The sequence below is a fragment of the Marinobacter sp. AC-23 genome (assembly GCF_001858325.1).
Lineage (GTDB): Bacteria > Pseudomonadota > Gammaproteobacteria > Pseudomonadales > Oleiphilaceae > Marinobacter.
In genome coordinates, this window is record NZ_MBPP01000046.1 from 1 (window position 1) to 48,313 (window position 48,313).

50 protein-coding genes and 10 pseudogenes are annotated in these 48,313 nt (G+C 53.1%); 19 read left to right on the plus strand and 41 right to left on the minus strand.

The window, feature by feature from the left end:
* Window positions 1–251 (plus strand): annotated as a pseudogene (locus tag BCA33_RS14790) (ABC transporter ATP-binding protein); the annotation flags it as partial.
* 30 nt (window positions 252–281) lie between these two features.
* On the opposite strand, the gene BCA33_RS14795 reads toward BCA33_RS14790, so the two are convergent.
* The 5 genes from BCA33_RS14795 to BCA33_RS14810 form a co-directional block, all read right to left on the minus strand.
* A complete protein-coding gene (locus BCA33_RS14795) occupies window positions 282–1,064 on the minus strand; it encodes an ABC transporter substrate-binding protein (RefSeq protein WP_071267046.1) in 783 nt (260 codons plus the stop codon).
* A 186-nt stretch (window positions 1,065–1,250) separates the two neighbouring features.
* Window positions 1,251–2,438 (minus strand): iron-containing alcohol dehydrogenase, encoded by a 1,188-nt coding sequence (locus BCA33_RS14800; RefSeq protein WP_071267048.1) that lies wholly within the window; start codon window positions 2,436–2,438, stop codon window positions 1,251–1,253.
* A complete protein-coding gene (locus BCA33_RS22035) occupies window positions 2,438–2,641 on the minus strand; it encodes a hypothetical protein (RefSeq protein ID WP_254774442.1) in 204 nt (67 codons plus the stop codon). Before BCA33_RS22035 ends, BCA33_RS14800 begins: the two co-directional genes overlap by 1 nt.
* Window positions 2,632–2,982: a hypothetical protein gene (locus BCA33_RS22040; protein WP_254774443.1), complete on the minus strand. Its 351-nt coding sequence runs from the start codon at window positions 2,980–2,982 to the stop codon at window positions 2,632–2,634. The genes BCA33_RS22035 and BCA33_RS22040 overlap by 10 nt, the downstream gene beginning before the upstream one ends.
* Before the next feature lie 170 nt (window positions 2,983–3,152).
* A complete protein-coding gene (locus tag BCA33_RS14810) occupies window positions 3,153–4,385 on the minus strand; it encodes a M48 family metalloprotease (RefSeq protein ID WP_071267119.1) in 1,233 nt (410 codons plus the stop codon).
* Window positions 4,386–4,537: 152 nt separating this feature from the next.
* On the opposite strand from BCA33_RS14810, the gene BCA33_RS14815 reads away from it, so the two are divergent.
* From BCA33_RS14815 to BCA33_RS14845, 7 genes and pseudogenes are all read left to right on the plus strand, one after another.
* Window positions 4,538–5,008 (plus strand): PaaI family thioesterase, encoded by a 471-nt coding sequence (locus BCA33_RS14815; RefSeq protein ID WP_071267050.1) that lies wholly within the window; start codon window positions 4,538–4,540, stop codon window positions 5,006–5,008.
* Window positions 5,005–5,438: pseudogene (locus tag BCA33_RS14820) on the plus strand (PaaI family thioesterase). Before BCA33_RS14815 ends, BCA33_RS14820 begins: the two are co-directional and overlap by 4 nt.
* 220 nt (window positions 5,439–5,658) lie before the next feature.
* A pseudogene (htpG, locus tag BCA33_RS14825) lies at window positions 5,659–7,550 on the plus strand (molecular chaperone HtpG).
* Window positions 7,551–7,555: 5 nt separating this feature from the next.
* Window positions 7,556–7,774: a DUF2835 domain-containing protein gene (locus BCA33_RS14830; protein ID WP_071267052.1), complete on the plus strand. Its 219-nt coding sequence runs from the start codon at window positions 7,556–7,558 to the stop codon at window positions 7,772–7,774.
* Window positions 7,775–7,921: 147 nt separating this feature from the next.
* Window positions 7,922–10,092 (plus strand): annotated as a pseudogene (katG, locus tag BCA33_RS14835) (catalase/peroxidase HPI).
* Between the two features lie 148 nt (window positions 10,093–10,240).
* On the plus strand, window positions 10,241–11,218 hold the full coding sequence (locus BCA33_RS14840; RefSeq protein WP_071267054.1) for a tRNA-dihydrouridine synthase: 978 nt from the start codon (window positions 10,241–10,243) through the stop codon (window positions 11,216–11,218).
* Window positions 11,219–11,340: 122 nt separating this feature from the next.
* The gene (locus BCA33_RS14845; protein ID WP_071267056.1) at window positions 11,341–12,333 is read left to right on the plus strand and encodes an MBL fold metallo-hydrolase; all 993 of its coding nucleotides are present in this window, start codon (window positions 11,341–11,343) and stop codon (window positions 12,331–12,333) included.
* Window positions 12,334–12,385: 52 nt separating this feature from the next.
* On the opposite strand, the gene BCA33_RS14850 is transcribed toward BCA33_RS14845, so the two are convergent.
* The gene (locus tag BCA33_RS14850; RefSeq protein ID WP_071267058.1) at window positions 12,386–12,652 is read right to left on the minus strand and encodes a DksA/TraR family C4-type zinc finger protein; all 267 of its coding nucleotides are present in this window, start codon (window positions 12,650–12,652) and stop codon (window positions 12,386–12,388) included.
* 138 nt (window positions 12,653–12,790) lie between these two features.
* Here BCA33_RS14850 and BCA33_RS14855 point away from each other — a divergent pair, with 138 nt between their 5' ends.
* Window positions 12,791–13,546 (plus strand): DUF1499 domain-containing protein, encoded by a 756-nt coding sequence (locus BCA33_RS14855; protein WP_071267060.1) that lies wholly within the window; start codon window positions 12,791–12,793, stop codon window positions 13,544–13,546.
* A gap of 103 nt (window positions 13,547–13,649) precedes the next feature.
* The gene (locus tag BCA33_RS14860; RefSeq protein WP_254774444.1) at window positions 13,650–14,333 is read left to right on the plus strand and encodes a methyltransferase; all 684 of its coding nucleotides are present in this window, start codon (window positions 13,650–13,652) and stop codon (window positions 14,331–14,333) included.
* Window positions 14,334–14,430: 97 nt separating this feature from the next.
* Here BCA33_RS14860 and BCA33_RS14865 read toward each other — a convergent pair whose 3' ends face one another.
* From BCA33_RS14865 to BCA33_RS14875, 4 genes are all read right to left on the minus strand, one after another.
* Window positions 14,431–14,862: a hypothetical protein gene (locus BCA33_RS14865; protein ID WP_071267062.1), complete on the minus strand. Its 432-nt coding sequence runs from the start codon at window positions 14,860–14,862 to the stop codon at window positions 14,431–14,433.
* Between the two features lie 109 nt (window positions 14,863–14,971).
* Window positions 14,972–15,547 carry an anti-sigma factor gene (locus BCA33_RS14870; protein ID WP_254774446.1) on the minus strand — a complete coding sequence of 192 codons (576 nt, stop codon included), beginning with the start codon at window positions 15,545–15,547 and terminating at the stop codon, window positions 14,972–14,974.
* Window positions 15,548–15,552: 5 nt separating this feature from the next.
* Window positions 15,553–15,696: a hypothetical protein gene (locus BCA33_RS22045; protein ID WP_254774448.1), complete on the minus strand. Its 144-nt coding sequence runs from the start codon at window positions 15,694–15,696 to the stop codon at window positions 15,553–15,555.
* A complete protein-coding gene (locus BCA33_RS14875; RefSeq protein WP_071267064.1) occupies window positions 15,693–16,250 on the minus strand; it encodes a sigma-70 family RNA polymerase sigma factor in 558 nt (185 codons plus the stop codon). The genes BCA33_RS22045 and BCA33_RS14875 overlap by 4 nt, the downstream gene beginning before the upstream one ends.
* Before the next feature lie 323 nt (window positions 16,251–16,573).
* Here BCA33_RS14875 and BCA33_RS14880 point away from each other — a divergent pair, with 323 nt between their 5' ends.
* Window positions 16,574–16,768 (plus strand): CsbD family protein, encoded by a 195-nt coding sequence (locus tag BCA33_RS14880; protein ID WP_071267067.1) that lies wholly within the window; start codon window positions 16,574–16,576, stop codon window positions 16,766–16,768.
* Between the two features lie 80 nt (window positions 16,769–16,848).
* On the opposite strand, the gene BCA33_RS14885 is transcribed toward BCA33_RS14880, so the two are convergent.
* Both BCA33_RS14885 and BCA33_RS14890 read right to left on the minus strand, forming a co-directional pair.
* Window positions 16,849–17,202, minus strand: coding sequence for a YkgJ family cysteine cluster protein (locus BCA33_RS14885; RefSeq protein ID WP_071267069.1), 354 nt, complete (start codon window positions 17,200–17,202; stop codon window positions 16,849–16,851).
* Window positions 17,203–17,231: 29 nt separating this feature from the next.
* On the minus strand, window positions 17,232–17,609 hold the full coding sequence (locus BCA33_RS14890; protein ID WP_071267071.1) for a nuclear transport factor 2 family protein: 378 nt from the start codon (window positions 17,607–17,609) through the stop codon (window positions 17,232–17,234).
* 237 nt (window positions 17,610–17,846) lie between these two features.
* Between BCA33_RS14890 and BCA33_RS14895 the strand changes: the two genes are divergently transcribed.
* The 3 genes and pseudogenes from BCA33_RS14895 (at window position 17,847) to BCA33_RS14905 (ending at window position 19,897) form a co-directional block, all read left to right on the plus strand.
* Window positions 17,847–18,464 carry a LemA family protein gene (locus BCA33_RS14895; protein ID WP_071267073.1) on the plus strand — a complete coding sequence of 206 codons (618 nt, stop codon included), beginning with the start codon at window positions 17,847–17,849 and terminating at the stop codon, window positions 18,462–18,464.
* A 45-nt stretch (window positions 18,465–18,509) separates the two neighbouring features.
* On the plus strand, window positions 18,510–19,226 hold the full coding sequence (locus tag BCA33_RS14900; RefSeq protein ID WP_254774457.1) for a YgcG family protein: 717 nt from the start codon (window positions 18,510–18,512) through the stop codon (window positions 19,224–19,226).
* Window positions 19,227–19,280: 54 nt separating this feature from the next.
* Window positions 19,281–19,897, plus strand: a pseudogene (locus BCA33_RS14905) (TPM domain-containing protein).
* Between the two features lie 24 nt (window positions 19,898–19,921).
* On the opposite strand, the gene BCA33_RS14910 reads toward BCA33_RS14905, so the two are convergent.
* Window positions 19,922–20,293, minus strand: a complete 372-nt coding sequence (locus BCA33_RS14910; protein WP_071267077.1) for a YajD family HNH nuclease — start codon at window positions 20,291–20,293, stop codon at window positions 19,922–19,924.
* A 109-nt stretch (window positions 20,294–20,402) separates the two neighbouring features.
* On the opposite strand from BCA33_RS14910, the pseudogene rlmF reads away from it, so the two are divergent.
* Window positions 20,403–21,376 (plus strand): annotated as a pseudogene (rlmF, locus tag BCA33_RS14915) (23S rRNA (adenine(1618)-N(6))-methyltransferase RlmF).
* Between the two features lie 22 nt (window positions 21,377–21,398).
* Here rlmF and BCA33_RS14920 read toward each other — a convergent pair.
* The 12 genes from BCA33_RS14920 to BCA33_RS14975 form a co-directional block, all read right to left on the minus strand.
* Window positions 21,399–22,592, minus strand: coding sequence for a diguanylate cyclase (locus tag BCA33_RS14920; protein ID WP_071267079.1), 1,194 nt, complete (start codon window positions 22,590–22,592; stop codon window positions 21,399–21,401).
* A 284-nt stretch (window positions 22,593–22,876) separates the two neighbouring features.
* Entirely contained in the window at window positions 22,877–23,686 is an 810-nt protein-coding gene (locus BCA33_RS14925) for a DeoR/GlpR family DNA-binding transcription regulator (RefSeq protein WP_071267081.1), read from the minus strand.
* A 52-nt stretch (window positions 23,687–23,738) separates the two neighbouring features.
* Window positions 23,739–24,569 carry an HAD-IIB family hydrolase gene (locus BCA33_RS14930; protein ID WP_254774450.1) on the minus strand — a complete coding sequence of 277 codons (831 nt, stop codon included), beginning with the start codon at window positions 24,567–24,569 and terminating at the stop codon, window positions 23,739–23,741.
* Window positions 24,570–24,571: 2 nt separating this feature from the next.
* Window positions 24,572–25,381 carry a phosphonate ABC transporter, permease protein PhnE gene (phnE, locus tag BCA33_RS14935; RefSeq protein WP_071267123.1) on the minus strand — a complete coding sequence of 270 codons (810 nt, stop codon included), beginning with the start codon at window positions 25,379–25,381 and terminating at the stop codon, window positions 24,572–24,574.
* Window positions 25,375–26,193, minus strand: coding sequence for a phosphonate ABC transporter, permease protein PhnE (gene phnE / locus BCA33_RS14940; RefSeq protein WP_071267083.1), 819 nt, complete (start codon window positions 26,191–26,193; stop codon window positions 25,375–25,377). The genes phnE (BCA33_RS14935) and phnE (BCA33_RS14940) overlap by 7 nt, the downstream gene beginning before the upstream one ends.
* Window positions 26,190–26,993 carry a phosphonate ABC transporter ATP-binding protein gene (gene phnC, locus BCA33_RS14945; protein ID WP_071267085.1) on the minus strand — a complete coding sequence of 268 codons (804 nt, stop codon included), beginning with the start codon at window positions 26,991–26,993 and terminating at the stop codon, window positions 26,190–26,192. Before phnC ends, phnE (BCA33_RS14940) begins: the two co-directional genes overlap by 4 nt.
* 53 nt (window positions 26,994–27,046) lie before the next feature.
* Complete coding sequence (gene phnD / locus BCA33_RS14950; protein ID WP_071267087.1) at window positions 27,047–28,042, minus strand: phosphate/phosphite/phosphonate ABC transporter substrate-binding protein; 996 nt, start codon at window positions 28,040–28,042, stop codon at window positions 27,047–27,049.
* Window positions 28,043–28,272: 230 nt separating this feature from the next.
* Window positions 28,273–29,112: a mechanosensitive ion channel family protein gene (locus BCA33_RS14955; protein WP_071267089.1), complete on the minus strand. Its 840-nt coding sequence runs from the start codon at window positions 29,110–29,112 to the stop codon at window positions 28,273–28,275.
* 135 nt (window positions 29,113–29,247) lie between these two features.
* Window positions 29,248–29,718 (minus strand): methylated-DNA--[protein]-cysteine S-methyltransferase, encoded by a 471-nt coding sequence (locus BCA33_RS14960; RefSeq protein WP_071267091.1) that lies wholly within the window; start codon window positions 29,716–29,718, stop codon window positions 29,248–29,250.
* Window positions 29,719–29,995: 277 nt separating this feature from the next.
* Window positions 29,996–31,099 carry a bifunctional transcriptional activator/DNA repair enzyme AdaA gene (locus BCA33_RS14965; protein WP_254774451.1) on the minus strand — a complete coding sequence of 368 codons (1,104 nt, stop codon included), beginning with the start codon at window positions 31,097–31,099 and terminating at the stop codon, window positions 29,996–29,998.
* A 152-nt stretch (window positions 31,100–31,251) separates the two neighbouring features.
* Entirely contained in the window at window positions 31,252–31,500 is a 249-nt protein-coding gene (locus BCA33_RS14970) for a DUF3297 family protein (protein WP_071267125.1), read from the minus strand.
* Between the two features lie 95 nt (window positions 31,501–31,595).
* Window positions 31,596–32,093, minus strand: coding sequence for a CAP domain-containing protein (locus tag BCA33_RS14975; RefSeq protein WP_083394777.1), 498 nt, complete (start codon window positions 32,091–32,093; stop codon window positions 31,596–31,598).
* 295 nt (window positions 32,094–32,388) lie between these two features.
* Here BCA33_RS14975 and BCA33_RS14980 point away from each other — a divergent pair, with 295 nt between their 5' ends.
* Both BCA33_RS14980 and BCA33_RS14985 read left to right on the plus strand, forming a co-directional pair.
* A complete protein-coding gene (locus BCA33_RS14980) occupies window positions 32,389–33,990 on the plus strand; it encodes a diguanylate cyclase (RefSeq protein ID WP_254774452.1) in 1,602 nt (533 codons plus the stop codon).
* A 312-nt stretch (window positions 33,991–34,302) separates the two neighbouring features.
* Window positions 34,303–35,618 (plus strand): annotated as a pseudogene (locus tag BCA33_RS14985) (NAD-dependent succinate-semialdehyde dehydrogenase).
* Between the two features lie 81 nt (window positions 35,619–35,699).
* On the opposite strand, the gene BCA33_RS14990 reads toward BCA33_RS14985, so the two are convergent.
* The 8 genes and pseudogenes from BCA33_RS14990 to BCA33_RS15015 all read right to left on the minus strand — a co-directional run bounded on the left by BCA33_RS14990 (window position 35,700) and on the right by BCA33_RS15015 (window position 40,955).
* Window positions 35,700–36,137 (minus strand): LysE family translocator, encoded by a 438-nt coding sequence (locus BCA33_RS14990; RefSeq protein ID WP_254774454.1) that lies wholly within the window; start codon window positions 36,135–36,137, stop codon window positions 35,700–35,702.
* A 204-nt stretch (window positions 36,138–36,341) separates the two neighbouring features.
* Complete coding sequence (locus BCA33_RS14995; protein ID WP_083394779.1) at window positions 36,342–37,355, minus strand: PEP-CTERM sorting domain-containing protein; 1,014 nt, start codon at window positions 37,353–37,355, stop codon at window positions 36,342–36,344.
* 363 nt (window positions 37,356–37,718) lie between these two features.
* A complete protein-coding gene (locus tag BCA33_RS22050) occupies window positions 37,719–37,832 on the minus strand; it encodes a DUF1929 domain-containing protein (protein ID WP_254774455.1) in 114 nt (37 codons plus the stop codon).
* 2 nt (window positions 37,833–37,834) lie between these two features.
* Complete coding sequence (locus tag BCA33_RS22055) at window positions 37,835–38,008, minus strand: hypothetical protein (protein ID WP_368087256.1); 174 nt, start codon at window positions 38,006–38,008, stop codon at window positions 37,835–37,837.
* A gap of 576 nt (window positions 38,009–38,584) precedes the next feature.
* Complete coding sequence (locus BCA33_RS15005; RefSeq protein WP_071267099.1) at window positions 38,585–39,298, minus strand: DUF3892 domain-containing protein; 714 nt, start codon at window positions 39,296–39,298, stop codon at window positions 38,585–38,587.
* Between the two features lie 361 nt (window positions 39,299–39,659).
* Window positions 39,660–40,076 (minus strand): hypothetical protein, encoded by a 417-nt coding sequence (locus BCA33_RS15010; RefSeq protein WP_071267101.1) that lies wholly within the window; start codon window positions 40,074–40,076, stop codon window positions 39,660–39,662.
* 5 nt (window positions 40,077–40,081) lie between these two features.
* A pseudogene (locus tag BCA33_RS19895) lies at window positions 40,082–40,312 on the minus strand (DinB family protein); the annotation flags it as partial.
* Between the two features lie 19 nt (window positions 40,313–40,331).
* Window positions 40,332–40,955, minus strand: coding sequence for an FMN-binding negative transcriptional regulator (locus BCA33_RS15015; protein ID WP_071267128.1), 624 nt, complete (start codon window positions 40,953–40,955; stop codon window positions 40,332–40,334).
* A 193-nt stretch (window positions 40,956–41,148) separates the two neighbouring features.
* Between BCA33_RS15015 and BCA33_RS15020 the strand changes: the two genes are divergently transcribed.
* Window positions 41,149–42,276, plus strand: coding sequence for a zinc-binding dehydrogenase (locus BCA33_RS15020; RefSeq protein WP_071267103.1), 1,128 nt, complete (start codon window positions 41,149–41,151; stop codon window positions 42,274–42,276).
* 68 nt (window positions 42,277–42,344) lie between these two features.
* Here the strand turns inward: BCA33_RS15020 and BCA33_RS15025 are convergent, their stop codons facing one another.
* The 8 genes and pseudogenes from BCA33_RS15025 to BCA33_RS15060 form a co-directional block, all read right to left on the minus strand.
* Complete coding sequence (locus BCA33_RS15025; protein ID WP_071267105.1) at window positions 42,345–43,097, minus strand: aspartate/glutamate racemase family protein; 753 nt, start codon at window positions 43,095–43,097, stop codon at window positions 42,345–42,347.
* A gap of 142 nt (window positions 43,098–43,239) precedes the next feature.
* Window positions 43,240–43,857, minus strand: coding sequence for a DUF2931 family protein (locus tag BCA33_RS15030; RefSeq protein ID WP_071267107.1), 618 nt, complete (start codon window positions 43,855–43,857; stop codon window positions 43,240–43,242).
* Between the two features lie 12 nt (window positions 43,858–43,869).
* Complete coding sequence (locus BCA33_RS15035; RefSeq protein WP_071267109.1) at window positions 43,870–44,250, minus strand: hypothetical protein; 381 nt, start codon at window positions 44,248–44,250, stop codon at window positions 43,870–43,872.
* Entirely contained in the window at window positions 44,216–45,328 is a 1,113-nt protein-coding gene (locus tag BCA33_RS22060) for a DUF2235 domain-containing protein (protein ID WP_071267111.1), read from the minus strand. The genes BCA33_RS15035 and BCA33_RS22060 overlap by 35 nt, the downstream gene beginning before the upstream one ends.
* A complete protein-coding gene (locus BCA33_RS22065; RefSeq protein WP_071267113.1) occupies window positions 45,268–45,750 on the minus strand; it encodes a PAAR domain-containing protein in 483 nt (160 codons plus the stop codon). Before BCA33_RS22065 ends, BCA33_RS22060 begins: the two co-directional genes overlap by 61 nt.
* Before the next feature lie 197 nt (window positions 45,751–45,947).
* A complete protein-coding gene (locus tag BCA33_RS15050; protein WP_071267115.1) occupies window positions 45,948–46,166 on the minus strand; it encodes a DUF6500 family protein in 219 nt (72 codons plus the stop codon).
* A 293-nt stretch (window positions 46,167–46,459) separates the two neighbouring features.
* Window positions 46,460–47,141, minus strand: a pseudogene (locus BCA33_RS15055) (transposase); the annotation flags it as partial.
* Between the two features lie 131 nt (window positions 47,142–47,272).
* Entirely contained in the window at window positions 47,273–47,974 is a 702-nt protein-coding gene (locus BCA33_RS15060) for a hypothetical protein (RefSeq protein ID WP_139173024.1), read from the minus strand.
* 170 nt (window positions 47,975–48,144) lie between these two features.
* Between BCA33_RS15060 and BCA33_RS22070 the strand changes: the two are divergent.
* Window positions 48,145–48,313: pseudogene (locus BCA33_RS22070) on the plus strand (IS110 family transposase); the annotation flags it as partial.

Below are 48,313 nucleotides of genomic sequence, written 5' to 3' on the forward strand. Positions count from 1 at the left end.
CTGCTTGTGCGTAGCACCATGCTGGAGTTTGCGCTGCTCGGTGGCTTTGCGGGAGTTCTTGGGTGGCTGCGGCTGAAGCGGCAGTGTGGGCTTTGCAGTTCCGAATGTTTGAGGGTGATTTCAGTTGGCACTGGCAAGTGGTGCTGCCTATACCGGTCATCAGTGCAGTGGTGTTGTCATTGTTTGGGCGCTGGCAACTCAGGCCTGTGTTGAGTGTTTCGCCCATGCTTTTACTTAGGCGACTTGAGTAAAACTGAGGTTCGGCAAGCAGAAATACTGGCTTATCGATAGTTCGCGAGGATGGCTTCCAGCTCGCCACTCTCGCGAATGCGGGCAAGCTCAATGTTGAACTTGTTCGCAAAAGGCAGGCACTCTTTGCGCAGCATCACCCGAAAGCCATAAGAGCTAATGCCTCCTGAAGAAGCCGTAAATTGGTCCTGCAAGCCTTCGTTTTTCAGTACCCATTTGCCTACAAGCAAATCGACTACCGCTGCGTCAAAACGGTCTCCGTGCAGTAAAAAGTTAAACATATCTCTCTCTTGGGAAACGTCAAAACGCTTGATGGCACCAGACTTAAAGTGCCGCTCCAGCGCTGGGTATATGTAGCCCAGGTGAGTGACAACGGTTTTGGAAACAAGATCTTCCGGGGAGTGGTACGTCTGGCTGGCGCCTTTCGGCGTAAAGAACACTTCCTGAACCTCTACCACCGGCTCGGTAAACAGGAATTTTTCTGGCTCGTGTGTCCATTCAACCGCTCGTGATGTGCCATCGATATAGCCATCCAGCAACATCTGATCCACACGTTTTCGTGGAATTTTTTCAGCGACTATTTGATAGCCCAAACGCTCGGAAATCAGCGAAACCACATCCCACATAATACCGGAGGGCGCATCCTGATCTACGATCATGTAGGGCGGATAACCGTTCGGGGAGATATTGAAACGGAACACTTTTTTGTCGTCTGCGAAGGCTGCGTTTGTGCCCAGAGCAAATGTAAGCAAAAAGGGCAGGCAAACTATGCGTTTTGCGAGAGCGATGAGCAGGTGGTATTTTTGGTGCTTCATTGACGGGAACTCTCTTCGAGCATACGGGCTGCGGGCTATGCTGCCCGCGAAAGAATGACCCGGCCATGTCCCTGCCAGAAAGAGATCAATTGTTACTTGTCTGCCCCGCTATTTCAATATTTGAGAGTAATGTAATGTTAACCAGGAGCAGCGCCCCGGTGTCGGGCCCTGCTCCTATAATGGCCGTTAGGCCCAAGCGCGCTGCAGAACGGCGCGAGCGTCCTTAAGAGTCACTTCTTTTGGGTTGAACATGATGGAGCCATCGTCCATTGCCATGTCTGCAATCTGATCCAGCTGACCTTCGGTAATTTTGCCCGTTTCTTTCAATGTGCGTGGCAATTGGCACCGCTTATAAAGCGCATCCCTTAGCTTGCGTAGGGCTGAAATGCTGGCTTCCGCGCGACGGCTGCCGGGTGTGGCTGCGTATACCTCAGGGCCTTCCAGGTACAGCAACAGTTCGCCCAATGGCTCACGAATGGTTTCAAGGTTGTACTCAAGCACATAGGGCAGGTACAGGCTCATGCACAAGCCGTGGGGCAGGTGGCAGATGGCGCCGGTGGCGTGGCCAAGGGAGTGCACCAGCCCAACCATGGAGTTGGAAAACGCAATACCCGCCATGGTGGACGCCTGCGCTAGCTCCAGCCTGCCGTCGCTGTCCTTTGGGTTGTCCATTACCTGCAGCAGCGATTGGCTTACTTTCTTGATAGCCGCCGTAGCATAGGCATCGCTCAGCGGATTCTTTGCTATACAGGTGAAAGATTCGATGGCATGGGTCATGGCATCCATGGCCGTTGCTGCCGTAATGTGGGGCGGCAGCGTTAGAGTCATACGCGGGTCGATAATCGCCGCGTTGGGCAGCAGGTACGAGGAGGTAAAGGGCAGTTTTACGCCTTTTTTCTCATCGGTGATGACCGCAATGGATGTGACTTCCGAACCGGTTCCCGCCGTGGTGGGCACCACAAAGAATGGTTTGAGTGCGCGTTTCAGCACGCCAGCGCCCGTATACTTGGCAATGTCATCCCCACCTTCGGAAACCAGAATATTCACAGCCTTGCCGGTGTCGATGGCCGAGCCGCCGCCTATGGCAATAATGGAATCGCACTTTTCCTTGCGGTAAATGGCAGCAATATCACGAACCACGGTAGTTGAAGAATCCGGCGGCACATCGTCGTAAATGCTTACGATATCCAGGCCACTCTCTTCGCACGCAGTAATTACCGGTTCCAGCAGGCCAGCGGCACGAACACCTTTATCGGTCACAATCATCGGGCGTTTGGCGGCCAAACCGTTTAATTCGTATGGGATATGTTCAAGGGCGGCTTTGCCGGCAATAACTTTTACCGGGCAGAAGAACTCGTAGTAAGTGTTGGTCATTAGGCTCTCGCTGTCTGGACAAAGTGAGTGGCAACCTTCAGGTAAATCTGTGCAGCACTGATCAGTTTTTCGGGGAGATGAAGGTTTGCGGGGTATTCTTTTACCGCACGTTTGGCAATGATCTTGGGCAGAATGAACGATTCAAGCCGATTGAGTACACGGGTCATACGAACGGCGTAGCTTACATCGCCATCTACCAGCATGCGGTCGTGGGCAAACGCGACCGAGGTTTTTCCTGGAACGACAGCACCAAAAAGGCGTGAGTAAGGTGTTTAAATTGGATGGAGACATCTACGGGACGAGGGGCCGAGTTGCCGTGGTAGTGGAACCGGCCCTCACCAATATGTTCCACAATCAGTTTTGCGCCATCGGGCATTACCATCATTTCAAACAGGAAGCCTATAGGCAGCACCTGTGCTTCTCCTTGAACCTCACTATCAACCTCACTGACCGCCTGAAGAGCACGCCCCATAACCTGGAACATAAGTTCTACATACAGGCGCTTTGCCTGGGAAGCCATAGGCTGGATACGTTTCGCTAACATGCCCGTTACCTGAATTTGGTTATTGATAACTGATTTTTAGAGTTATTGCTCTAAAAGTCAATGATCATGATGACGGCAACCCTGCGCTTTTCCGGCAAGCCCATGAACAGCAACGAAAAAGGCCGAAATCCTAAGGATTTCGGCCTTTAAAGCTATGCAGATAAGCAATGTTACTGAGTGAGAGCGGCCAGCTTTTTCCGTGCTTCCTCAGCAATGTCGCCGCTGGATTCCGCCGCTTTGCTGTAATAAGCGATGGCTTCCTTGCGATTGTTGTCCTTTACGGCAATATCGCCCAACCGCAAAAAGGCGATGGAGGTAGGTACAACCTCGTTAGCCCGGGTCAGGTTTTCTCGTGCTTTGCTCAGGTTATTAAGCTGCAATGCGGTTAGACCATTATTGAGGCGATAAACGAACATTTCGGGGTACATGGACACCGCCTTATCGAAATCAGCCTGGGCCTTGTCGTTCTTCTTTTGCTCCTGGTAAATACGGCCGCGCAAGGAGTAGAACATAGCTTCGCGGGGTAGCAGGTTGATGGCCTCGTTGATTTTATTGAGAGCCGCATTCATATCGCCGTCAGACGCCAGCTTCATGGCCTCATCGTGGGCGTCATAGGCGGGCTGAACCTTACGCAGAGTGGCTGTTTTCTTCTTGTAAACATCGGCCCCGCGATAGCCGCCGCCACCTATTTCGCTTACCAGCTTACTGTTCTCGCTAACACGTTTGGCAGAAGGCGGGTGGGTCGCAAAAAGACCGTCTACAAACCCGGCCTGCTGGCCATTGGACAGCGCAAGGAAAATTTCCTGTAGCTCTACGGCCGCTTGCGGGTCGTAGCCGGCTTCTTTCATGTAAAGCATGCCGTAGTGATCCGATTCCAATTCATCGCCCTGGCCGTATTGCGCCAGAGCCAGCTGTGCCCCCACCGCTGCGCCACCCATAAGCAGGCCTGCCCACTCATTGTCAGAAAGCGCAAAGCCCAAGCCTGCTACACCAGCGCTGATCAGCATCCCTTGCTGCATGCGCTGAACACTGTGGCGCGCTGCCGCGTGAACAATCTCGTGGCCAAGTACAGAGGCAAGTTGCGCCTCATCCTCAAGTTCCGTCAGCAACCCACGGTTAACCGCAATCTTGCCGCCGGGCAAAGCCCAAGCATTGGGCACGCTACTGTTCAGCACAACAAACTCGTAGGGCAGGTCGGGCCTGTCACTTACCCGGGCCAGCTTGTTGCCCACTTCCCGCACGTACAGGGTCAACTCAGGGTCGATATAAAACTGCCCGCCCTGAGTTTGCTGGGTGGGCGTATATTGCTCAGCACCCATAGCGAGTTCCTGGCTCTCACCAATCAGCGAAAGTTGGTTTTCGCCAGTTACCGGGTTTACAGAACACCCGGTAAGCAGCAGCATAAGTGCCAAAACCGGGGCACAGCGTTGCAAGACGGCGTTTTTCACTCTCGACTCCTGTAATTGAATATCCTGACAGATATAATTGCACGGCTACCGCCTGCTTTAAATACCGGCAGCCCAAAACCCACACACGAACCACAGGTTTGTTCTGAATGGATGACCAAATTCGAACCGACCGGGTAACCCGGTTCATCGAAACCCTCAACCAGGCCCGCGAGCTTGGCTTAACGGTTACAGAAACCACAGAGTGCAGCCTTACCCTGTGCCTGCCATACGATGACCGTATTATAGGCAACCCGGATACCGGCGTGATTCATGGTGGCGCCATCACCACGCTGATGGACACCACATCTGGCTCGCTCATGCTCTGTGCCCTGGAGGTATTCGAACTGTGCCCAACGCTGGATCTGCGGGTTGATTACATGCGCCCGGCCGAACCGCACAAGCCTGTTTATGCCCGGGCGGAAGTTTACCGAATGACCCGCAACATTATATTCACCCGCTGCGAAGCCTACCAAGAAGGCGGCGAAACCGTGGCTAACTGCGTAGGCACCTTCATGCGTATAGGCCCCGAAGCACTGCCAAAAGCCTACCGTGAAAAAATCACCGGAGGCCCGCTATGACCGATCCGGAAATCCTGCGTTACACCCGCGAAACCGGTGACTTCTCCCGCCTGATCACTAGCATTCCCTACGCCACGTTTATTGGCTTGGAGTGCGACCAGTTTGGCGATGACCTAATCTTTCGCCTGCCGGCACAAGACCAGAACCTGGGCAACCCGGTACTCCCCGCCATTCACGGCGGCGTAATCGGCGGCTTTATGGAGCTTTCCGCCGCGATCTACCTAATGCTTGCGCAAGAAACCATGCGCATGCCGCGCATCGTCAACTTTTCCCTGGATTACCTGCGCGCCGGCCTCGACCGCGAAACCTATGCAGAATGCCAGCTAACCCGGCAGGCAACCGGGTAGCAAACGTAATGATCACTGCCTGGCAGAAATCCCGCTCCAAACCGATTTCGACCGCACGAGCGCATTTCCTGCTAGAAGACTGACCGAGACTCCACTCCGGGACTTGAAAACCTCCGGAGTGCCCCCATTTTCCTGCAAGACGAACTCACAAGCTGGATAACACGGGAGCAAGGCTTTTCTCCAAAACCGTGCGGAGCCATGGATGGCGGAGCCGAGCGTACACGGATGTATTCACAGCGTGTTTTGGTGAAAAGCCTTGCTCCCGTGTTCCCCCATATGTCGATTGCAGGAGAGACGAAAAAAATGACGGTTGAAACGCAAAAAGAAACCCTAGGTTTTCAGACCGAAGTAAAACAGCTACTTCAGCTGATGATCCATTCCTTGTACTCAAATAAGGAAATCTTCCTCCGCGAACTGATTTCCAACGCCTCCGATGCCGAAGACAAGCTGCGCTTTGCCGCCCTGAAAGACAACGGCTTATACGAAGGCGAATCCGAACTGCAAATCCGCCTCGATTTCGACAAAGAAGCCAACACCATCACACTGGCCGACAACGGCATCGGCATGAGCCGTGAAGACGTTGTGCAAAACCTGGGCACCATTGCACGTTCCGGCACTGCTGAATTTCTTCAGCAACTCTCTGGCGATGAAAAGAAAGACAGCCAGCTGATCGGCCAATTTGGCGTGGGTTTCTACTCAGCCTTTATCGTTGCCGACAAAGTGGATGTATTTACCCGCCGTGCAGGCGCGCCTGTTGAAGAAGGTGTGCACTGGCAATCGGTCGGCGATGGCGAATTCACCATCGAACACGTAGCCCGTGAAAAGCGCGGCACCAAAATTGTTATCCACTTAAAAGAAGAGGCCAGCGAATTTGCCGACGGATTCCGCCTGCGCAACCTGGTTAAAAAGTATTCGGACCACATCTCCTTCCCGGTGATCATGAAATCCGAGCCCACCGAAGAAGGCGAAGAGAGCAAAGACGAAACCGTTAACGACGCGACCGCCTTGTGGACTCTGCCTCGTACCGAAATTAAAGACGAGGAATACAAAGAATTCTACAAGCACATTGCGCACGATTTTGAAGACCCGCTGATCTGGTCCCACAACAAAGTGGAAGGCAAACTGGAATACACCAGCTTGCTGTATATCCCGGCCCGCGCACCGTTTGATATGTATCAGCGCGACGCGCCCCGTGGCCTGAAGTTATACGTACAGCGCGTGTTCATCATGGACGACGCCGAACAGTTCCTGCCGCTGTACCTACGCTTTGCCAAAGGTGTGGTGGATTCCAACGATCTGTCCCTGAACGTATCCCGCGAAATCCTGCAAAACGACGCCACTGTGGATAGCATTCGTACCGCACTAACCAAGCGTGTGCTCGATATGCTGTCGAAGCTGTCCAAGAGAGAGCCAGAGGAATACCAGAAGTTCTGGGGCGAGTTTGGCACGGTTCTCAAAGAAGGCGCTGCGGAAGATTTCAGCAATCGCGAGAAAATCGGCGGCCTGCTGCGCTTTGCTTCTACGCACACAGGTGAGAGCACACAAAACGTGTCTCTGGACCAGTACATCGAGCGGATGAAAGAAGGTCAGAGCAAGATCTACTACATCACTGCTGATAACTTCATGGCAGCCAAGAGCAGTCCGCACCTTGAGGTGTTCCGCAAGAAAGGCATTGAGGTACTGATTCTCTCCGATCGTATTGACGAGTGGATGGCGGGTTACCTCACCGAGTATGACAGCAAGCAGCTTCAAGACGTTGCCCGTGGCGATCTTGATCTTGGCGAAGTGGAAACCGAGGAAGACAAGAAGCACAAGGAAGAAGCCGCAGAAGAGCACAAAGATTTGCTCGAACGAATCAAAACCACCCTCAGTGACCGGGTTCAGGAAGTGCGGGTAACCAACCGCCTTACGGATTCACCGGCGTGCTTGGTAGTGGGCGACTTTGATATGGGTGCCCAGATGAAGAAGATCATGGAAGCGGCGGGCCAGAAGGTTCCAGACAGCAAGCCGATCTTTGAAATCAACGTGGATCACCCGCTGGTTCAACGCCTGGAAAGCGAGAAGGGCGATGAGCGCTTTAACGAGCTCTCAGCGGTGCTTCTGGACCAGGCCACACTGGCAAGCGGCGAACAGCTGCAAGACCAGGTGCCTACGTAACCCGCTTGAACCGTCTGTTGCTGGAACTGGCTAACTAAGCTGTATGCATCAGATTATTGTGGACATAAGCATCAGTCCTGAAGAGTGGATAAAGCTCTATCAGGGCGTTGCCGTTGATGTTCGCACCACGGCCCGGGACGGACGCTCTGTCCGTTTCCCGGCCCGTATTCTCTCCAGGTTTTATCTCCAGAACGGTGTGCGGGGCAGCTTCCGTATTCTGTTTGATGCCTCCGGCAAGTTCTCCTCCATTGAAAGGCTTTGAGCCATCCTCGCGTTAACCCTGCTTGGCGCCGATAATCAAAAACTCTCAGATCGTTATTTTTTATTAATTGTTTTTGGTATGGATAGAGGAACTAAGCTGATTTTCTAGAGGTCAATTTTTGCAATGATGCAAAAACAGGAGAGTACAATGTCTAACAACGATACGGGCGGCAAATGCCCCGTGATGCACGGAGCTACTTCTACTGGAAATCGCAGTGTTATGAGTTGGTGGCCGGAGGGGCTGAACCTCGACATTTTGCATCAGCATGATCGCAAGACCAACCCGCTGGGTGACGACTTCAATTACCGCGAAGAGGTTAAGAACCTCGATTTTGGTGCTATCAAGAAAGATCTCCACGCCTTGATGACGGATAGCCAGGATTGGTGGCCTGCAGACTGGGGTCACTATGGCGGTTTGATGATCCGCATGGCGTGGCACTCAGCGGGCACCTACCGACTAGCCGATGGCCGTGGCGGCGGTGGCACCGGCAATCAACGGTTTGCACCGATCAGTTCCTGGCCGGATAACGTCAGCGTCGATAAAGCCCGCCGTTTGCTGTGGCCGATCAAGAAAAAGTATGGCAACAAGATCAGCTGGGCTGACCTGATTATTCTGGCGGGCACCGTCGCCTATGAATCCATGGGTTTGCCTTCTTATGGCTTCTCCTTTGGCCGGGAAGACATCTGGCACCCGGAGAAAGACATCTACTGGGGTTCAGAGAAAGAGTGGCTGGCGCCATCAGACGAGCGTTACGAAGACGTGGATAAACCTGAGACCATGGAAAACCCGCTGGCAGCCGTTCAGATGGGTTTGATCTATGTGAACCCTGAAGGCGTGAACGGTAAGCCGGACCCGCTTAAAACAGGTGAGCAGATACGAGTGACCTTTGCCCGCATGGCGATGGACGATGAAGAAACGGCAGCCCTGACGGCTGGCGGACACACCGTTGGCAAGTGTCATGGTAATGGTGATGCTGGCGCTCTGGGCGCCGTGCCTGAAGCGGCCGACGTGGAAGACCAGGGCATGGGTTGGAGCAACCCCAACTCAGATGGTAAAGCCAGCAGCGCTGTGTCTTCGGGCATTGAAGGCGCCTGGACCTCGCATCCAACCCAGTTTGACATGGGCTATTTCGACCTATTGTTTGGCTATGAGTGGGAGCTGAAGAAAAGCCCGGCCGGTGCCTGGCAATGGGAACCCATTAATATGGAGGAAGAGGTTAAGCCGGTTGATGCCAGCGATCCCTCCATTCGCCGAAACCCGATCATGACCGACGCCGATATGGCCATGAAGATGGACCGAAGTACCGGGCCATCTGTGAGAAGTTCATGGCCGATCCCGAATACTTCAGGAACGCCTTCGCTCGTGGCTGGTTCAAGTTGACCCACCGTGATCTCGGGCCGAAAGCTCGCTACATTGGTCCGGAAGTCCCGGCCGGCGATCTGATTTGGCAAGACCCGATTCCAGCTGGCAACACCGACTACTGCGAAGAAGTGGTCAAGGTAAAGATTGCTGAAAGTGGGCTGAGCGTTGGCGACATGGTGAGTACCGCCTGGGATAGCGCGCGGACCTACCGCGGCTCGGACATGCGCGGTGGTGCAAACGGTGCCCGCATTCGTCTGGCGCCGCAGAAAGACTGGGAAGGCAACGAGCCTGCGCGTCTTGCCAAGGTGCTCGGAGTGTACGAGCAAATTTCCGCTGACACAGGCGCCAGCGTGGCAGACGTTATTGTGCTGGCGGGGAGTGTCGGTATCGAGCAGGCTGCAAAAGCTGCTGGCTACAACGTGCGTGTTCCCTTCCTCAAGGGCCGTGGCGAAGCCACCGACGAGATGACCGACGCCGAATCTTTCGAGCCGCTGGAACCGTTGGCAGATGCTTTCCGCAACTGGCTGAAGCAAGACTATGCGGTCAAGCCTGAAGAACTGTTGCTCGACCGAGCCCAACTGATGGGTTTGACGGCCCCGGAAATGACCGTTCTGGTGGGTGGCATGCGTATGCTCGGCACCAATTATGGCGGCACCAAACACGGTATCTTCACTAACCGTGAAGGCCAGTTGACGAATGATTTTTTCGTGAACCTGACCGACATGAACAATACCTGGAAGCCTGCCGGCAATAATCTCTATGAGATTCGCGACCGCAAGAGCGACCAGATGAAGTGGACGGCAAGCCGTGTGGACCTGGTGTTCGGTTCGAACTCCATCCTACGCTCATACGCCGAAGTGTATGCGCAAGACGACAACCAGGAGAAGTTCGTAAAGGACTTCATTGCTGCCTGGGCCAAGGTCATGAACGCAGACCGTTTCGACATACAGAAGTAAATCGATAGCAACAGGCCAGGCGCTCTCATAGGAAATTGCACAAGAGAGCGTCCGGCTACCAACTTCCCGCCAAATTCCTTACAATCCTCCCCGCCTGATTTTTGATCAGCTGCATTCTGATTTTCTTCTTTTAGCTTCTGGAGCCTTCATGCGAATTATTCTTGCCCCGATGGAAGGGCTGGTTGACGCACCTATTCGTGAAACCCTCACGAAGGTCGGCGGTATAGACCGGTGCGTAACGGAATTTATCCGCGTGACTCATAACCTGTTGCCTCCTCGCGTTTTCTACAAGTTTGCGCCTGAACTGTATAACCAATCTCTCACGCAGGTGGGTACGCCGGTAGCGATTCAGCTTCTTGGGTCAGACCCGGAAGAAATGGGCCGCAATGGGCGCAGAGCTGTTGAGCTAGGCGCCACTCAGGTTGATATCAACTTTGGTTGCCCTGCCAAAACAGTGAACCGGCACAAAGGCGGTTGTGTGCTGATGCGTGAGCCAGAATTGATGCACAACATCACAGCGGCGGTACGCCAAGCGTTGCCGGCGCATGTTCTGGTAACGGCAAAAATGCGCTTGGGGTACGACGATCGCTCCATGGGTGTTGCCTGTGCTCAGGCGCTGGAAGCGGCCGGGGCAGAAGAAATCGTTATCCATGCGCGCAGTAAAGTGGATGGCTACAAACCGCCTGCATACTGGGAAGAAATCGCCAGGGCGCGAGAAGCGGTGAAGGCCAAAATCATTGCCAACGGTGAGATCTGGACCGTGGCCGATTATTGGCGTTGCCGTGAGGTATCTGGCTGTGACGATGTCATGATTGGCCGGGGCCTGATCGCAAGGCCCGATCTGGCTCGTAAGATCAAAGCCAGCCAGCAGGGCGTTGAGATTGACGATTTGGCTTGGCCAGAAGCTGTGGTGCTGGTGAGGGAATACGCCGAGGTACTTCAGGGTTGGTTGGAAGACCGTTATGTAACTGGTCGCATCAAGCAGTGGCTGAACTTCCTGCGACAAGGCTTTTCGGAAGCTGAGGCTATATGGCCCAAGGCTCGAAAAATCCGCGAGGTGGCACCAATGCTCGCCTGCCTTGAGCAGGATATACCCGCATCACAGATCGCTGTGCGGGCAGCCTGATCTTTCTTTTTCTTTGAGCACTTCTTCCGGTCCTTTCTGATTGCGAACTACACTGGTATACATTGGTCGTGCGTTCGTAATTAAGTGGTTAATACAATCAAAACCACAACGGAGGGGTTCTAATGTCCAAACAATCGAAACCTGGAGTTTTGAAAGGGATCGTTGGCGGGTTTTTCCTGTCTTTGGGGCTGGTATCTTTGGCAACGGCCGCAGAGGGCGACGTGAAGGTCACGCCCCTGGGTAGTCATGATGGCGAGTTCTGTGTGCTGGACCGGGCCATGGTGTTTGAGGATCCGAATGGTACCCGCATTCTTTACGATGCTGGCCGTACCGTAGCTGGCCCCCATGATCCTCGCCTTGGCAATATTGATGTCGTTCTGGTATCTCACATGCACGGTGACCATTTGGGTGATCGCCGAATCAAAGAAACGAATGCCGGTAATTGCGGTGGGCCAGAATTCCCAGTGGTCACTTTGCCGCAATCCAACTCCGTGGATATTGCGGTAAAAAAACAGGCAAAGATCGTTACTGGCAGTGAGATGCCTGCATTTTTTGCTACTAAGCTTGAAGCTGCTGGCGGTGACCCTGCTAACTCCATGCTAGTGCGCTTTGGTGGGAACCTGGAAGTCGGCGGCGTGGCCATCACTACGGTACCAGCAGCTCATAGTAATGGGGTTTCCCCCGCGTTTCTCACCGGCCCGCTGGCGGAACATTTGAAAGCGTCAGGCGTTAGCGCGAGTGTCGGTGCGCCAACTGGCTATGTGTTAACTTTTTCAAATGGCCTGGTGGTTTATCTTTCCGGGGATACTGGCATTACCGCCGAGCAGAAACTGGTGGTGAACGACCATTACCGCGCTGAACTTGTGGTCATGAATATTGGCGACACATACACGACAGGGCCAAAGGAAGCGGCTTACGTGATCAATGAGCTGATCAAACCGAAAGCCGTGATTGCCTCACATGCCAATGAGCCGGCAACATCTGGTGGAGAGCTAAGGGAGGATACTCGAACGGCCTTATTCAGGAGCCTGGTAAACGCCCCCATGCATGTTCCTTTGAGCGGGCACACCATCGCATTTAACGGCGATGGCCGCTGCACAGCTGGTTGCGACTGAAATCAGCCTCTTTCAGCGAAAGGCATCGAAAGGCAGAGGGCTCTGGCCGCGGTTATCTCAGCTGGCTATCCTTACTGCCCCGGCGATTAATGCCGCCGGATCCCACTTCCTGTTTCTCGAGTTCCGCCTGGCAGTTTACGCAAAGGCGGACACCCGGAATGGCTTTGCGCCGTGCGTCTGGAATAGGGCGGTCGCATTCTTCACAGAATTCCGCGCTTTCACCTGTGCCCAGCCTGCTACGGGCCTCGGCAACGGCGTCCTCCACACTGGCATCAATCTGATCCTGAACAGCCCCATCACGGGCCCAGCCACCTGCCATAACGTTACTCCTGTGAAACGCCCAATCTCTAGCATACCAAAGCCATAGTGATCGGGCTAAGGTTAGCTCTCGTAACTGTGTGTAGTGTAAGTTACAAACCTCCAAGCCAAATGATTACTGATTAAAAAAGGAACTAAAATGCTCTCAAAAACAAACACATCCCGTCGTGGTGGAAAGTGGCCGGTAGTGACTGCTTGGCTTGGAGTTATTTTGTTGATTGCTGCAGCGGTGTTTATGGCAATGGCTGGGCCAGCCTACAGAGCTGAGTGGATCGCCCTGGGCACGTCGTTCACGTGGCTGCGCCAAGGCGCGCAATTGGCAATGGGTGCTGCTGTGTTGGGGCTGATAACCCTGGTGCTTGGCGGCGTGCTTCGCCGGTGGCGCCCAGCACTGGTGGGGGCCTTGGTCACCCTGTTGGTGGTCGCCGTGGTCGCCATGCCCATGCAGATGAAACAGCGAGCTCAGAGCGTGCCGCCCATCCACGACATTACCACTGACACACAAAACCCTCCCGTCTTTACAGCGCTAGCCGCGGCTCGTGAGAAGGCACCAAATGAAGTGGATTACCCTGGCGCTGAAACTGCACGCCAACAGCTTGCAGCCTATCCCGCTTTGAAACCGATTACCCTGAATATGCCGCTGGCTAGCGCGATGGAGGCAGCAAAAGCAACTATTCAGGCGCGGGGCTGGCAGGTGGCTGAAACTACCAATAACACCATCGAAGCTACTGCTACAACACGCTGGTTTGGGTTCAAAGATGATGTGGTTATCCGCATGACGGAGACAGGCAACGGAGTGAAGGTTGATATGCGTTCTGCTTCAAGAGTAGGGAAGAGCGACGTAGGCACCAATGCCGAGCGTATTCAAAAGTTTCTTGAAGACCTGGCGCGCTGATAAAATCGTTGTTGGTGCGCAACATGGGTATACTCGGAAACCATAGGATTTTGCCGCTTCTTTTAATAGGTCGGCGGGCCTAGCTCCTTCAGTGTGACCCACAATGAAAGAACCACTGCGCCTTAGATATCAAACCATTGAATTCGGAAACGTGGATATTCACGTTTGCACCCTGCGTGATAACCAGCAATTCGACGACCCCAACGACGTTGCCCTCAAGTTGGGCATTTCGTCTGCCACCTGGCCACTGTTTGGCATAATCTGGCCATCCAGCATGGTGCTCGCTCACTACATGGCGGTGCACCACACGGCGGGTAAGAGAATTCTGGAAATTGGCTGCGGAATGGCGCTCTCCAGCCTGCTACTGAACCAGCGTAAGGACGACATCACGGCGACGGATTATCACCCGGAAGTTGGTTTCTTTTTGGAGCGCAATACACAGCTTAACCAAGGAAAAGCCATCGGTTATCAACGGCTGGACTGGGCAGATAAAACCAGTGACCTAGGTCTGTTTGATATGATTATTGGCAGCGATCTGCTGTACGAAGACGAGCACATAAACCTGCTGGCCGACTTTGTTCACAAGCATGCCAATGCAACCTGTGAAGTTATTGTGATTGACCCAGGGCGCGGCCGAAAGAGTAAATTTAGCCGGCAGATGGAGCGTACGGGTTTAGCTATTCGCACACAAAGCCAGAACATACTGACTACCTTGAACGGCCATTTAAAGGGCATATACTCAGGTTTTGGCGGGGGGATGTGGAGAGTTGGCCTGACCAGCCAGTAAGCATCGAACCTTAAGTTCTTTTAGCTCTTGCAGTCTATAGCGCAGCACGAAAAACCCGCCACAGCCCTTTGGGCCAGGCGGTTTTTTTTCGGCAGAATTACTTCGCTGTGATTGTAGACATCACCAGCTTGCCGTCTTTCTTGATGGGGCCGTCTTCTTTGGCGCCCAAGGTGTATTCAAAGCCGCCCGTTTTCATGCCGCCGTCTTCTGCGTGCACCATTAGCATCAGCATGTCACCGGATTTAACGTCTTCAGTCAGAATAGCGGATACGTCCATGTTCTCGCCCTTTTTCAGGGGCGCGTAACCAACTACCGGGCCAGGCTTCATGGTTTCACCTGTGCGGTGCACAACCAGCCAGCCGTTTGCTTCAGCGGTGACTTTCTTCGCGGTAACAGTACCTTCTGAAACAGCCTGATCGTCTGCCCAAACCTTGGCTTCGTGATTCATGCCTGCCTGAACGATGCCGGCGGTCAGTGCGCCGGATATCAGGGCTGCCATCAGTGCGGTAGTTTGTAGATGCTTTTTCATTGCGTACTCCTTGCTGTTGGTTGTGCCCATCCTGTTGGATATGTTTTTGGATGTGCTACAGACAGCTACGGGGTCGCAATGAATAAGTTTCAGAAAAGCCTGATTATTTTCAGATCCGCCGGCTCAAGTCATCTCCGGCTGGGTACAAGTAGCCGTGAATAGCCGGGCCAGTGGGCTGCCCCGTGGGTGACCCACCGGGAGGCTCCAGGCTAATACCGAAGGTGGCTTCCCGTAGCAGGGCCGGATCGTATTGTTTCAGTGCTCCCTGGTCTAACTGCATCTGGTCTCCCAGTACACCCACAGACCGTGGGTTGGGGCCCAGCTCATCAGATTTAATCCACAACTGATAAGACTTGCCCGGCTGCGCTTCTGCAGTTACCGGGCGAATGTTCAGCTGACGGTTTTGTAAGTCGACAGTCAGCAAGAAAGCCGGCTGTTGGTCATCGTGCTGGAACACAGCCACAAAGGAGTCTGGGTTGTTTGCAGGCTGGAAGGTTAACACTGCCACTAATACTAACGCCGCCGCAGACGCCGCAGCAGTACTCCAGCGCCATTGATTCACCCGGCGGCGAAGCATGACAACAGACGCGGTATTGTTCAGCTGGGTTGCCCGCTGATCCAAAACGCGTTCAATCTGTGCAAACAGCTCCGGGCTGGGCTGCACCGGCGCAACGTCGTCCGTCATCCCGATCAGCTGCTCTTCCCATTGCAAAATTCGCGCATCCAGAGCGGGGTCCAGCTCGCGCCGGGCCTGGAGGCTTTTCGTTCGCCTGCCGGCAATGTGCCCAGCACAAATTCGGCAATCTGCATGTCTAGGTCGTCGTGTTCGGTCATGATTCCAGACACCCTTTAATATCCTGCAGTGCGCGGCGAAGCCATGTTTTTACGGTGTTCACTGGCTGCTCGTACTGGCTTGCCAGCTCATCCCGGGACCAGCCGCTTAGGTAGGCCAGTCGCACCATGTCCTGCCGTTCCTTTTCCAGCTCACCAATACAATGGTTAAGCTTGTTTACTACCTGTTGGTCTTCCATCTGATCCTGCACTGTGGCTTGCCGGGCGACCCTCTCATCCATCGCGTCGTCGGTAGTGGTTCGGCCCGCAGGGTGCTTACGCAGCTCATCAATGGCCTTGTTCCGGGCAATGGAAACCAGCCAGGTAATTGGCGAGGCTTTACCCTTATCAAACAGGCCGGCACGCTGCCATACTTTAAGATAAGCCTCCTGAATAACATCATCTGCCCAGGATCGCTCTTTTAAAATACGCAGTACCACGCCCAAAAGTTTCGGTGCCGTTGCTTCATATAGTTTAGCGAAGGCAGCACGATCCTGTTTTGCAACGCGACTGAGGAGGGCGCTGATATCAGATGGAGTTAAAGAATCTGGAAGCATGTTTGAACAGACCGTCACAGGTTGAGAGGGTTAGTGTAGTTGGAATTTGTTCCGGTTAACCGGGTGTTTTTCAGAATCTGTCAATTTTTTTCGCAAACGCGTTCTTGGGGCAGATGCAAAGGGTTGCGTGTCGCGCTGCAGATCCCGGCGTAACGCCCAGTATGAATTAATCGCAACGCGAGAATCGTTGCTAAATAAAAGGCCATGTGACAGATTAAATACCGATGCAGCGGGTTGCTGCAGGAACGGCAATCCGGATATTCCTTTCATTTCGGCGGTGTTCTGTTTTTATACACCGCTCTTTATAAAGCGAGGAACTTACTATGAATAACGACATCATTGAAGGTAACTGGAAACAACTTAAAGGTAAGGTACGCGAGAATTGGGGCAAGTTAACAGACGACGATGTAGATGAAATCGCCGGCCGTCGCGACCACTTTATCGGTAAAGTTCAAGAGAAGTACGGCATGAAAAAAGACGAAGCCGAGAAAGAATGGGAAAAGCTTTCTAACTTCTAACTTCTAAGTATTTATAGCTGTTATTTTATTGTTAATAAAAACCGGTGCCTGCTTTCATGCAGGCACCGGTTTTTTAATGCCTACACCAACACTTGTCGTGTATTAGCGATGTAGTGATGAACCTGGCGCTCAATGTCTGGAGCAACCATGCGCTCCGGGCCGCGATCGTTCGGGCAGGGCATGGTTTTTGTGGTGCCAAACAACCGGCATATTAACGGACGCTCCCCGTATACAGTGCAGCCATTAGGGCCAAGGTGTACGCAGCTTAAATCATTTAACGCTGCTTCATGTTCGGCATCTGTTTTAACCGGCAGCCGCGACATTTCTTCCGGGGAGGTGGTTACCGGGCCGCAGCAGTCGTGACAACCTGGCACACATTCGAACGACGGAATGTTCTCGCGCAGTCGCGCAATAATATCTCTGTTTTTATACATTTTTGCTCATCAACGTTGCAGGCATTATGTTAGCGCGCTGAAGGGAGGTTGCCGCCCAGCATGTTTTCAACCACTGCCGCGTTATAGAAAGCTTCAACAGTCTGGATTTTGTCGTCCCTAACACGAAACCACACCGCAAGCCGCACATCCCCGATTGGCTCAAAGTTCGTTCGATAATCCAGCACCGCGAACACGTGCTCCCCATCGGCACTTAGTTGGCGGAGAATCAGGTCTTTCTGGATGGCAGCCATACCGAACTGGTAAGACATCATGTCATCTGGGCTAAGGAAGCGCATATTTGGCCCAATATATTCAAACCCCTCTGCAACCAACAAGGTCTTAGCCTCATCAAAACGCTGAGCATGGATTTCAGCGATGAACTGCGCCACGATGTCTTTTGGCTGCATGAATAAACTCCAATTCCTATACGGGGGTGAGTTGTTTGAATGTCTGGATTCGTGCATATGCCATGAACGGCAGCGTATCCACCCCACCTATATACCAAAAAAAAAGGCTACGGCATATGAACCTGCAATAACTGCATAGCCTGGCTGGCTGTTTTGAAGCCCTTGAATGTGAGACCCTCTCACACATTCGCGGCCCCAAGCCACGTGCCTCGTTCACCTTCAGAGAACCCCAACACCATGCAAACACTGCCAAACCACACACCTATGCGCTCTTTGCGGCAGCTCACCGCGCTACTCATGCTGGCGTTTCTGCTGACCGGCTGTGGCATTAACAATATTCCTACCTACGACGAAAAGGTTAAATCGGCCTGGTCGCAAGTTGAAAATCAGTATCAGCGCCGGGCAGATCTGGTACCCAACCTTGTGGAAACCGTAAAAGGCTTTGCTTCCCAAGAAAAGGAGACCCTGACGGCGGTTATCGAGGCGCGCTCCAAAGCTACCTCCATTCAGGTTGATGAGAGCATTCTTAACAACCCGCAGAAGCTTCAGCAATTCCAGCAAGCCCAGGGCGAACTGAGCAGCGCGCTAAGCCGGCTGATGGCTGTTTCTGAGCGTTACCCGGATTTGAAGTCGAACCAGAACTTTCTCGCGCTGCAATCGCAGCTCGAAGGCACAGAAAACCGCATAGCCGTGGCACGGCGCGATTTTATTCAGGCGGTAGAACGCTACAACACCGAAATCCGCACCTTCCCAGGCAAAATCTGGCACAGCATTCTCTACAGCGATATGGAGCGGCGTGAAAACTTCAAAGCCACTGCAGAAGACGCAGATGAAGCACCCAAGGTGGAGTTTTAAATGCCATTTTTTTCGCGCTACGGTGTTGCGGCGCTCTTTGCCCTGATGGTGTTACCGGTATCTGGGACTTTGGCCCAGTCTACCCCGGAATTCCCGGAGCTCAGCGGTCGCGTGGTGGACAAAGCTGATTTGCTGAGCCCAACGACTGAAACCCAGATTACCCAGATGCTCCAGGCTCACGAACAGGGCACTACAGAGCAAGTTGTGGTCGTTACGGTGCCAGACCTGCAGGGCTACGCCATAGAAGACTATGGCTATCAACTGGGACGCCATTGGGGCATTGGCCAGAAAGGCGAGGACAACGGCGCTTTGCTGATCGTTGCCAAGGAAGAGCGCAAAATCCGGATTGAAGTGGGTTATGGCCTTGAAGGCCGCCTTACTGATGCGGCTTCCTCAACTATTATCAATCAGATTATGACCCCTGCGTTCAAGCAGGGTCAGTTTGAGCAGGGTGTTGTCAACGGCGCCGCCGCGATGGTGCAAGTTTTGGGGGGTGAGCCTTTGGCCGCACCCGGCCGATCCCCTGGCAGCCGCCAGGAAAAGCCAAACGTTTCCCTGGTGTCGTTGTTTTTCATGATCATAATGGCCGTGATTTACTTCATTGGTGGTGGCCGAGGCCGTGGTGGGCGCACTGGCGCAGCGCTAATAGGTGGCGCGTTGCTAGGTGCCAGCATGGGCGGCCGTGGTGGCGGATTCGGTGGTGGTGGCTTTGGCGGCGGGGGCGGCGGCTTCGGCGGTGGTGGTGCCTCCGGTGGCTGGTAAAAGCAAACTGTTCACCGGTAACACAGCCTTCAACTTATCAAGAAGCGATACCCCATGACATTATTGAGTAAACAGGAACAGGAACAAGTTGCGGCCGCCATCAGTGCGGTCGAGCGGGAAACCGACGCGGAAGTGGTCACTGTGCTAACCGCCCAGGCTGATAACTACGCCTATATCCCACTACTCTGGGCCGGGCTCCTTGCCCTGCTGGTGCCCGGCATCGTCAATTATTTTACCGGCTGGCTGGCGGCAGACATGTTACTGCTCGGCCAGTGGGGCGTGTTTATCGTGCTCAGCTTGATATTCCGGGTACCCAGCATCAACAGGCGACTCATTCCTCGTTCTGTGGGCTACTGGCGCGCGTCTAATCTGGCCCGGCGCCAGTTTTTGGAGCAAAGCCTGCACCACACGGCAGGCGCCACCGGCATGCTGATCTTTGTTTCGGAAGCCGAACGTTACGTTGAGATTCTGGTCGATCAGGCATTTCCAGCCAGGTAGACAACGAAGCATGGGAAACCATCATTGAAGCGTTCACCGGGCAAGTGAAACAGGGCAACACCCTACAGGGGTTTGTGACCTGCATCGAAGCGTGCGGCACGCACCTGAAATCCAAGGTGCCAGCCACTCGCCAGAAGAACGAACTGCCAAATCACTTAGTGATATTGTCTTAAAGGCCAGGGTGCTGGCGCACCCTGTCAGCTTTTCTTTTCAAGCGCATCTTTTAGGCCGGCAAACGGGTTGTGGGTAGCCGCTTCCTGCCTTTTCTCGGAGCTGCCGCCGTAGCGCACAAAATCCTCAAACTTGCTGTGCTCTTCATCGTGACAGTACACGCACAATAACTCCCAGTTGCTGCCGTCGGCGGGGTTATTGTCGTGGTCATGATCGACATGGTGCACGGTAAGTTCCCGCAAATTAATGCGGGTAAACTCACGGGCGCAACGCCCACACACCCACGGGTACATCTTCAGCGCGCGCTCACGGTAACCACTTTCCCGTTTGGCAATATATTCGCGCTGTTCCGCCAGTAGCCGGTCCAGCTTGCCTGTGTTGCCGGTATGTTGGCTCATGGTGAATTCCCTCAACTAAGTTAGTGCTAACAGCTCAAAATGGCGCTTCGGGCCTCAATTCAGATAATATCCATTTCACGTTCGAATTCTACACCTCAGGCATATTACCGTGAGCTCACTGCAAAAAAGCGGAAACAACCAAGCCAAGCCTAATGGCAAAGGCCTGCATCCCAGAAACTTACACAGGCAAGGCTATGATTTTCCCTCTCTGGTAAAAGCTTACCCGCCACTCGCCCCATATGTGCAGCCAAACGCCCACGGCAACCTGTCTATAGAATTCGCCAACCCGCGGGCAGTAAAAGCTCTGAATGCGGCGCTATTACAGCAACACTACAACATTGTGGGTTGGGATATCCCAGAAGGTGCGCTTTGCCCGCCTATCCCCGGCCGGCCGACTACATCCACCACATAGCGGAGCTACTTGGGTGTGCAGAACCTGCAATCAACATAGCCAATACCCAACCCAAAATCCGGCTGCTGGATATAGGAACGGGGGCAAATGGAATATATCCGCTATTGGCCTGTCAAATATACGGCTGGCAATGTGTTGGTAGTGATATTAATGCCCGGTCGCTTGAGAACGTAGCCACGATTATCGCTAAAAATTCCCAGCTAAAAGGCGGCTTCTCCCTGCGCACGCAGCCCGATACACATCATATGTTTGAAGGCATTATTCAGGCGGGAGAGTTCTTTGATGTCAGCGTATGCAACCCGCCTTTTCATGCCTCGCAAGAGGAGGCACTCAAGGCCAGCCAGCTTAAACTCAATAACCTTGCTCGTAATCGCGGCGAGCGAGCGACCACGGGTGCTCCTCCTAATCTAAATTTTGGCGGCGTGGAAGCAGAACTGTGGTGCAAGGGGGGCGAGCGAATGTTCCTTAAAAAACTGATCAAAGAAAGCCAGGCGTTTTCAGCTCAGTGCCGTTGGTTTACAAGCCTGGTGTCGAAAGTTGATAACGTGAAGCCTGCAATAAAACTGATCCGTAAGCTTGGTGCTACCGATATACGGGAAATAGAAATGAAGCAGGGAAACAAGATCACAAGAATATTGGCCTGGAGCTTCATCCGTGGGGTTCAAACGTAAAAGCCAGGCTGCGATTACTGGCTTATGCGGTTTCGGGGGGCAGTGTCACCTCACCAAACTTTGCACGGTTTCGGCCACCATCCTTGGCACTGTAAAGCGCCGTATCCGCCTCCAGCATCAGGTCTGCGAAGCTTCGGTGGCGCTTTGCGCGCTCGATGCTACCAATGCTGGCGGTGAGGTTCAGGGCCATGCCATTAATAATGGCACCTTCGCGGGTGATGGCATTGAGCAGCCGATGGGTAACTGCCTGCAAGTTTTCATCCTCAGACAGCAGCAAGACAATGGCAAATTCCTCGCCACCAATACGGCCGATGATGTCATCACTTCGTAATTCGTTTTCCAGGGTGCGAGCAATCGATTGCAGCGCCTTATCACCCGTGGCGTGGCCCCAGCGGTCGTTTATCTGTTTGAAATGATCCAGGTCGAGCATCAAAACCGCCATGGGTTGGTGGTTGTGGCTCGCCTTTTCGAAAATACGGTTCCCTTCCAGGAAAAAAGAGCGTCGGTTGAGCAGTTCGGTCAGCCCATCCTTCTCCGCTAGCGCCCGCAGGCGCAACTCCGACCGGGTGAAGGCCAACAGAGGTAAAATTAGCGCTGTGGCTGTTGTAACCAGTATGTGGTTAGCCAGAATCAACCGCAGAACCGTGTCGGTATGGGTTTGGCTGGTGTTTAGCCAACCCGCGGCTATTACCAGGCACTGTGCCAGCATTAGCACCCCGTGCAGGGTAAACAGTACCTGCAGCATGTGGCGGGGCAGGGCAGGTTTTGGCGCGGGGCCAGCCAGACAATAAATTGCAACGCTGAAAATGATGGCCGAGAACAGAGCCGTTAACAGGCGCGCGCTGAGAGGGTCCACTTGAAAGGTTATGAGCAACGCTAGCAGGTACCCGGCAAAGGCAAGCCGGGAAACGAGCTGGAACCGGCGGGTGCTGCGTGTTGCGCCTTTTAAAAAGCGCTGAAGCCCGCCCAGTAATAGGAAGGGCGAGAGCCCCAGAAAGGCATGAGCCGCGAACACGGTTATCCAAGGCGCATCAACCATAACCCGTATGCCTGCGAGCAAGCTACCGATTGCGAAGGTACCGCATGCCAGCGCCCAGAGCAGAAAATAGTACTGACGGCCGCGCAGATAATAGATCGCCCACAATAATCCCCCAATCAGCAAATTGATTGCGACTGAAAGAATAATCAGTGTTGGCAGGTGTATGCTGAACCCCATGAGTACCTTTGTGGCGGGTTTGGCGAGGTTACAGGTTAGGCCTAGCGCCGGGTAACCATCAGTGGGTTTTGTGTGATGTTTTATTAGCCGGGGGCTACATACCAACAGCTACCCGGCGAGACTCCGTATTATTGGTATGTAGCTTGACTATGGCCAAGTGAGGTGAAGCCTACGTTTAGTGGCCAAGCAAGGCAAGGTGGCGGGAGCGATTTAATGGCCCTGTAATGCGACCACAAGTGCCAGGCTAGTTACGGTGTTTTCAGCTCTGGGGTGCTTGGCGCCCCTCATCCAGATTCAATACTGCGCAATGGCTGGCTAATACCCGGTGCTGACTTACCACATTCAATGATTGTTACCGAGCCAGGCAGGCCAGCGCTTTTCTGCTGGGGTAGGGTGTCTGTGTAGAAGCGATCAACATACTTGAACGAAGCTACCTTGCAGTGTGAGCTCAGAGTCCATTTGCTGTGATCGGCTACCAGCATGCGGGCCCGGGTGTTGGTTATGATTGCTCGGCTAACTTCGGCCTCGCGAATATCGTAATCCATCAAGCCATTCTGCTGATCCATACTCCCGGTACTTATAATGCCGAAATCGGAGACAAAAGAGCTGAAGAAGCTGGTGACTTCTGGCCCAACCACATCGTGATGGTCGTGCCGGTATATTCCCCCAGAAACAATCACTTCAATACCGGGATTCCCAGAAAGGGCTGCGGCTACGCTGAAGTTGTTGGTCATTATTCGGAGTGACTGATGGTGGATCAGCGCTTGCGCTATCAGCTCAACGGTACTACCTACACCCAGGCTAACCGTAGCGCCTTCCGGAATATCCGCCGCCACACGCCTGGCCATATGCCGCTTGGCTAACAGGTTGCGCACTTGGCCATCTTGTATGGAGGCAATCGGTGCAGCAGCACTGGCCGGTAAACTGACGCCGCCGTAACGACGACGCAACAGGCCCAGCTCGCACAGTTTGTTGATGTCGCGACGAATGGTTTGCGTGGTGACGCCAAAGCGCTGAGCTATGTCTTCAACTTCGACATGCTCCTGTTCATGGACCCATTCCAGGATGCTACGCTGGCGATCTTTGGCGCTCATCAGACTATATGCTCAACCAGTTGACCTTGTTGATATCAGGCGAGGCGTTGGGCTACTTCAGCCCGGAGTGTGTTCGTTGTTGCAGCCACGCCTCTGCCATTTCAGCAAAGCCCAGACCCGAGCGTTGGCTGGCGATTGCAGCCGGCTGGTGGGTCATGCCGGATAGGTGCTTGCGAATGTTGGACACCCCGACACTCATTGGGAAGATGCGAAACATGCTCTCATCATTAGGTGCATCACCAATAAAGATGGAACGGCGCTGCAATGCCTGCGTATCCAGGCCGAGTAGTTCACGGCCCACCCGCAATGACATAGTGGATTTGTCGAAATCCCCCAGCCAGATGTTAATGTGAATCGAGCTTTGCCGAACGTTAAAGCCCTGGGCCAGCAGGGCATGGTGAATGGCCGCCACTTGTTCAGGCGTCAGCGATTGCTGCTGGTTGTAATCCACCGCCACATCCACATAGCGAAAGGGTTGGTCGGTGGCCAGCTTGGGTTCAAAGCCCAGGTCCAGCGCTGCAACAGCCTCTAATATGGCCTGCTGGTCTCGGCGGTGCTTTACCTCGTCTTCCCAGTAGTGCCAGCTAACGGTCTGTGGCGCTGTGCGCTGCGCATAGAATGCGCCCCCTTCGCCGATAACGGCTCTTACCGGCCAGGTTCGAATGATTTGGTCACACCAGCCAGCACAACCCCCGGTTACCGGAATGACGCTAATGCCGGCATCTGCCAGGTGACACATCGCGACATAGGTCTCTGGCAGCAGCCGGCCGTCTGTCGTCAGCGTATCGTCCACATCGGTAAACAGAATGTCGGCGTTATCAAACTCAATCGTGTCTTTCATACTATCGGCGTTCCAGTTCACATCGGGCAGCGGGCTGTTCACGATCAAATCACCTTTTTGCGCAGAACGCTGGTTAGCGCCTCGCCCAGAATGACCAGCACAACGATGGCCAGCAGGATGGTGGCCACGGTTTGCCATGCGAACAAGTCGATAGACCCTTGCAGTAACACCCCGATACCACCGGCGCCCACCAAACCCAGTACCGTGGATTCACGGATGTTGATGTCCCAGCGCAGAATAATGATGGCAAAAAATGCCGGCATTACCTGAGGCACAATTGCGTACAGCACCACCTTCATCTTGCTGGCGCCAGTCGCCTCCATAGCCTCCACCGGGCGGCGATCGATTTCCTCAATCGCCTCGCCCATCAGCTTGCCGATGAACCCCACGGAGCGGAACATAACCGCCAAAATACCAGCCAAGACACCGGGGCCGAAAATAGCCACAAACAGCAGTGCCCAGATAATGGTGTTCACGGAACGGCTGGAAACCAGAATGAACCGGCCAATCCACAGGGTGACTTTGTTCGGCGTTGTATTCTGCGCCGCAATGTAGGAAACCGGTAAGGCGATGAATATCGTCAACATGGTGGATAGGGTGGCGATATGAACAGTCTCCAGCATGGCGGAGAATATCGCATTCCACTCACTAAACTCCGGCGGCCACATGCGTGCGCCCAGGCTTTGAATCTGATTGGGCGCATCCCACACCCAGGGCCAGAAGATGTCGATGTCACGCACGGCCCATACCACAGCTATTAGCGTGATCAGGTAGACCCCATAGCGCGTCAGCTGTTCCTTGCGGTCGTAGCGTGACCAGACTCGATCGGTCAATTTTGCAGCGTGATCTACCATACTTTTTTCCTCACCCATCCGCTCAAGCCTTCACTGACCAGAATGATCGCAATAATCATCAGCAAAATGGCGAAAGCGAAATCGTAATCGTAGCGCCCGAATGCGTTCATGAGCGTGCCGCCGATACCACCGGCACCAACAATACCCACAACCGCCGAAGCGCGAAGATTGCTGTCGAGTTGGTACATAGACAAGCCTATTTGGCGCGGCATAATCTGTGGGAAAACCCCATAGACCAATATTTTCATGTAACCGGCGCCTACCGAGCGCATGGCTTCTACCTGGCCCCAGTCGATTTCCTCGATTTCTTCCGCCAACAACTTGGCCACAAACCCAATGGAGTAAAGAATTAGGGTAAGAATACCCGCCACCGGGCCAAACCCGACGGCAGCAACAAAAAGGATTGCCACGATTACCGGGTGAAAGCTGCGGGATACGATAATAATCGTGCGGCCCAGCAGGTAAACGGGCAGTGGCGCTACGTTGCGAGCGGCCATTACCGCGATAGGTACCGAAAGAAGAACGCCCAGCGTGGTTGCCAAAAATGCGATCTGGAAGCTTTCCTTAAAGCCTGTCCATAGCAGGCCAGCACGCTCAAAGCTGGGAGGGAAAGCACCCCCGAAAATTTTGGCTGCGCGGGGCAAGCCTTCGGAAATCCGCTGCCAATCGAAAGGCAGTGTGGAGAATGCCCAAAAAAGGTAAACCAGGGTGATTGCGAGCAAGCCATAGCGAACCCAAGGGTTGGTTATGAAGGGCGGCTTTTTCCAGACCCTGCCCGACGGTGCGCCGAGTGCGGTTCTGTCGGGCTTCATGCCGTAGCCTCCGGGGCAGGGGGAGCCGACTGCTCTGGAACACTGCCGTCGTCATCTGGTGATTCAATACCACCGTAAATGGCATCCAGTGCGTCCTGATTGAAATCTTTGGGTTCGCCGTCAAAAATCATCTGTCCATGGCGCATGCCGACAATACGATCGGTATACATACGTGCTTGAGTAACGTTGTGGATATTGATCAAGACCGGCAACGACATTTCACTCGCAAGGCTTTGTAGCAGGCTCATGATCTGTTGAGAGGTCTTTGGGTCCAACGAAGCCGTTGGCTCATCTGCCAGTAAAATCTCCGGCTCTTGCATCAGTGCACGCACCACCGCAACCCGCTGGCGTTCGCCACCAGACAATTGGTCAGCACGTTTATCGGCGTAGTGCGCGATACCCACACGTTCCATCAGGCTGAAGGCACGGTCGATATCCGATTGCGGAAAGCGGCGAGTCAGCGCCTGGAAAAAGGACACATACCCCAGACGCCCGGAGAGCACGTTCTCCATCACGGTTAAGCGATCAATCAGGTTAAAGCCCTGAAACACCATGCCAATGCGTCGGCGGGAATGGCGCAATTCGCTTCCGCGCAGATTCACCAACTCATGGCCGTTCAGCTTGATCGAACCCGAGGTCGGCTCCACCAACCGGTTGATGCAGCGCAGCAGAGTGCTTTTGCCTGCACCGGAAGCACCGACAATCGACACAACGCTGCTGCCCTCTACCCTCAGATCAAGGCCTTTGAGCACAGGCTCGTTTTGCCCGTAACGCTTTACGAGGTTGGAAATCTCTAACATGTGGTTCACTCCGGGTAGAGCCCCTGGCGGTTAGCCAGGGGTTCCTGTTCTACTTATTTAAGATTATCGGGGGTGTACTGAACGCCATTAGAGGCCTGAATGGTGCGAATGACCTTCCAGTTATCTTTGTAATTGATGGGAACGAAGGTTTCGACACCTTCAAACTCCTCACCCAACTCAGTGCCGGCGAACTTGAAGGTATAAAACGCCTCGCGGACTTTCTCAACCAGATCTGGGTGCAGGTTGTGTGCATAGTTATAAGACGTGGTAGGGAAACGATCCGACTCCCACACCAGGCGCACATCGTCTGTGTCGTACAGGCCACGGGCGGCCATGCGCTCGACCACTTCAGAAGCTACCGGGGCGGCGTCGTAGTCTTTGGCGACTACGCCAAGCATGGACTGGTCGTGGCTGCCGGAGAAGGAAATTTCATAGTCTTCACCCGGTACGATGCCCATCTCCGGGAACAATGCCCTTGGTGCCTGGTTTCCTGAGTTGGACGTAGGTGAGGTGTGTGCAACCCGCTTGCCTTTCAGATCTTTTATTTCATGGATATCTGAATCACGATGGGTGAACACCTGCAATGTATAACCAAACCGACCCGAATCTGACCCCATCAGCGCAAAAGGAACCGCACCGGCAAGGTTAACGGCGAAAGGCGTTGGGCCTGTGGAGAAGCCGGCAATATGCAGGCGGCCACTGCGCATGGCTTCTACCTGGGCAGCATTGGATTGCACGGCGAAGAAGCGTACATCCCGGCCGGTGACTTCAGACAGGTGATCAATAAAAGGCTGCCAGATATCGGAATAAATGGCTGGGTCTTCAACTGGCGTGTACGCAAAAATCAACGTGTCGGGGTCATTCCACTTTGATTCATCCGTTGGCAAGTCTGCGACCATGTCGCCGTTTGCGTCGCAATACAGAGCATCAAGCGCACCCCGTTCACAGTCAGCAGCCAGCGCTTGACCGCTAGCGCCTAGCATTAAAACAGACGCCGCTAAGGCCGCAGAGGGCAACATTCCGGGAAGCAGTTTTTTATAAAATTTCATTGTTATTCTCCGTCGGGAGCGGGCCAAGCATGAGGGTTCCACGCAGTGTATTGAACATCTTGGGAGGGGCCGCTCCATGGGTTTGTTATTGTTAGATGTTCAATTGAACATTAATAGTAGCAGTAACCTATCACTAGGCAAGACCATGAATACCATAAAAAATGGCAAAGCAAGAACAGAAGGTTAACCAGAGGTGAGTAGCGGGAGGGCCTGCGTTTCGCGTTTGGCCCTCAGGTGTCCTTGAACGTAAGCGTTCTATAAGGGAAGGGGATTTCGATACCCGCTTTATCCAGCGCTGCTTTGATCGAGGCAATCACCTCGTCGCGTGACTGCCTAATGTCCAGGGGCCTGGAGCCTGTCCACCACGTCACTTCAAAATTTATTGATGAATCTGCAAACTCATTGGCAAAGATCTGCACCGGCCTGGTGTCAGTGATTACTGTTTTACAGGCCGTAACCGCTTGTTTTATGACCGACCGTGCCTCATCCACATTCTCACCATACCCTACGCCACAGATAATGGTTGTTCTGCGCTCCTCAAGGTCTGTTCGTATAGTGAGGGGGTTCTTGAACAACATGCTGTTGGGGAGAATGACCAACTCACCGTCTGTTTTGCGAATGTGTGTCTCGCGCACGAGTATCGCCTCAACCGTACCTTCATACCCCTCGCAGGCCACAAAATCGTTGATACGCATCTCCCGGCGAATCAATATGATGATTCCCGCCAAAAAATTCTCGAATATATCTTTAAATGCAAAACCAATGGCAACAGACCCGATGCCCAACCCCGCAAGCATTTTGGTGGGCGTAAGATCTGGAAAGGCTATGATCGCCGAAATCATTAGGCCGACTAACCAAATGGCTAACGAAGAGAATAAAACCATCAAATTCGCCAGGCTCTGGCGCAGGCGTGTTTTTTTAAGAACACTTTTGGCGATGTGCTTTGCTAACTTGGCGAGGGCGTAGGTAATAAAAAGAATGACTAGAGATATAAAAAGCTGCGGCAAGATCTCAATAGCCCCTCGACCAATATCCAGAATCTGTGCGATCAGAATTTTCATGGGCTCCATGTACCACACTTCCTCTTTCATAATCTGCAACGTCAAAAGTAGCCAGAAATTGTAATAAACTGGACTTACCCCAGTGCGGTAGACATTCCTAGCCCATGATTAGAGCATAGGAGAAATTGTCATGAGCAGCCAACGTTATACCCCAGCATCCCGCTCATGGGCCAGTAGCCAGGCCTTTCGTTCCAGCCCCCCGGCGTAGCCGGTCAATTGGCCGCTTTTCCCGATAACGCGGTGACAAGGCACGACGATGGAAATCGGGTTGGCTCCATTGGCCGCCCCGACAGCGCGAACCGCACTCGGGCGCTGTATCAATTGCGCCTGTTCCGCGTAATAACGGGTTTCCCCATAGGGAATTTTAACCAGCGCCTGCCAGCAGGCCTGCTGGAACTCCGTGCCTTGCGGGGCCAATGGCAAATCAAAGGCCTGGCACGTGCCCTCAAAATAGTCCTTCAATTGCGCTCGGGCCTGAAGAGTCACGTCGTTTTCTGCATAGGCCGAATGCTCGCCGTCATCAATAAAATCGATGCGGGTAATGGCGTCTTTATTCGCCTGAATCCGCACGATCCCTATGGGGGTGGGCAATAAACTCTGGAAAACAGGTTTCATAGCAAACTCCACATGTAAAAGGTCAGATAACTTTGCCAGGGCGAGGCGTCAGCCGGTTCCCATGAACCGTTCGTCTGCCCCAGTGCCTTCTTTACGCCAAGATCAGACCCAAGCCAGACGTCGCTGTCGCCAAGCCCGCGCATGCGCGCGTAATTCACCGTCCAGGGGCCGATGCCGCTTAAGGCAAGCCACTGATCAGGGTCGGCGGCCAGGTCGGGTCGGGTGTCGAAAAACCGGGCGAGATCGATCAGGGTCTGGCGTCGGCGGCCGGGTATTTTCAGAGTGCCGAGATCGCTGTGGGCGAGAGCTGCGGGGTAGGGAACAGGCGGTGCTCAGCGTCCGGACCCGGCAGCAACTCACCGTGTTCTGCCACGATCTGTCGAACCAGATTGCGAGCGGCCATCACACTGATTTGTTGCCCAAGAATGGCACGAATACCCGCTTCAAACGCATCCCAAGTGCCGGGCAGTCGTAAACCCGGACGCTCCGTTCCCGACTGGTTCTGAATTGGTGCCAGATGGGCATCGATGGTGCTGCTGTCGGCATCAAGATCAAGCAAACGGCTAATCGTACGCACCACGGGCAACGGCGCTGAGGGTTGATTGAACTCAAGTGCGACTTCAAAGCCACAGCGTTCGGGCCGGTGCCAGGCAGTAAAACGGCCAGCGGCGCCATTGGCCAGACGAAACGTGCGGCCATAGTGGTCTTCATCGCACCACTCCAGAGTGTCGATTAAACGGGTTTGCAGAAAGGTGCGTAATGCGGCCCAGTCATAAGGCGGTCGGTAACTTAAAAACAGACGGATACCGGGCTCCTTCGTCCGTTTCCCCGTCGGGCGTCGCAGCGAGCGCGGTGTCATTTGCAGGACGTTGGCAAAGCAATCGTTGAAACGTCGCACACTCTTGAATCCGGAAGCCAGAGCAATGTCAGTAATTGGCAACTCGGTTTGCTGCAGCAGGCTCTTGGCGAACAGCACCTGCTGATACAGGCTGTAGTGTTTCGGACTGGTGCCTACCGTGCGCTGAAATAACTGACCGAGGTACCGGCTGCTGATACCCAATCGGTCAGCCAGCTCAGTAGTACTGCCTCTGATCAGTGCGCCGTCATCAATCAACCGCAACGCGCGTTCAAGGGTGGTGTCAGTGCCTTTCCAGGCCCAGGAGGCCGGGGCGCTGTCTGGACGGCAGCGCAAACAGGGGCGAAACCCGGCGTTAGCGGCGGCGATGGCCGTTTTGAAGTAGCAGACATTCTGTTCCTTTGGCGCCGGGGCCGGACAGATCGGTCTGCAGTAGATACCTGTGGTTTTAACAGCAACGAAAAACTGCCCATCAAACCGGTGGTCACGTGCGAGTCGGGCTTGTTGATAGTGGCGATCGTTCACGGTTTCGTCCTCAGGTCACAGGAAGCATTGTAACCCGAAGAACGTTAAAAACTGGCCGGAAACGGAACTCAAAGGGGCGGCATGGGAGCATTCATGAAAAAGCTATTGCCTCCGCAGAGCCGCCGTGTGGTGTCGGTAGCTAACCGTGTTGCTTAACGGTAGAAGGCTTCAATCTTTCCTTTCAAAGTCATCAGAAGCGGCTGTCCGCGACGGTCCAGAGCTGTGGGCGAGGCGATCTTTATCCAACCTTCACTGATGCAATATTCCTCAACATTGGTACGCTCTTTGCCATTGAGCCGAATACCAATATCGTGCTCGAAAACTTCTGCTACGTGATGCGCGCTCTGGGGATTTCTTGAAAGTCGATTCGGTAACGTTGGCAGCGATTTAGTGTCGTTCATGGTAGTGACCTGCATTAAATGAAAAGAGCGCCATTCTAGGCAATATAGATTTAGTGCTCAAGAACTACAGCAGGGTTATTCGCAGGCTCATTTTGTTAGCGCTGCCGGGCAAAAACCTGAGTCCATAAAGGGGAATATTTCGAGCCCGGCGCCTCAATCCTCGCCGCGCCCATTTCGGTGAATTCGGCACGCATAATATTGGCGCAGTGCCCGGGACTTGAGAGCCATCCATCAACGACTTGATCGACAGAGTTCTGGCCTGCTGCGATATTTTCGCCCACTGCCGACCAAGTGTAATTTCTTTGACTCACCCGTTCGCCGATCTCACGACCTTCAGGGCCGGTATGACTAAAGAACTCCAGCTCTACCATATCCTCCGAATGGGCTCGGGCGGCATCCGTGAGCTTGCAGTTCCAGGACAGCGGTTCTGCTGCGTCAAAGTTCTGGTCGCCGCATTGGCGGGGCTGGCTCCGAGCTTCATTGACGCGATTCAGCAACGCCCGATCGGTTTCATCCATCTTGCAGTCGCCGGCCACCAGAAAATCGGAAAATCCTAGAAAAGCCAGCATGATTACCATGGCCTGCTTGGGCATCTGCTTCTCCTCGCTTTGGGGCACAGAACCTTTTCTGCGCTTTCAGTACCAATATTAGCTGAGCTCACAATTCCCCCGACCGCATAATCAGCAGGATATGACATGTCGCAGGTTTGCCTATAACCTATGCAAAATATTCACGGAAATTTAATCAAGTGCAACGGCATTGGTTCCTCTTTTTCCTTCTGACCATTCTGAACCTGACAACGTGCGCCCTGGCTGAACCAGCACACGACTACGGAGCATTGCCCCGCATTGACGCTCGAGCCGACTACCAGGCGCAATGACCGATCGAGTGGCATATCTCGTTGAACAAGGAGAAACGCTCTCCGTTGACGACGTTCAGTCTCTGGTTCGTGCTAATCCGGTCGCCCTAACGCACCCTGAGACCTGCGTGTTAACCAATGGCATCAATTCCGGTGCGATATGGCTGGTGGCGAATGTTTTCAATCCCACCGACGACCCCATTTTGCGGCGCGTGTCCGTCGGAACAGGCTGGCTGGAAAGGGTCGATTTCTTTCTCATAACCGAAGGCCAGTTGCCACAGCACTTTGTAAGCGGTGATCGTATCGCGCTGGGGCATCGTTCAATCGCCAAACGCATACCCAGTGCCGATTATCCGTTCCCACCCGGCGAGACACGTTTATTGCTGCGCGTTGAGACCGCAGACCCAATGGTGGTGCCACTCTACTTTTCAAGCATTGCCGTCAGCCATAATCGAGAGCAGTCAGAGGCGATCTTCTACAGCTTCGTCTACGGCGTTATGTTTGCGCTGTCTGCCTACAACCTGATGCTGTTTGCCGGCTTTCGGAAGCGGCGTTATCTGTTCTACTCACTCTACACGGGCAGTTTCGTGGCCGTGGCGGCGTCCTACAATGGTATCGGCATGGCCCTGCTATGGCCCGATGCCGTGGGCTGGCAGCAGTGGGCGCCACCCTTGTTCATGCTGTGTTTCGTCAGCGCTGGCTTGGCCTTTGCCACGAGTTTTCTAAAGACCCGACGCCACCGACCACGGCTCCACAGAACCATCCAGACAATCGGTGTGGCTTATTTCGCGCTCTTTGGTGCCTTTTTCGCTTTAGACGAACAGGGCCTGGCGCTACAACTGGCATTCCTGGTTGTGCAGGTATTCACGGTACTGATGCTCTACATGGGCGTGTCGAGCTGGATGGCAGGCAACCAATCCGCACGCTATTTCATGCTAGGCACACTGGCTTCCGTTATTGGTGCCTCTGTTACGGCCTTGACGGTAAACGGCATGATTACTTATTCCCAGCTTGGCTACTATGCCGTGGACATCGGCATGGTAGTGGATGCCATGCTGTTGATGTTGGCGCTGGCCGATCTGGCCCGTAAAAACAAAGTAGCCCGGGTGACAGCCGAGCGGACGGCCCAGATCGATCTGCTGACGGGCCTCAACAATCGTCGTGGTTTTCTGCCTGCCGCCGAATCACTGTGGAGTTTGATCACGCGCAACGACAGCAACATGTGTGTGGCTATGATCGATATTGACCATTTCAAGAGCATCAACGACCAATATGGCCATGCCGCTGGCGACAGGATATTGAAGAAAATTGCCGACGAGCTTGATAAGTCCCGGCGCAAAGGCGACCTTCTGGCCCGCTGGGGTGGTGAAGAATTCACTCTTTTGTTGCCGGAAACAGACGAGGCCGAAGCCCTCAAAGTGGCAGAGCGTTTCCGCCACAATATCGAGCAATTGGTGGTCAATGATTGCGGCAGAATGATTCGATGCACCATCAGTGTCGGTGTCGCCAGCCGCCACGCTCAACATGTCACCCTGGAGCACGCTATTTCCAAGGCGGACGAAGAGCTATACCAGGCCAAGATTCAGGGGCGCAATCAGATTTCCACCGGTCGCACCTCGGACGCCGCCTGAGCCGGGAAAGAACGAGAACCGTTTGTTGTGCTTTTTCCGGTTATCCAGTACGCCGCGTTGACCCATTCCAGGCGCGCGTTCGGTATCGCGCCTTTCAGCATCTCAGCGCTGGTCGCTACCGAGTTATACGGTTACGTAACCTTCGCCCTTAAGGTCAGCCGGCCATGTTACGTTGATTGGGTAATATCATTCGATGACGGTCGAACAAATACAGGTTCAACTGTCATTAATCATCCAGGAGGCAAACTGATGTCGAACACTCATAAGACAATCAATCCTGCCACAGAAGAAGTTCTTGAAACCTATACCATGATGTCCAGACAAGAAGCAGAGGGCATCATTGAGCAGACTCATCATGCGTTTCTTAACTGGCGCAAAACCGGGTTTGAAGAGCGCGCGAATATTCTGCGCAAAACCGCTGCCCTGATTCGTGAGCGCCAGGATGACTACGCCGCACTGATGACCCGGGAAATGGGCAAAACCCTGGCAGAGGGCAAACAGGAATGCGAATTGTGCGCGGCGATTTGTGAGTACACTGCAGAACAGGGCCCCACGGAACTGGCGGACGAAACAAGAGAGCTGGCGGGCGGCCGTGCTGTGGTTTCCTATCAGCCTCAAGGCGTGATTTACGGCATACAGCCGTGGAACTTTCCGCTTTACCAGGTTATCCGCTACAGCGCCGCCAACCTCATGGCGGGTAACACCGTGCTATTGAAACATGCCAACAATGTATGGGGCATGGCTCTGGAAGTTGAAAAACTTTACCGCGATGCCGGCATGCCGGAACACGCCTTCCGCACGCTGCTAATTGACCATGAGGTATCAGACGCCGTTATCGAGCACAAGCTGGTGCGTGGCGTTACGCTGACGGGTAGCCCCAACGCTGGCCGGACAGTGGCACAGCGAGCAGCTAAAGTGCTGAAGAAAACCGTGCTGGAACTGGGCAGCAACGATGCCTATCTGGTACTGGCAGATGCCGACATCAAGAAGGCCGCGAAGATCTGCGTTCAGGGCCGAACTTACAATGCGGGCCAGACCTGCGTGGCTGCGAAGCGCTTTATTATTGAAGAGCCCGTGTATGAGGAGTTCAGGGATGCCTGCCTGGCTGAAATGAAGAAGCTCTCTTTTGGTGATCCCACGAACAGTGATACCAAAATGGGCCCCATGGCTCGCGAAGACCTAAGAGATGGCCTGCATGAGCAGGTTCGCAAGTCGATCGAGGCCGGCGCTACCTGTTCTTTGGGTGGTGAAATCCCCGAGGGCAAAGGTTACTTCTACCCACCCACGGTACTGGAAAACGTGGCGCCCGGGCAGCAGCGTATGACGATGAGCTGTTTGGACCGGTGGCTGCGCTGATCAAAGTAAAGGATGCAGCCGAGGCTATGCGAGTTGCAAATGACTCCATTTATGGCCTGGGCGGAGGCATCTTTAGCGCCGACGAAGACGAGGCGCTGCGCCTGGCTCGGGATGAATTTGACACAGGTATGGTCAATATCAATGGCTATAATCTGGCCCAGCCTAACCTGCCATTTGGTGGGGTAAAGCAGAGCGGTTATGGCCGCGAACATGGCGGCTTTGGCATGCACGAATTTGTGAATGTGAAGTCTGTTATGGTGAGCGAGTCCTGATGCAAGTATAGCCAGCACTGGGCCTGGGTAACGCCATGTTACCCAGGCCCACTCTCAACATAGCCTTCAAGCTTTCTTCTGTCATTTGCTCGCCGAGGCGAGGCCGACACCAAAACAAATGAAACTGCCACCGCTCAGACGGTTGACGATACGCCCCCCTTTCCTGCTACTGAGCCATCCCCTTGCTAATCCCGCAGATCGCGCATAAATCAGATGAATCGCAACAACAAGACTGCTGTACGTTGTTACCAGCAACCCGAACTGGGTTAGGTAAGACGACGATAAGTCGATGAACTGTGGAAACACCGCCATGAAAAAAAATACCGCCTTCGGATTTGTTAACTGAAGCGTAAAGCCCTCCGCAAACTGAAGCCCAACATGCTTAGGAGAGGCGGCCTTGCGTGTAACGTCAGGAACGGAGGAAAACCAAAGCTTAAGACCTAAATAGATCAAATAGGCAGCGCCAATGAGCTTGAGTACACTAAACGCTATTGCCGATGTCGTCAGCAACAGGCCCAAACTGCTCGCGGATATGGCGGCAACTATGAACGTCGCGCCTCAAGACCGTTGGCTTTTTCTTACTGTGCCAAAGTGTGCTTGGAATGCCGCTCCAGTATCACTGAACTAATGCTCCAAGGGAAACGCGTACTCAGCCCGCGTTTTCAACGGAATAGGAGATCGATAGACTCAATTTTTTTCCTGCATAACGAGGCTGTTGTAAAATTAACTACCAAACCTGCGCTGCCTTCTAAACACTAGCAAGCCAAACGCGAAAAGCATTAATAGGCCACCTGAAGGTTCAGGTACCTTCACTGTACCCTCTCCAATCGTCGCCAAGTTAGAATACGTGACTATATGCGACATAGTGATTTCTTCGCCCGGTAACAGCGTAATACCCAATACGTAGGACATAGTACTGCTGCCAAAAGCTTGAGTAAGGCCGCCGATGTTGGTGCCTGTAGCACTTGCGCCGCCCGTAAGACTCAAGTGGCCAGTATTGGCAACATCGGTTTCTCGCTGAAGGTAAAACAGCGCATTATCACCCACCTCGTTTTGATTGTTGACATAGAGCGAGGTGTCCGCAAACACGATATCCAGCGAACTTTGAGAACTAAAAAACATATCCACTTGAGCAAATGTCTTTGCAAAGCTATTTTCACCATTGGCAGTAGCAAACAAATCCATCTCAAAGTTACCTTCAATACCAAAGGTTAACGCAAAGAGATTTTGGTTTGAAAAGGTAAAAGCTCGTTCAAAAGATGCATCCGAAATTCCCTGAGTATCATATAATTCTGTGCTAAGAGATGCTTGCGCCTGGCCATTACCCCATATACCTCGTTCAGAGATGTCATTAGTCCCATCAGGGACTATTTCTGTCTCTACTATTTGATATAATTGGGTATTATTGCTGGCAAATGACCCTTCTGTACCAGCATTGCGTGTATCGGTGCTAATCGCTGAAAAAATCGAAGGCGTATCCGGCCCTAAGCCGTTTATCACCGTATCTGTATCATTAAAATCTACAGCATCGGGTGCCTGTAGTTCACTGCTAGCCGAACGACTAAGATTTGGAGGATTAGTGCGTGATTCAAGACCTACAGGAAGTTGTCCGCCAGTCGCAATAATCATGTCGTGGTAAAGCGAGACACCGCTATTAGCATTGATAGGAAGAGCGATACTCGCACTGAACCATAACATCGTTATAAGTGCTGTAAATATGCGTATAATTAGTCTCATATTGGTTTCACCTGAAGCTGTGTGCACTCAATAAACTGCATGAATCACACCAGCTACGGGCAGCGCATTAAAACTCAGTGATCTAGCCTGGTTTACTTTGATCGTAATTTCGTTAACAGAACAAAGTTGTAAAATTTCCCGACGTAATTAGTGCCATGGGTGAAATAAATTTGTATATATGACTATGTTATAAAATATACAAAATATAACTAACTATTATATATAGCGTTTTCTGGCTTTCGGTGTTCGAATTCTCGTCATTTTCGGTTTATAGCTGTTGGAAAAATTTTGTTTGATCTTGATTTTATTTAACGTCAATTAGTTTTACTTGTATATTTATACTACGTATTAAATATTGACGCCTTAATTGAGAATTACGAAGGGTGCCAGAACACAGGGCCGGTTGCGGTCGTCAATCACCCAGATCATATACGGCCCCGGTGGTGCGATGCTGCCGTCGGGTGGAGCGGTGGCCATAATCACTCCGTTATTGGTGTTGGTGAACGACAGGCCGACATAGCGCTGATCACCATCCAGGCATGGGTTGCCGATCCGCAACGCATGAGGGCTACCCGCTCAATTCGATCTGCCGGAGACGCGTTGATCTGGAAGGAGTCACCGTAGCTCAAAGAATCTGGCGCCTGAAAGATCACGGGGCGATTCGTGTCGGTGTCGTAATCAGGCAGAAGATCTCGATTCGGTATTCTTTAACACTGTTACCGCCCGCTTGCCCGTCGAGATTCGAACCTGCTGTCAAAACCCGACCATTCGGCAACAGAAGTGCCACCGAGTGATAATTTCGGGGAACACTTGCGGGCCTTGTAGTGGTCCAGTCTTCCTGGCTTGAGTCGATTTCGTTGGCGCTCCAATCGAAGCAGGGTGGTAAATTTCACCGTGGAGCACGGCATCTTCATCAGGAAGGCCGTTGATGGCTGGGTGATTTATTCCGCCCGAAAAAAGAACGTCGCCGGTCGGGAGAATCGTTGCGGTACTGTGCCGCCGAAGCGGTTGGCTGATTTGCAGTGGTCTCGGTACGCTTGTCGGCTGCCAAACCGGTGGAGGATCCAGGTTGTCTGGATTGAGTGTGATGCGGTGTGCTCCGTCCATGCCCAGAAAGAGAACTGTCGGGCGGTAGTCATTTCCGGGAAGCAGCGGGAGCAGGACAGCTGTGTGATTGGTTTCTCTAAACTGAGTTCCGTGGGGTGGCGCCGCAATTTCAATGTCGCGCACTATCCCGGTGGCTGGATCGTAGAAGCCACACTGCTCATTATCAGGTGATGCCATGAACACGTCGCCGCCGGGTACGACGAACAATCGGGGGTAGTACAAATAGCTGTATGTGTTGCCCCGCTCCAGTGATCCTGAGCATTTTCGTGGGCATTTTCATGATGCTCTGGTGGATTCCATCCGGAACTGCCACCACCGACTATGAGACGTCCGTCAGGCAGGAAGGCGTGATCGCAACAGAACACATCAGAGTTTGGCGAGTTGACGGCGATGATCTGGTTAGTGGCAACATCGTACACGCGAGTGTTGAAAAAGCCCAAGGGGTTGTCAGCGTTCGCTGGATCGTGCTCGTTACCTCCTAGCAACAAGACTTGCCCAAGTGTGCCGTGTGGCACCAGCGCGGCGTGGACTGCGAGTATCTCCGCGTGGTCGAATGCCACTTCCCAGGGCCGAAGATCAAGAACAGGCAACTCGTCGAGGTTATTCTCCCCGGTCGAGTCGGGGAACGTTCGCAAGTAGGGCCCGTCGGAGTCGTTGACGATTCCAATCCGGATTGGGCCTGAGTTGCCGGAGACAAAATACTCGTGCCGGTGCGCCACTATGTCACTGATGGCCCACTCGACACGGCGTTGATGCCAGTCGGATTGCGGATTTCCAATGGCAACGATGTCGCCGTGAGTGTTGCGTGCAGTATGAGTAACAGTGCGGTCAGCCATCAGGTTAGCCTCGCTTACCAAAAAGCTCGTTTGGTTGAGCGACGGTTCCCTTTATCTCGCTTGCTGAGTGTCTGTAAACTTCCTTGGTGCGTTAGAACAGTTGTGATGAGAAAAAATTCTTGATCTCAGCTTGCAGCAGGGTTTTCTGCATACGGCTGAGCGAGCGTCGCCACTAATCTTAAGGATAGTACGGAACCATCAAAGTTGCGTATGTAGTAATAATACCCCAGCAACCAGCGGCCCGTTAAACCGCCGAGAGGTAGTTCGAACGAGCTCAACCGCATCTCTATTATGGCCAGCTACAGCCACCTAGACTTTGCTCTTGCTCGGGCGCGTTGGCCAACTCTGCACGCTCTCTGGCTTATTGTCTTTGGATCAGAACCCGTTGGATGACATGACTCCAGGTGCGATCTTTTGCATCGCTGGCATGCTGCTCAGCCTGGCTTCGGGCTTCTGCCTGGCCGGCGCTTGAAACAAAGGCCGTAAACTGTTTGGTCACGGCCTGATGATAACTCCGGAAAGCAGCTTCACAGCCCGCTTGGGCGCCCTTGGCGATATCTGAAGGTGGTGCCGATGTGATATGGCTGAAGCGATCGGATTCACTGGCCATGCAATCCTGATACGCCTTGTATTTCTCGTTCAGGCTGGTACTGAGGGCTTTCTTTTCATCGGAGGTCAAATTCGGCGCAGGCGAAAGAGCCGCGCAGCTGGCCAGCGACCCGCACAATGCCACCACAATGGTAGCGCCCCGCCAACGGGCAGCATCAAAGAAAATCATACCTATCATCCTTTTATAATGTGCATTGAGATTACTATTCTCCCGGTAAAACCTACGCTTTCGCTGTGTATGGGGAAACATCCCACCCCAATATTAACGCCTGCTTGTGAGATCAGTGTAGACACTTGTCCACGGTGGTGAGTCTGATGGTTAAAAAAATGAAGAACCAGACTCGAATACCGATTGTTGGCCGGAATACCTTTGGTGTTGTGGTAGCTGAGAACGAAATCCAGATCGCCTGAAAGTCGCGAATTGTTATCTGATAAATGCCGACATGGCCTGCTCACTAGCAGAGCCAGCTGCCAGCCCGGCCTTAACACCCGCTCGATTACGCTCTGGATGATTTTGGCTAGCCTTAACCTTTCCGGTAAGGGATTCAACTTGAATCTCGATACCGACAATGGCGTTTACCAAGCGACTGGTGAATTCGGCAGGTGCATCATCAACCGACCACGGATTCTCCCGGTTGGATTCGTGCTGATCTGTTAGCTGATGGAGGTGATCCATCAGCCAGTCAGCTTCCTGAACGATAACCGCTTTGCCCTGGGCATGAACCGCCACATAGTTCCAGGTTGGAACAACTCGCCCCGTCTCCGCCTTGGTTTCATACCAAGAGGGAGAAACGTACGCATCTGGCCCCTGAAAAATCGCAAGCACCGAAGCGCCATTTTCAATGCGCTGCCAAACAGGGTTCGCCCGCGCAACATGACACCTCAGTGTGCCGAGGGGATTGCTTGCGCTCACGCTGAAGTGGAAGGGGAGGTGGTTTGCGTCGATACCATCGCTGTCTGCAACCACCAGTACACCAAAGCTGTAGTCCTTGATGTATTGCTGGAGCTTTTCCTGGTTTTCTTCTTTGAAATGGCTTGGGACTAGCATTTTAGTTGTGGCTCTTCGTGGAGAGGGGGCTTGCTTATGCAGCATAATGCAAGCCAGCATGGTTATGCACCGGATTTGGCATTTCGAATTAAAGCTTCCAAATCTGGCGCGATTGGCATCTGTCCCACCCATCTGCTCATTGTCCGTGCCATTAGCGAAGTGACAGACGACCTAACTTTTTCAGGAGAAAAAAATGTCGGACACCAACATCGAACTTATTTCCACCATTAGCGAAGACAACAAACTGGAACTTGCCCTGCGCGAGATCGAGATCCCCGAGCCCGGCGAAAACGAAGTGGTCATCCGCATCGAAGCCGCCCCTATTAACCCGTCTGACCTGGGAGTGATGTTCAGCGCGGCCGATATGACGACTGCCAGCCAATCCGGTAGTGCCGATCGCCCGATCATCAGTGCCGATGTCCCGGCCAAGTTCATGGGTGCCGTTAAAAAGCGGGTTGGCAAGGCTATACCCGTAGGCAACGAAGGGGCTGGTACAGTGGTAGCTGCGGGCTCATCAGCCGCTGCGCAAAGCTTGATGGGCAAAACCGTTGCGGTAATTGGCGGTGGTAGCTACCGCCAATATCTCTGTGCCAAGGTGCAAAGCTGTCTGGAACTGGAGCCGGGTACGACTGCGGCCGAAGGCGCTTCAAGCTTTGTTAATCCGCTGACGGCATTAACCATGGTCGAAACCATGCGCGCTGAAGGTCACAAGGCTATCGTTCACGCTGCCGCCGCCTCTAACCTCGGACAAATGCTCAACCGCATCTGCATCGCCGACGGCATCGACCTGGTCAATATCGTCCGCAAGCCAGAACAGGAAACATTGCTGCGCGAATTGGGTGCCAAATACGTGGTTAACTCCAGTAGCGACAGCTTTATGGCAGACCTGACCCAAGCACTGATCGAAACCGGCGCGACCATCGCGTTCGACCCTATTGGTGGCGGTAAATTGGCCAGTGACATTCTCACCTGCATGGAAGCCGCCGTATCTCGCAACATCACTGAATACAGCGTGTATGGATCTGACATCTATAAACAGGTTTATATTTATGGCGGGCTTGATCGCGGCCCCATCACGCTAAACCGCAGCTTTGGTTTTGCCTGGGGTGTGAACGGCTTTTTATTGTTTAATGCATTAGGAAAACTGAGCAAGGAAACCACCATCGCCATGCGCAAACGCATAGCCGCCGAGATCAAAACCACGTTCGCCAGCCACTACACTCACGAAGTATCCCTGGCTGATGCTCTACAACTGGATGCGATCGCGGTTTACGGTAAACAGGCTACCGGAGAGAAGTTCCTGATCAAACCACAGAGCTAACGTTTGATGTGTGGTTGCAAGGCTATCTCAGGCTGCTGGAATTAGAATGACTCCAGCAGCCTGAATCTCTATTCGTGCTGTTTAACGCCAACGGCAGGGGGGCGCGACGTCAGGAGCTTCCCTTGACCGTACTGGTTATCTGAGTTTTCCACTGATGCTCGGTGGATTGCATCGATGTGGACCAAGGCACTGTCGACGTATTTGAATCCGCATTCATACCCGTCGAAGGCCACGAAAAGATCTGTACCAGCAAGAACAATCGCTTGAGCCCCTTGTTCGTCGCACATCTTCTTGCCAGCCTGGAATATAGTTTCTCTTTGGTCTTTGCTGACAACACCAGAAACAGCAATGCTCATGTACGCTTCGTGAACCTTGTTTAGACTATCGCCAGGCGGAACAACAATTTCGGTCTCTCGAAAGCTATCGAACAGCCGTGTCTCCATGACCACCTTGTTGCCTAATATGCCCACTCTGGTGTAGCCGTTTTGAATTAACGCGCGTTCCAGTCCAGACAACGCATCAATAATAGGAATCGGTGACACTTTCGCCAGTTCGGAAATGCAAAAATGTCCAGCTATTGACGTCACTGCCAATGCGTTGGCACCAGCCGCGCTCAAGCGATTAGCCAGTACCTCAAAAATTCCCACCTGTTCATCGACGTCCCCAGCCTGAATGTTGCGTATCAAATCGCTCGCTTGCGCATGGCAAATCGTCAGCTCCAAGCGACTATCATCGTCTGATGCCTGATCAGCTTTCACTAAGTTACGATAATAGAACTCTGTTGCGGCCGGTCCGATACCGCCGATCAGTCCAATGTGCATAGATACCTCCATGTGGTGGGTACTTCTTACAGATAACGCCAGCCATCACCGGTGACAAAAACGCAGCGAAGCGGAGGTTTTGGCATCCGGTGCATGGCATGGTTATGTGGTGACTAACTCCTTAGGTTTCCGGCCCACACCCTTACCAGCTATCAAGCTTCACCCCGTTCTCTTTGAGGTAATCACCCTCTCTCTCGAGATACTCATTGACCCACTGAGTGTAATCTGATTCTTGGTTGTCATACGGTTTGGCTTTAAAGCGACCAACTTCGATAGCATTCTCACCCCGGTTCATTATCCACACCACAACCGTTCCCCCTGGAGCCAAGCCAAGAACAAGGTTGTAGCGCGGGCGTTCCACCATCTCGCCAAAGCGCTCGAATGCGGCAACCTCCTTCATCTTTTCCTCGATCTCGTCCGGGTTTTCCAGTCGGATCAGGGCCTCATAGGATTGTTGCTCTGCAAACGAAAACCAGCGGATAAGGAAGACTTCCGGCATCGTTTGCCATTCAGCCGAAGCCCCGTGTGCCTTTTTCCAGCAACAGGATACAATCCCAATAGGCGCCCGCCAGCCAATGTCCTCGGACAAGGATTCAACAAAAAACTTATCCACCCAAACATCGTAGTGTTTCGGTGCTACGACATTAATGTTGCGATATGTGCTGTTGGGGCCGTGCCTTGGCCCCTCTGGTTCTGTTGGTTCCGAACACCCGACCAGTAACAGAATACAGAGACTGATCATCCAAGCCTTGATACTCATAGAAGTCTCCATTTATTCACTGGTTTTATTCGGGTGAACAGCCCGACGGCCATTTTTCGCAGGCCTGAACGGGTAAAGCGGCCCCATTTCCAGATAATGATCAGAATGATGAATGTACCGTTGCTTGAGCAAGGCTTTGGATTCAGGAGACAGCCGCAAATCTTGGCCGTGCCAGATGTAAGCTGCGAGGTTTCTGGCAACGGTTACAAGTTCTTGCGGTATTGAAAAGCCTTTCACCTCGGGGTTGATGGACTGGAAAGGCACACCGACATCAACAGCCAGCTTGTGAATAAGGTACAAGGGTATTCTGGAGTATTCGCCCCGAACCTCCCGATCAAGCCAGAGGTGCAAAGCAACATTATTTCCGCTCAGGCTCGGCTGAGTGGGTAGCATGGGAAGCGCTTCTGTTCGATCTCCAGGCTGGCCAATGGATTGAGGGAACCGATCCAGCCTCAGCCTTGATCAGGGCTCGCTGCTGCAGCATGCGGGAAAACTCAAAACTGGCCTCGGGATTCCGACGGTCTTTACCAGTGATCACCTCCGGAAGGCGAACTTCAATTCGCTCGTGAAACCGCTCTGGATACCCGCCACCAATATCCGAATGAGCACCCGGCAGAACCCACTCGCTGAAATGCTCAGGCAAGTTGCCTGTCTCATCCCGAAGGCTGTTTAACGAGAAATTGTGCCGGCGCTCATCACGGGCAACAAACTGGACGGCTCGCTGGACATGCTCTGGTTTTACGTTGACGTTGATACGCCCCGTTTTTCCGTCGTGCGCGGAAAAATCCAGATTGCCCACATCGGCTACGCCGGCAACGGTATCGAACAACCCCAGGAACCGAACCGTCACTTTCTTGGGCCATGGGATGCCTTCTCGCTCGAAAGCTCTGACCAGTGCCCCTTTGTACTCTCCGTATAAAGAGCCCGTTGTGTCATAAACCTCCCGGCTTACGAAATGCCGTGCTGTTGCCGCGCCCCGACTAAATCCGAATGCATCGATGATCAACTCGTCAATGGAATCATTGACACGGTTGGCAATCTCAAAGGTGAGTCGCTCAGCGCCTTCGTCAATCTTCCTGAGGACGCCTTGCTCCCCCAAGCCTAAACCCATACTCAAACCATCGTCAGGCTCACCGAACTTGGTACCCACTCCTGAAACATAAACAGACAGCCGGTGGGTTGGAGTACCGTCTTGCTCTATAGTGTTCTTGAAGTAAAGCGTCTCCAGTTTCGAAACATTCGTTTCGGCATTGAGGTAACTGCCTTCCATCACCTGCGAGAGTTCATTACTGCACTCTTCTTCTGATATGGCTCCGGCGGCATTGGCTGTCAGACACTTATCAAGTTCCTGCTGGTAAGCACGGGTGTTGCCACGGTTATTACCTGTACCATCGAAAAAGATGCCAGCCTCTACGCGGACTTTAGGACGCCCCTCTTCTTCGGGCGAGTTATCCGGTGACTTCTCAGGCAAGCTTCATCAATCAACGCGCCTTTCTGCGCAGCTTTGCGAACAAACTCTTGTGGATCTTTGTCCAGCAACTCTTTGGCGGCCGGGGTAAGCTGGCCTTCGTCATCCAGTGCCCCTGCCATGGCAAAATCCACCACGGGTGCGGTGGTTGTGGCAACACCCAGTATTACTCGTTGATTACCGCTGACAATGGAACCACCATGACTGGTGGGGCTACCAAGGTGCGCCACGGGCATACCATCGGCCAACGCCAAAGGATAGCCTTGGGTAATGACGGCACCGCAACCGGTAACATCGCCCACCCGGGCAATGGGTTTACCTTCAACAAGGATGCTGGAGCCGTTTGGCATAATGGGAGAGGAGCCGTGCCCTTTGATCGGGCAAACGTGCATATCGCCAACGCAGGCGGCAATCAGATTGCTCATGTTCAGAGTTCCTTTCAGTAAAAAGTAGCTTCCTGGCTACCCGTGATTAAACATTATCCAAAACACGTGAGTGTAGCATGGCTGGCACCACATAACGCCCGGCTTTGGGGCGGGCTTGTAGCTGCGAAGCGGCGGAAAGGCCGTCCCAGCCCCGAAGGGGCGACAACAGCCGATTGTTATGTGATTTGAAGGCCAGGCTAAACACCGGATTTAACCATATCTCTGACCTTTACCGCTTTTTCGAAGTGATCCAGTTTGTGTGTTTCAATCCACCACCGAGCCGCTTCCATGAGAACCTCCGGCTGATCGTTTCTATTTTTGAAAAATGCGTAAAACGATAGCCCTACTCCCGCTCCTTTCTGCTCTATTTTTAGATCGCATACTTCAACAATCTTTTCTCTAAGCTCTTTCCGCAAAGCAGAATTCCTATTTTGGGTTGATCACATAACAAGGCTATAGAAAAACTCAAAACTGAGCCAGCATTCCACCGCCTTCGTTTTATTATTTTCAGCCGGCGATTCTGCCGGCAATATCCCATTGTTGGATTAGGCGGTTGTTTTAGCCGCCAACCTCTGTATTTCTGCATTTCGACTCCCAGGAATCATGCCCCCGAGGGCTTCCGGAGTGGTTTTCTTTCCACGGATCATTCCGCCATCCGCCCATAGTTCGCCAGTTTCTCAATGTTGTGTACCAAGCAGTACAACTGCCACTGGCCCATCCTTGGGCTGTTCGTCTTTAGGAAGCGATCCACTTTATGCAAACTCGTCCAGAGAGAGAACCGTCTTTGCCCGGCGGATATCCCGGTCCAGCTCGGCCTCGGTTTCCGCCTCGTCCCGTTCGTGGTGTTCTTTCAGATGGTGGCGGATGAGTCGTTTGAGCTTCTGGCGTTTCTCCTCCAGCTCTTTAAAGGTTCCAGACCATTCCTTGGCGGCATTGGAGGACATCTTGCAACCGTCGATGGCAAACAGTTCGTGGCCCAGCATGCCCTGTTCGTCACAGACCAGCAGCACCTGTTCGAACAGCTCCTCAATCTCATCAGCATGGCTGCTGACGAACTTGGCCAGGGTGGTGAAATGGGGAACCGTGTCGCAGGACAGCGCTTTGAAGATGACATTGGTCTCACAGCACCACTGGATTTCCCGGCTAGAGGTAATGCCACGGGAATAGGCAAACAAAATGACAGGCAACAGGATGGCTGGATCATAGGCCCGTCGGCCCGTGTCCTTGTTGCGGTACCTCGGATAAAAGACCGACAGATCCAGCTTGTGTTGAATCAGGCAATGCACGGCATGTTCGAAGGTGCCGGGCTGGAGCTGCTCTTTATAATTCACCACGAGAAGGGTGTCCTGATCGTGGTTATAGGGCCTGAAGCGGGGCCTAGCTTTGGGCATCTGACGGCTCCTTGTCTGTTTGCCTAATCCTATCAAACCGAAGCGTGATTTCGGGGTTTTTCTACAGCCTCAACGCGAAGCTTTGCGGCGTACCGGAGCACAGCGTAGGTGCGTCCGCCAACAGCCACTTGTTAGCAAATTTCTTTTATCGCTTGATCAAGAAAAACAAAGGGATCTTTTTCTGGGCTCCTTAAGCCTATAAACAGCTTCATTAGCGGAACATGCTCGGGCATACCCGGTTTAACTTGATAGTCGACAGGCTTTTTGTTCACAACATAGCCCTCAACGTGAAAACCGCTGTAGGTCTCTTCAAAGGTGATTCGCAGCCCAGTCGCAGTCTTGCCCAATTCGTGCGGCCGACGCCCACGACTGGCATAAGCTTGCTCGTATTCAACCTGCCCGTAAAACCCAAAAAATATCTCGTTGGTCAGCTTTACGAATAGAGTTGCAACATCGACAGCATCCTCAGTAAACGCTCTTTCTGGCGATTTAAAATCATGTTCTAAGGTATTTCGAACTTTATTGACTTTATTTAAAATTCGTGGAGCAACGATACCAATTTCCTTAAGTCTCTCGACCCGCCCAGGGAAAGAAGATCCTTTCTTTAACCCAAGCACTTTGATAAGAGCCTCTATTTGAACATCTATCGCGCGCTTTGCATTTGCTAACGCATTGATATTACCTTGGTTGTCGTTGTGATCCAGATCTCGTTCTGCAGCATCTAGATAATGATCGCCAGTGTTATCAAAAGGAAAATCCAGCGACCCCATCCCATAGAGTCCCCATTCAACAAGTTCGCTTCTGTACTTATCTAAATAGACTGAAAGATCCACTAAAACCTCGTAAAGCTAACGCTTGCAGCATGCGCGCCTGCGGAATGAAGCCGAAGGCGAAATGTAGTAGCGTCGCCGTGCCTGCACTTGATACTGATTGAGCCTTCTCCCCAGCACAGCGGTTACCCGCTAAGCTGGAAGGCGACCAAGCACTACAAGGGAGAAGACTCATGAACTTTTACCATAGCACTCACCGTCATTATTGTGGAATCGACCTGCACGCTCGCAGTCTGTACGTCTGCATCCTCGACCAGCAAGGCGAGGTGTTGTTGCACAAAGAAATCAAGGCCCGACCGGAACCGCTTCTAGCACTGCTCGAACCCTTTCGCGATGACCTTG

Bases quoted from the DNA above. Each gene is read 5' to 3' on its own strand.
- BCA33_RS14800 (WP_071267048.1), bottom strand. From the start codon at position 2,438: ATGACCAACACTTACTACGAGTTCTTCTGCCCGGTAAAAGTTATTGCC.
- BCA33_RS14970 (WP_071267125.1), bottom strand. From the start codon at position 31,500: ATGAACGACACTAAATCGCTGCCAACGTTACCGAATCGACTTTCAAGA.
- BCA33_RS14815 (WP_071267050.1), top strand. From the start codon at position 4,538: ATGGATGACCAAATTCGAACCGACCGGGTAACCCGGTTCATCGAAACC.
- BCA33_RS22065 (WP_071267113.1), bottom strand. From the start codon at position 45,750: ATGAGCAATCTGATTGCCGCCTGCGTTGGCGATATGCACGTTTGCCCG.
- BCA33_RS14875 (WP_071267064.1), bottom strand. From the start codon at position 16,250: ATGCTTCCAGATTCTTTAACTCCATCTGATATCAGCGCCCTCCTCAGT.
- BCA33_RS14925 (WP_071267081.1), bottom strand. From the start codon at position 23,686: ATGAGCGCCAAAGATCGCCAGCGTAGCATCCTGGAATGGGTCCATGAA.
- BCA33_RS15005 (WP_071267099.1), bottom strand. From the start codon at position 39,298: ATGGCTGACCGCACTGTTACTCATACTGCACGCAACACTCACGGCGAC.
- BCA33_RS14890 (WP_071267071.1), bottom strand. From the start codon at position 17,609: ATGCAGCCAAAAGACATCGTGGCGCAGTTCATCGCTGAAATCCATGCT.
- BCA33_RS14855 (WP_071267060.1), top strand. From the start codon at position 12,791: ATGCTCTCAAAAACAAACACATCCCGTCGTGGTGGAAAGTGGCCGGTA.
- BCA33_RS15030 (WP_071267107.1), bottom strand. From the start codon at position 43,857: ATGAGTATCAAGGCTTGGATGATCAGTCTCTGTATTCTGTTACTGGTC.
- BCA33_RS14995 (WP_083394779.1), bottom strand. From the start codon at position 37,355: ATGAGACTAATTATACGCATATTTACAGCACTTATAACGATGTTATGG.
- phnE (WP_071267123.1), bottom strand. From the start codon at position 25,381: ATGGTAGATCACGCTGCAAAATTGACCGATCGAGTCTGGTCACGCTAC.
- BCA33_RS14895 (WP_071267073.1), top strand. From the start codon at position 17,847: ATGCAAACACTGCCAAACCACACACCTATGCGCTCTTTGCGGCAGCTC.
- BCA33_RS14830 (WP_071267052.1), top strand. From the start codon at position 7,556: ATGCATCAGATTATTGTGGACATAAGCATCAGTCCTGAAGAGTGGATA.
- BCA33_RS14880 (WP_071267067.1), top strand. From the start codon at position 16,574: ATGAATAACGACATCATTGAAGGTAACTGGAAACAACTTAAAGGTAAG.
- BCA33_RS14860 (WP_254774444.1), top strand. From the start codon at position 13,650: ATGAAAGAACCACTGCGCCTTAGATATCAAACCATTGAATTCGGAAAC.
- BCA33_RS14910 (WP_071267077.1), bottom strand. From the start codon at position 20,293: ATGAGCCAACATACCGGCAACACAGGCAAGCTGGACCGGCTACTGGCG.
- BCA33_RS14850 (WP_071267058.1), bottom strand. From the start codon at position 12,652: ATGGCAGGTGGCTGGGCCCGTGATGGGGCTGTTCAGGATCAGATTGAT.
- BCA33_RS22045 (WP_254774448.1), bottom strand. From the start codon at position 15,696: ATGACCGAACACGACGACCTAGACATGCAGATTGCCGAATTTGTGCTG.
- BCA33_RS14870 (WP_254774446.1), bottom strand. From the start codon at position 15,547: ATGACGGACGACGTTGCGCCGGTGCAGCCCAGCCCGGAGCTGTTTGCA.
- BCA33_RS14845 (WP_071267056.1), top strand. From the start codon at position 11,341: ATGTCCAAACAATCGAAACCTGGAGTTTTGAAAGGGATCGTTGGCGGG.
- BCA33_RS22040 (WP_254774443.1), bottom strand. From the start codon at position 2,982: ATGTTAGCGAAACGTATCCAGCCTATGGCTTCCCAGGCAAAGCGCCTG.
- phnD (WP_071267087.1), bottom strand. From the start codon at position 28,042: ATGAAATTTTATAAAAAACTGCTTCCCGGAATGTTGCCCTCTGCGGCC.
- BCA33_RS14955 (WP_071267089.1), bottom strand. From the start codon at position 29,112: ATGGAGCCCATGAAAATTCTGATCGCACAGATTCTGGATATTGGTCGA.
- BCA33_RS14975 (WP_083394777.1), bottom strand. From the start codon at position 32,093: ATGCCCAAGCAGGCCATGGTAATCATGCTGGCTTTTCTAGGATTTTCC.
- BCA33_RS15020 (WP_071267103.1), top strand. From the start codon at position 41,149: ATGTCGGACACCAACATCGAACTTATTTCCACCATTAGCGAAGACAAC.
- BCA33_RS22035 (WP_254774442.1), bottom strand. From the start codon at position 2,641: ATGCTGGTAGATGGCGATGTAAGCTACGCCGTTCGTATGACCCGTGTA.
- BCA33_RS15025 (WP_071267105.1), bottom strand. From the start codon at position 43,097: ATGCACATTGGACTGATCGGCGGTATCGGACCGGCCGCAACAGAGTTC.
- BCA33_RS14885 (WP_071267069.1), bottom strand. From the start codon at position 17,202: ATGTATAAAAACAGAGATATTATTGCGCGACTGCGCGAGAACATTCCG.
- phnE (WP_071267083.1), bottom strand. From the start codon at position 26,193: ATGAAGCCCGACAGAACCGCACTCGGCGCACCGTCGGGCAGGGTCTGG.
- BCA33_RS15035 (WP_071267109.1), bottom strand. From the start codon at position 44,250: ATGCTACCCACTCAGCCGAGCCTGAGCGGAAATAATGTTGCTTTGCAC.
- BCA33_RS14840 (WP_071267054.1), top strand. From the start codon at position 10,241: ATGCGAATTATTCTTGCCCCGATGGAAGGGCTGGTTGACGCACCTATT.
- BCA33_RS14920 (WP_071267079.1), bottom strand. From the start codon at position 22,592: ATGGGGTTCAGCATACACCTGCCAACACTGATTATTCTTTCAGTCGCA.
- BCA33_RS14810 (WP_071267119.1), bottom strand. From the start codon at position 4,385: ATGCTGCTGCTTACCGGGTGTTCTGTAAACCCGGTAACTGGCGAAAAC.
- BCA33_RS15010 (WP_071267101.1), bottom strand. From the start codon at position 40,076: ATGATTTTCTTTGATGCTGCCCGTTGGCGGGGCGCTACCATTGTGGTG.
- BCA33_RS14960 (WP_071267091.1), bottom strand. From the start codon at position 29,718: ATGAAACCTGTTTTCCAGAGTTTATTGCCCACCCCCATAGGGATCGTG.
- BCA33_RS14865 (WP_071267062.1), bottom strand. From the start codon at position 14,862: ATGAAAAAGCATCTACAAACTACCGCACTGATGGCAGCCCTGATATCC.
- BCA33_RS15015 (WP_071267128.1), bottom strand. From the start codon at position 40,955: ATGCTAGTCCCAAGCCATTTCAAAGAAGAAAACCAGGAAAAGCTCCAG.
- BCA33_RS14900 (WP_254774457.1), top strand. From the start codon at position 18,510: ATGGTGTTACCGGTATCTGGGACTTTGGCCCAGTCTACCCCGGAATTC.
- phnC (WP_071267085.1), bottom strand. From the start codon at position 26,993: ATGTTAGAGATTTCCAACCTCGTAAAGCGTTACGGGCAAAACGAGCCT.
- BCA33_RS14795 (WP_071267046.1), bottom strand. From the start codon at position 1,064: ATGAAGCACCAAAAATACCACCTGCTCATCGCTCTCGCAAAACGCATA.
- BCA33_RS22050 (WP_254774455.1), bottom strand. From the start codon at position 37,832: ATGGCCACCGCTCCACCCGACGGCAGCATCGCACCACCGGGGCCGTAT.